This is a genomic window from Streptosporangium sp. H13245 (assembly GCF_055690525.1).
In genome coordinates this window covers 56,659-112,038 of the sequence record NZ_JBSZKT010000026.1, presented here as the reverse complement: position 1 = coordinate 112,038, position 55,380 = coordinate 56,659, and the positions used below count along the sequence as shown (strand labels likewise).

Annotated in this window: 54 protein-coding genes and 1 riboswitch (1 of these 55 only partly in view); of the genes, 22 read left to right on the top strand and 32 right to left on the bottom strand. The window is 72.2% G+C overall.

Annotated features, from left to right (window positions below; all coding sequences use genetic code 11):
• Both ACW9TB_RS28350 and ACW9TB_RS28345 read right to left on the bottom strand, forming a co-directional pair.
• Positions 1–2,733 carry the 5' portion of a DUF7507 domain-containing protein gene (locus ACW9TB_RS28350; protein WP_472751118.1) on the bottom strand. Its footprint begins 300 nt before the window's first position, so 2,733 of the gene's 3,033 nt are visible here — the first part of the coding sequence; its start codon is at positions 2,731–2,733; its stop codon lies beyond the left edge, outside the window.
• 44 nt (positions 2,734–2,777) lie between these two features.
• Complete coding sequence (locus tag ACW9TB_RS28345; RefSeq protein WP_472751117.1) at positions 2,778–3,119, bottom strand: hypothetical protein; 342 nt, start codon at positions 3,117–3,119, stop codon at positions 2,778–2,780.
• Between ACW9TB_RS28345 and ACW9TB_RS28340 the strand changes: the two genes are divergently transcribed.
• Genes ACW9TB_RS28340 through ACW9TB_RS28330 form a run of 3 tightly spaced genes read left to right on the top strand, consistent with a single transcriptional unit; the run spans position 3,099 to position 4,870 of the window.
• Positions 3,099–3,578 (top strand): TetR/AcrR family transcriptional regulator, encoded by a 480-nt coding sequence (locus tag ACW9TB_RS28340; protein ID WP_472751116.1) that lies wholly within the window; start codon positions 3,099–3,101, stop codon positions 3,576–3,578. The two genes, ACW9TB_RS28345 and ACW9TB_RS28340, sit on opposite strands and share 21 nt — an antisense overlap.
• Before the next feature lie 24 nt (positions 3,579–3,602).
• Positions 3,603–3,935, top strand: coding sequence for a PadR family transcriptional regulator (locus ACW9TB_RS28335; RefSeq protein ID WP_472751115.1), 333 nt, complete (start codon positions 3,603–3,605; stop codon positions 3,933–3,935).
• Complete coding sequence (locus ACW9TB_RS28330) at positions 3,932–4,870, top strand: hypothetical protein (protein ID WP_472751114.1); 939 nt, start codon at positions 3,932–3,934, stop codon at positions 4,868–4,870. The genes ACW9TB_RS28335 and ACW9TB_RS28330 overlap by 4 nt, the downstream gene beginning before the upstream one ends.
• Here ACW9TB_RS28330 and ACW9TB_RS28325 read toward each other — a convergent pair.
• The 3 genes from ACW9TB_RS28325 to ACW9TB_RS28315 are packed head-to-tail and all read right to left on the bottom strand — an operon-like array spanning position 4,864 to position 7,750.
• Positions 4,864–5,652, bottom strand: a complete 789-nt coding sequence (locus ACW9TB_RS28325; protein ID WP_472751113.1) for an ABC transporter ATP-binding protein — start codon at positions 5,650–5,652, stop codon at positions 4,864–4,866. The genes ACW9TB_RS28330 and ACW9TB_RS28325 overlap by 7 nt on opposite strands.
• Positions 5,649–6,710 (bottom strand): FecCD family ABC transporter permease, encoded by a 1,062-nt coding sequence (locus ACW9TB_RS28320; protein ID WP_472751112.1) that lies wholly within the window; start codon positions 6,708–6,710, stop codon positions 5,649–5,651. The genes ACW9TB_RS28325 and ACW9TB_RS28320 overlap by 4 nt, the downstream gene beginning before the upstream one ends.
• A gap of 41 nt (positions 6,711–6,751) precedes the next feature.
• A complete protein-coding gene (locus tag ACW9TB_RS28315; RefSeq protein ID WP_472751111.1) occupies positions 6,752–7,750 on the bottom strand; it encodes an ABC transporter substrate-binding protein in 999 nt (332 codons plus the stop codon).
• A gap of 132 nt (positions 7,751–7,882) precedes the next feature.
• Positions 7,883–8,081, bottom strand: a riboswitch (cobalamin riboswitch).
• A 130-nt stretch (positions 8,082–8,211) separates the two neighbouring features.
• Between ACW9TB_RS28315 and ACW9TB_RS28310 the strand changes: the two genes are divergently transcribed.
• Positions 8,212–8,862, top strand: a complete 651-nt coding sequence (locus tag ACW9TB_RS28310; protein ID WP_472751110.1) for a TetR-like C-terminal domain-containing protein — start codon at positions 8,212–8,214, stop codon at positions 8,860–8,862.
• 7 nt (positions 8,863–8,869) lie between these two features.
• Here ACW9TB_RS28310 and ACW9TB_RS28305 read toward each other — a convergent pair whose 3' ends face one another.
• The 5 genes from ACW9TB_RS28305 to ACW9TB_RS28285 all read right to left on the bottom strand — a co-directional run bounded on the left by ACW9TB_RS28305 (position 8,870) and on the right by ACW9TB_RS28285 (position 11,198).
• Positions 8,870–9,139, bottom strand: a complete 270-nt coding sequence (locus tag ACW9TB_RS28305; protein WP_472751109.1) for a hypothetical protein — start codon at positions 9,137–9,139, stop codon at positions 8,870–8,872.
• Positions 9,140–9,233: 94 nt separating this feature from the next.
• A complete protein-coding gene (locus ACW9TB_RS28300) occupies positions 9,234–9,782 on the bottom strand; it encodes an NUDIX domain-containing protein (protein ID WP_472751108.1) in 549 nt (182 codons plus the stop codon).
• 9 nt (positions 9,783–9,791) lie between these two features.
• Positions 9,792–10,121 carry a DUF952 domain-containing protein gene (locus ACW9TB_RS28295; protein WP_472751107.1) on the bottom strand — a complete coding sequence of 110 codons (330 nt, stop codon included), beginning with the start codon at positions 10,119–10,121 and terminating at the stop codon, positions 9,792–9,794.
• 127 nt (positions 10,122–10,248) lie between these two features.
• The gene (locus tag ACW9TB_RS28290) at positions 10,249–10,809 is read right to left on the bottom strand and encodes a GNAT family N-acetyltransferase (protein WP_472751106.1); all 561 of its coding nucleotides are present in this window, start codon (positions 10,807–10,809) and stop codon (positions 10,249–10,251) included.
• 62 nt (positions 10,810–10,871) lie between these two features.
• Positions 10,872–11,198: a DMT family transporter gene (locus ACW9TB_RS28285; protein WP_472751105.1), complete on the bottom strand. Its 327-nt coding sequence runs from the start codon at positions 11,196–11,198 to the stop codon at positions 10,872–10,874.
• Between the two features lie 142 nt (positions 11,199–11,340).
• On the opposite strand from ACW9TB_RS28285, the gene ACW9TB_RS28280 reads away from it, so the two are divergent.
• Positions 11,341–12,303 carry a radical SAM protein gene (locus tag ACW9TB_RS28280; RefSeq protein ID WP_472751104.1) on the top strand — a complete coding sequence of 321 codons (963 nt, stop codon included), beginning with the start codon at positions 11,341–11,343 and terminating at the stop codon, positions 12,301–12,303.
• Positions 12,304–12,315: 12 nt separating this feature from the next.
• On the opposite strand, the gene ACW9TB_RS28275 is transcribed toward ACW9TB_RS28280, so the two are convergent.
• From ACW9TB_RS28275 to recD2, 3 genes are all read right to left on the bottom strand, one after another.
• Positions 12,316–13,008 (bottom strand): HAD family hydrolase, encoded by a 693-nt coding sequence (locus ACW9TB_RS28275; RefSeq protein ID WP_472751103.1) that lies wholly within the window; start codon positions 13,006–13,008, stop codon positions 12,316–12,318.
• A gap of 134 nt (positions 13,009–13,142) precedes the next feature.
• Positions 13,143–14,342, bottom strand: coding sequence for a L,D-transpeptidase (locus tag ACW9TB_RS28270; RefSeq protein ID WP_472751102.1), 1,200 nt, complete (start codon positions 14,340–14,342; stop codon positions 13,143–13,145).
• A gap of 490 nt (positions 14,343–14,832) precedes the next feature.
• Complete coding sequence (gene recD2 / locus ACW9TB_RS28265) at positions 14,833–17,049, bottom strand: SF1B family DNA helicase RecD2 (protein WP_472751101.1); 2,217 nt, start codon at positions 17,047–17,049, stop codon at positions 14,833–14,835.
• Positions 17,050–17,215: 166 nt separating this feature from the next.
• Here recD2 and ACW9TB_RS28260 point away from each other — a divergent pair, with 166 nt between their 5' ends.
• Positions 17,216–18,028: a M55 family metallopeptidase gene (locus ACW9TB_RS28260; protein WP_472751100.1), complete on the top strand. Its 813-nt coding sequence runs from the start codon at positions 17,216–17,218 to the stop codon at positions 18,026–18,028.
• 70 nt (positions 18,029–18,098) lie between these two features.
• On the opposite strand, the gene ACW9TB_RS28255 is transcribed toward ACW9TB_RS28260, so the two are convergent.
• Complete coding sequence (locus ACW9TB_RS28255) at positions 18,099–18,698, bottom strand: TetR/AcrR family transcriptional regulator (protein ID WP_472751099.1); 600 nt, start codon at positions 18,696–18,698, stop codon at positions 18,099–18,101.
• Positions 18,699–19,110: 412 nt separating this feature from the next.
• On the opposite strand from ACW9TB_RS28255, the gene ACW9TB_RS28250 reads away from it, so the two are divergent.
• Complete coding sequence (locus tag ACW9TB_RS28250; RefSeq protein WP_472751098.1) at positions 19,111–19,989, top strand: DUF4394 domain-containing protein; 879 nt, start codon at positions 19,111–19,113, stop codon at positions 19,987–19,989.
• Between the two features lie 403 nt (positions 19,990–20,392).
• Here ACW9TB_RS28250 and ACW9TB_RS28245 read toward each other — a convergent pair whose 3' ends face one another.
• On the bottom strand, positions 20,393–21,370 hold the full coding sequence (locus tag ACW9TB_RS28245; RefSeq protein WP_472751097.1) for an SGNH/GDSL hydrolase family protein: 978 nt from the start codon (positions 21,368–21,370) through the stop codon (positions 20,393–20,395).
• A gap of 384 nt (positions 21,371–21,754) precedes the next feature.
• Here ACW9TB_RS28245 and ACW9TB_RS28240 point away from each other — a divergent pair, with 384 nt between their 5' ends.
• From ACW9TB_RS28240 to ACW9TB_RS28230, 3 genes are all read left to right on the top strand, one after another.
• On the top strand, positions 21,755–23,308 hold the full coding sequence (locus ACW9TB_RS28240) for a hypothetical protein (protein ID WP_472751096.1): 1,554 nt from the start codon (positions 21,755–21,757) through the stop codon (positions 23,306–23,308).
• Positions 23,309–23,447: 139 nt separating this feature from the next.
• Entirely contained in the window at positions 23,448–23,855 is a 408-nt protein-coding gene (locus tag ACW9TB_RS28235; RefSeq protein ID WP_472751124.1) for a YciI family protein, read from the top strand.
• Between the two features lie 20 nt (positions 23,856–23,875).
• A complete protein-coding gene (locus ACW9TB_RS28230) occupies positions 23,876–25,123 on the top strand; it encodes an RNA polymerase sigma factor (RefSeq protein WP_472751095.1) in 1,248 nt (415 codons plus the stop codon).
• Positions 25,124–25,242: 119 nt separating this feature from the next.
• Here ACW9TB_RS28230 and clpX read toward each other — a convergent pair whose 3' ends face one another.
• Both clpX and ACW9TB_RS28220 read right to left on the bottom strand, forming a co-directional pair.
• Positions 25,243–26,514 (bottom strand): ATP-dependent Clp protease ATP-binding subunit ClpX, encoded by a 1,272-nt coding sequence (clpX, locus tag ACW9TB_RS28225; RefSeq protein ID WP_472751094.1) that lies wholly within the window; start codon positions 26,512–26,514, stop codon positions 25,243–25,245.
• A gap of 41 nt (positions 26,515–26,555) precedes the next feature.
• Positions 26,556–27,764 carry a cytochrome P450 family protein gene (locus tag ACW9TB_RS28220; protein WP_472751093.1) on the bottom strand — a complete coding sequence of 403 codons (1,209 nt, stop codon included), beginning with the start codon at positions 27,762–27,764 and terminating at the stop codon, positions 26,556–26,558.
• 104 nt (positions 27,765–27,868) lie between these two features.
• On the opposite strand from ACW9TB_RS28220, the gene ACW9TB_RS28215 reads away from it, so the two are divergent.
• The 3 genes from ACW9TB_RS28215 to ACW9TB_RS28205 all read left to right on the top strand — a co-directional run bounded on the left by ACW9TB_RS28215 (position 27,869) and on the right by ACW9TB_RS28205 (position 30,379).
• On the top strand, positions 27,869–29,089 hold the full coding sequence (locus ACW9TB_RS28215; RefSeq protein WP_472751123.1) for a TetR/AcrR family transcriptional regulator: 1,221 nt from the start codon (positions 27,869–27,871) through the stop codon (positions 29,087–29,089).
• A gap of 108 nt (positions 29,090–29,197) precedes the next feature.
• Entirely contained in the window at positions 29,198–29,935 is a 738-nt protein-coding gene (locus ACW9TB_RS28210; RefSeq protein WP_472751092.1) for a sulfite exporter TauE/SafE family protein, read from the top strand.
• A gap of 129 nt (positions 29,936–30,064) precedes the next feature.
• Positions 30,065–30,379 carry a hypothetical protein gene (locus ACW9TB_RS28205; protein ID WP_472751091.1) on the top strand — a complete coding sequence of 105 codons (315 nt, stop codon included), beginning with the start codon at positions 30,065–30,067 and terminating at the stop codon, positions 30,377–30,379.
• Between the two features lie 62 nt (positions 30,380–30,441).
• Here ACW9TB_RS28205 and ACW9TB_RS28200 read toward each other — a convergent pair whose 3' ends face one another.
• The 4 genes from ACW9TB_RS28200 to ACW9TB_RS28185 are packed head-to-tail and all read right to left on the bottom strand — an operon-like array spanning position 30,442 to position 33,669.
• On the bottom strand, positions 30,442–31,206 hold the full coding sequence (locus ACW9TB_RS28200) for a glycosyltransferase family 2 protein (RefSeq protein ID WP_472751090.1): 765 nt from the start codon (positions 31,204–31,206) through the stop codon (positions 30,442–30,444).
• Positions 31,203–31,829, bottom strand: coding sequence for a class I SAM-dependent DNA methyltransferase (locus ACW9TB_RS28195; RefSeq protein ID WP_472751089.1), 627 nt, complete (start codon positions 31,827–31,829; stop codon positions 31,203–31,205). The genes ACW9TB_RS28200 and ACW9TB_RS28195 overlap by 4 nt, the downstream gene beginning before the upstream one ends.
• A gap of 50 nt (positions 31,830–31,879) precedes the next feature.
• A complete protein-coding gene (locus ACW9TB_RS28190; RefSeq protein ID WP_472751088.1) occupies positions 31,880–32,683 on the bottom strand; it encodes a PIG-L deacetylase family protein in 804 nt (267 codons plus the stop codon).
• Positions 32,680–33,669 (bottom strand): acyl-CoA dehydrogenase family protein, encoded by a 990-nt coding sequence (locus ACW9TB_RS28185; RefSeq protein ID WP_472751087.1) that lies wholly within the window; start codon positions 33,667–33,669, stop codon positions 32,680–32,682. The genes ACW9TB_RS28190 and ACW9TB_RS28185 overlap by 4 nt, the downstream gene beginning before the upstream one ends.
• 166 nt (positions 33,670–33,835) lie before the next feature.
• Here ACW9TB_RS28185 and ACW9TB_RS28180 point away from each other — a divergent pair, with 166 nt between their 5' ends.
• Entirely contained in the window at positions 33,836–34,246 is a 411-nt protein-coding gene (locus tag ACW9TB_RS28180) for a VOC family protein (RefSeq protein ID WP_472751086.1), read from the top strand.
• Between the two features lie 35 nt (positions 34,247–34,281).
• Here ACW9TB_RS28180 and ACW9TB_RS28175 read toward each other — a convergent pair whose 3' ends face one another.
• On the bottom strand, positions 34,282–35,196 hold the full coding sequence (locus ACW9TB_RS28175; RefSeq protein ID WP_472751085.1) for a helix-turn-helix domain-containing protein: 915 nt from the start codon (positions 35,194–35,196) through the stop codon (positions 34,282–34,284).
• Positions 35,197–35,446: 250 nt separating this feature from the next.
• Positions 35,447–36,325 (bottom strand): alpha/beta fold hydrolase, encoded by an 879-nt coding sequence (locus ACW9TB_RS28170; protein WP_472751084.1) that lies wholly within the window; start codon positions 36,323–36,325, stop codon positions 35,447–35,449.
• A 115-nt stretch (positions 36,326–36,440) separates the two neighbouring features.
• On the opposite strand from ACW9TB_RS28170, the gene ACW9TB_RS28165 reads away from it, so the two are divergent.
• Entirely contained in the window at positions 36,441–38,486 is a 2,046-nt protein-coding gene (locus tag ACW9TB_RS28165; protein WP_472751083.1) for an AfsR/SARP family transcriptional regulator, read from the top strand.
• Positions 38,487–38,556: 70 nt separating this feature from the next.
• On the opposite strand, the gene ACW9TB_RS28160 is transcribed toward ACW9TB_RS28165, so the two are convergent.
• The 4 genes from ACW9TB_RS28160 to ACW9TB_RS28145 form a co-directional block, all read right to left on the bottom strand.
• Positions 38,557–38,865, bottom strand: a complete 309-nt coding sequence (locus ACW9TB_RS28160; protein ID WP_472751082.1) for a MiAMP1 family antimicrobial peptide — start codon at positions 38,863–38,865, stop codon at positions 38,557–38,559.
• Between the two features lie 78 nt (positions 38,866–38,943).
• Positions 38,944–40,275: an aspartate--tRNA(Asn) ligase gene (gene aspS, locus ACW9TB_RS28155; protein WP_472751081.1), complete on the bottom strand. Its 1,332-nt coding sequence runs from the start codon at positions 40,273–40,275 to the stop codon at positions 38,944–38,946.
• A gap of 604 nt (positions 40,276–40,879) precedes the next feature.
• Positions 40,880–41,758 (bottom strand): alpha/beta fold hydrolase, encoded by an 879-nt coding sequence (locus tag ACW9TB_RS28150; RefSeq protein ID WP_472751080.1) that lies wholly within the window; start codon positions 41,756–41,758, stop codon positions 40,880–40,882.
• 3 nt (positions 41,759–41,761) lie between these two features.
• Positions 41,762–44,449, bottom strand: coding sequence for a helix-turn-helix transcriptional regulator (locus ACW9TB_RS28145; protein ID WP_472751079.1), 2,688 nt, complete (start codon positions 44,447–44,449; stop codon positions 41,762–41,764).
• Positions 44,450–44,545: 96 nt separating this feature from the next.
• Here ACW9TB_RS28145 and ACW9TB_RS28140 point away from each other — a divergent pair, with 96 nt between their 5' ends.
• From ACW9TB_RS28140 to ACW9TB_RS28130, 3 genes are all read left to right on the top strand, one after another.
• Positions 44,546–45,361 (top strand): GNAT family N-acetyltransferase, encoded by an 816-nt coding sequence (locus ACW9TB_RS28140; protein ID WP_472751078.1) that lies wholly within the window; start codon positions 44,546–44,548, stop codon positions 45,359–45,361.
• 97 nt (positions 45,362–45,458) lie between these two features.
• Positions 45,459–46,028: a PadR family transcriptional regulator gene (locus ACW9TB_RS28135; protein ID WP_472751077.1), complete on the top strand. Its 570-nt coding sequence runs from the start codon at positions 45,459–45,461 to the stop codon at positions 46,026–46,028.
• Positions 46,015–46,809 (top strand): SGNH/GDSL hydrolase family protein, encoded by a 795-nt coding sequence (locus tag ACW9TB_RS28130; protein WP_472751076.1) that lies wholly within the window; start codon positions 46,015–46,017, stop codon positions 46,807–46,809. The genes ACW9TB_RS28135 and ACW9TB_RS28130 overlap by 14 nt, the downstream gene beginning before the upstream one ends.
• A gap of 15 nt (positions 46,810–46,824) precedes the next feature.
• Here the strand turns inward: ACW9TB_RS28130 and ACW9TB_RS28125 are convergent, their stop codons facing one another.
• Positions 46,825–47,661, bottom strand: coding sequence for a class I SAM-dependent methyltransferase (locus ACW9TB_RS28125; RefSeq protein ID WP_472751075.1), 837 nt, complete (start codon positions 47,659–47,661; stop codon positions 46,825–46,827).
• Between the two features lie 47 nt (positions 47,662–47,708).
• Here ACW9TB_RS28125 and ACW9TB_RS28120 point away from each other — a divergent pair, with 47 nt between their 5' ends.
• On the top strand, positions 47,709–48,278 hold the full coding sequence (locus tag ACW9TB_RS28120) for a helix-turn-helix domain-containing protein (protein WP_472751074.1): 570 nt from the start codon (positions 47,709–47,711) through the stop codon (positions 48,276–48,278).
• 120 nt (positions 48,279–48,398) lie between these two features.
• Here the strand turns inward: ACW9TB_RS28120 and ACW9TB_RS28115 are convergent, their stop codons facing one another.
• Positions 48,399–49,199: a hypothetical protein gene (locus ACW9TB_RS28115; RefSeq protein WP_472751073.1), complete on the bottom strand. Its 801-nt coding sequence runs from the start codon at positions 49,197–49,199 to the stop codon at positions 48,399–48,401.
• Between the two features lie 339 nt (positions 49,200–49,538).
• Here ACW9TB_RS28115 and ACW9TB_RS28110 point away from each other — a divergent pair, with 339 nt between their 5' ends.
• Positions 49,539–50,813 carry a YibE/F family protein gene (locus ACW9TB_RS28110; RefSeq protein ID WP_472751072.1) on the top strand — a complete coding sequence of 425 codons (1,275 nt, stop codon included), beginning with the start codon at positions 49,539–49,541 and terminating at the stop codon, positions 50,811–50,813.
• 71 nt (positions 50,814–50,884) lie between these two features.
• Here ACW9TB_RS28110 and ACW9TB_RS28105 read toward each other — a convergent pair whose 3' ends face one another.
• Positions 50,885–51,397: a hypothetical protein gene (locus tag ACW9TB_RS28105; RefSeq protein WP_472751071.1), complete on the bottom strand. Its 513-nt coding sequence runs from the start codon at positions 51,395–51,397 to the stop codon at positions 50,885–50,887.
• A 468-nt stretch (positions 51,398–51,865) separates the two neighbouring features.
• Here ACW9TB_RS28105 and ACW9TB_RS28100 point away from each other — a divergent pair, with 468 nt between their 5' ends.
• Entirely contained in the window at positions 51,866–53,284 is a 1,419-nt protein-coding gene (locus ACW9TB_RS28100) for a xylulokinase (protein WP_472751070.1), read from the top strand.
• Positions 53,285–53,382: 98 nt separating this feature from the next.
• On the opposite strand, the gene ACW9TB_RS28095 is transcribed toward ACW9TB_RS28100, so the two are convergent.
• A complete protein-coding gene (locus ACW9TB_RS28095) occupies positions 53,383–53,646 on the bottom strand; it encodes a DUF6225 family protein (RefSeq protein ID WP_472751069.1) in 264 nt (87 codons plus the stop codon).
• Positions 53,647–53,681: 35 nt separating this feature from the next.
• Positions 53,682–54,179 carry a winged helix-turn-helix transcriptional regulator gene (locus ACW9TB_RS28090; protein ID WP_472751068.1) on the bottom strand — a complete coding sequence of 166 codons (498 nt, stop codon included), beginning with the start codon at positions 54,177–54,179 and terminating at the stop codon, positions 53,682–53,684.
• Between the two features lie 75 nt (positions 54,180–54,254).
• On the opposite strand from ACW9TB_RS28090, the gene ACW9TB_RS28085 reads away from it, so the two are divergent.
• A complete protein-coding gene (locus tag ACW9TB_RS28085; RefSeq protein ID WP_472751067.1) occupies positions 54,255–55,091 on the top strand; it encodes an MBL fold metallo-hydrolase in 837 nt (278 codons plus the stop codon).
• The last annotated feature ends 289 nt before the right edge of the window (positions 55,092–55,380 follow it).

Below are 55,380 nucleotides of genomic sequence, written 5' to 3'. Positions count from 1 at the left end.
GTCGCGGTCGTAGCGGGTGTCGGTGGCCTGGACGCGCGCCAGGAGTTCGGGGGTGCGGTTGCCGAGCAGGGCCCAGAGGGTGACGATCCGGGGATCGCGGGTGGGGGTGGCCTCGGTGACGGTGGAGGCCGACGTGGCCGAGATCGGGGGGTAGGCGCAGCCGCCCGCGCTGCCGTACGTGATCGTGGTGTTTGCCGTCAGCGCGGTGCCGGTGGGGGTGAGCAGGCTGGAACGGCCGGTGAAGGCGATCGACGCGGTCGCGCCGGGGGCGAGCGAGCCGAGCCGCCAGGTCAGGGTGGTGCCGGAGACGGACGTCGGCCGGGGGCCGGAGCCCTGGTCGAGCGCGGTGCTGTAGTAGACCGACGGCGGCAGCGTGTGGGTGAGGGTGACGCCGGTGGCCGCGGCGCCGCCGGTGTTGGTCGCGGTGAGCGTGGTGGTGACGGCCGAGGCGGCGTGCGCGGTGGGCGTGGCGGTCGCGGTGAGCGCGAGGACGGGCCGCCTCACGGTGGTGGAGACGGAGCCGGTGTTGTCGGCGGTGTTGGCCTCGGGGCCGCCGGCCCGGTTCTTCGCGGTCACCGAGGCGCGGTTGGTCACGACACTGCCGTCGGTGGCGGTGCAGGGCACGGTGTGGGTGAACGTCTCGGTGGCGGTGGCGGCGGGAGCCAGGTCGGCGAGGGTACGACCGGCCTCGGTGCCGTCGGGGAGGGTGTCGGTGAGCTGGACCGACGTGGCCAGGCCGGGTCCGGCGTTGCCGACCTTCACGGAGTAGGCGATGGTGTCGCCGGGTTCGGCCTGGGCCCGGTCGGCGGTCTTGGTCACCGTCACGTCGGGGTCGTAGAAGCGGCGGATGCCGAGCTCGCGGGCCAGGGCCGCGTCCCAGGTGAACTCGGGGCCGGAGGGGAAGATGCCGTCGGATCCGGCGTCGGGAGAGCCTTCGGCCCGGTACCTCAGGTTGTGCCAGTCGTCGAAGTCGTCCAGGAGGTCGGCCCGGCCGAAGTCCTTGACAACGGGAGTGGTGTCGCAGTCGCCGTCAGGCCCCCGCACGATGCCGCCACCGCCGAAGGCGTCGCCGGGGTGTTTGGGAGTCTGCAGCCCGTCGGTACCGGGCAGCACACAGGTGTCGTCGTCGGCGTTGACGTCCACGCGGGGAATGGTGCCGGGGTCGATGACGCGGTTGCCGTTCCAGTCGAGGGCGGCGTTGCCGGGACCCCACGACTCCACGCCGGAGCCGTCGATCCATCGGGTGAAGTCGGTGCCGTCGCCGATGCCGTCGGCCTCGCGCAGGTTGTTCTTGTCGAGCCTGGGGAGCAGGCCGTCGGAGTAGTCCAGGCGCGCCGGTGCGCGGGCCGGGCCGAGCGGGATGCCGAAGGGGTTGAACCCGTAGTTCATGACGCTGAGGTAGTTGGGCTTGCCGTTGGTGGGCTCGAAGCCGCCGTGCGCCAGGCCGAGGGCGTGGCCGAGCTCGTGCATGAGGGTGAGGGACTGGTCGCGTACGGTCCCGACCCGGGCGTCGTCACGGCCCGTGCCGACCGGGACCACCTGCTCGTCGAGTCCGGCGGCGGTGGTGTCACAGGTACGGTCGTCGCCGACCAGGATGAAGTCCCCCACCCTCTGGTCGTCGTCGGCGGGGGCGAGGGTGTCGAGCACGCCGTCGGTGCCGGGGCCCACGCAGGCCACCCGCCACGCGCCCAGCGTCACGATGAAGTCCTTGTCGCCGCGATCGGCTTCGCAGCACTGGCCGGACATGGGACTGCCCGCGGCGATCTGGTGGCCGAAGAGCACGAAATGCACGAAACGGGCTCGCTGCGGGTTGAGGGCCAGCTGGCGCATGCTGCGATACGTGGTGCTGTCGAGAGGCAGGACGGTGGTCTCGAGTTCGGCGCGGCCGGGGATGACCAGCACCTCCGCGCCCCGGGTCCAGATCGAGCCGACATAGGGGCAGGTCGGCGCCCGTTCCACCGGCGAGCCGTTGAAGGCGGCCTTGACCTCGTCGATCGCCGCCTGCTTGGGCCTGTGGTCGTGGCCGTCCGCGGCGCCGGACATCCAGCTGGCCACCACCACGATCGTCTTGCGGCAGGGGCTGGCGCCGAGTGCCCTGAGGTCGTGCATCAGGCTGCCGTCGGGGTGACGGATGCCGTGCAGCTCGACGACGTCGTAGATGCCGTCGCCGTCGGTGTCGGGCAGGTCGCTGGTCCGCTGGATGCCCAGGCCGATCTCGGCGATCTTCCCGTCGTGGGCTCCGGGGAAGCCGGAGTCGCCGTCGCCGATGAAGTCGCTCTGCTTGGGGACGATGCTCTCGCCCGTCCAGGTGTCGGTGGTGAGCTGGTAGGTCAGGTCCAGGTCGAGGCTGCGGTCGGTGGGGTCGATGTCGAGCTGGTCGTCCCCGCCGCTGAGCCCGCCGTCCTCGTCCCACAGCTCGACCCGGACCCGGACGGTGTGCTGGTCGGGCGCGACGGACGCGACATGCGTGAAGACCCAGGGCGGTTCGAAGGTGTTGGGGTGGAACTCGGCGCTCTCCACCGGGGAGCGTTCCTGCGGCGCGTCGGTGCCGAAGAAGATCTTCGGGTAGTAGTTGCCCGACGCGCCGTCGGAGTCCGGGTTCTCGTGCTGCCTGACGAGGTCGATCGTCAGGCGGAGCCGTACGCTGGTCTCGGCGTTGGCGGTGGCGGGAACCGCCGCCAGGGCGACGGCGGCCAGGGCGGAGACGATCAGGAACCGCAGCATGCGACGCATGCCGCAAGGATCGGCGGCTCCGATCCCCGGCGCACGAGTAGGGCCTACCTAAATACGCGCTTCCCCCGTTCACGGCCCGGCCGGGTCATCCGGCGCCGGTCCAGCGAGATGGGACCGCCCCGGCTCGCGGGCGAGTCCTCCCATTCGATCGCGGCGATCCGGTGGACGCCCGGCCGGAACGACGCGTGGACGAAGACACCGGTCGCGGTACGGGTGAAACCGGGTAGCACGCGACCGGCTCCGGGCACCCGCAGCTCCCCCGTCCCGGACACCACCGAGGCGGGCAGCACGACGTCGCCGAAACGGGCCACCTCGCGGCCCGTCGTGCCGGGGAAGGGGATCTCGGCCTGTTCGCGGACGAGGCTGTGGGTGCCGTCGCAGCCCACCGGGTAGCGGCCGCCGAGGAGTTCGCCGTACGCGGCCGCGAGGGAACCCGCGTCCAGTCGATCGTGAAGCGGGCGGGCGTCAACGAGCGCATGATCTACTACCACTTCGGCAGCAAGGACGCGCTGTACGCGGCCGAGCTGGCCGGGCTGGCCGGTGCGTGGCGCCCGGTCATCGACCGCGCCGCCGAGCGCGAGCCGTACGAGGGGATGCGCGAGGTCCTGACGGGCTTCGTCGACGTGGTCGCGGCCAGGCCGCGCCTGACGGCGCTGCTGGCGCACGAGGCTCTCGCCGGATGGCCCACCACCACCGCCCCGGCGGCCGACATGCTCCCGGCGGCGCTTCGCGAGCTGTACGAGCAGGGGCAAAGGCAGGGCGCCTTCCGTGCGGACTGCCCGTTCGAGGTGGCCGCGCGGGTCCGTCGATCGAACTCTGCCCGCTACGGATCACCGTCAATATAAAGATCATCGGTATATGATGATCGAATGAGATCGATGCAGGAACCCACCTTCCTGATCCTTACCGCGCTCGTCGCCGGTCCTCAACACGGGTACGGCGTCATCACCGACGTCGAACAGATCTCCGCGGGCCGGGTACGGCTGCGCGCCGGAACCCTGTACGCCGCCTTCGACCGGCTGCGGGAAGAGGGCCTCATCGCCGAGGATCGCGAGGAGATCGTGGACGGCAGGGTCCGGCGGTACTACAGGCTGACCGATGACGGGGCGGCCCGGCTGGCGGCGGAGGCCGAGCGGATGCGCCGTCACGCGCGAGCGGCTTCCACGCGGCTGCGCGCCGCGGGTCTCGGGGGAATGGCGTGAGCTCCCTCGAAGCCCGATACCGGCGGCTCCTGGCCTGCTATCCCTTTGATCACCGCACGCGGCACGAGGAGGACATGATCGGCGTACTGCTGGCCGGATCACGGCCCGGCCAGACCCGCCCGCACCTCGCCGACACGGCCGACCTGCTGGCAGGCGCGGCTCGCGTGCACTACCGGCGGGCCTTCGGCACGGGGTCGGCGCCCGCCTGGCGGGACGCCATGGCCGTGGGCATGGCGCTGTGGCCCGTTCTCGTCCTGACCGACACGCTGGCCCGCCAGATCCTGTCGCTGGCCCAGAGCGGCCCTGGCCTGCTGCACCACTGGACGCAAGAGCCGTGGTCGCTCCTGCGCTGGGCTGGGCCGATCGTCGTCTTCGCCCTGCCCGTGCTCGCGGTCGCGCTCCGCCACCGGGGGATCGCCACACTGGGCGCGCTCGCTTTCGTGCTGTATCTGTCGGGCAGCTCGCACCTCACCCCGCCCCTGCTGGCGCTGCCGAACGTCGGCCTGCCCCTCCTGGCGCAGGTGGTGGCGGTCGCCGTCGCCCTCACCCGTCCGGCCCGCACCGGGATGTCGCTCATCTCCCGGCGCGCACTCATGCTCTGGATGCCGTTCGGCCTGGTCGGGCTGGTCGCCAGCAAGGTCGGCAGGAGTGTGCTCGACGCGGCCGTCAACCATGAGATCGCACTCTGGAAACCTGTGCCCTGGCTCGTCGTCATGGCGGCGGCAGCGGGATACGCGGCACGGTCCACGGTGGGCCGGCGCGCGGCACTGCTGCTGTCGCTGCCGGTAGCGGCGCTGGGCGACCTGGGGAGACTCCCTTCCCTGCCCACCTCTGTCGCCCTTGCGCAGATCGGCTGCGTGCTCGGCGCTTTCGCCGTCGGGACGATGCTCGCGCGCCGGCCGGCCGGACGTGACCCTGCCGCCTGTGGTCATTGACCTTTCGTGGCGCGGCCCCCTCCGGTTCGCAGGCTCACCTGCGGCACCCCGGTTTCCGGGTGGGGCCTCACCTCGGCGTCGACCCGGTAGACCTCGGCGAGCAGGGCGGGGGTCAGCACGTCGGCGGGGGTGCCGAGCGCGACGACGCGACCGGCGTCCATGACGCAGACGCGGTCGCAGAACGCGGCGGCCATGTTGAGGTCGTGCAGGGCGACCACCGAGGTGACGCCGAGGCCGCGTACCAGGTTCAGCGCGTCCAGCTGGTGGCGCAGGTCCAGGTGGTTGGTCGGCTCGTCCAGCACCATCGTGCCCGGTTGCTGGGCCAGCGCCCGCGCGATGAGCACCCGCTGCTTCTCCCCGCCCGACAGCCGGTCGAAGGGCGCGTACGCCAGGGCGGTCACGTCGAGCCGCTCCAGCGCGTCGGCGATGATCGCCCTGTCGGCCGCGTTGTCGCCGTCGAAGGCCCGTTTGTGCGGGGTGCGGCCCATGGCGACGACGTCGTACACCGACAGCTCGAAATCGCCGCCGCTCTCCTGGAGTACGGCGGCCAGGCGGCGGGCCAGGCGGCCCGGCGGCATGCGCCACACGTCCTCGCCGTCGAGCAGCACCCGGCCGCCGGTCGGCCTGCGCGCCCGGTAGAAGGTACGCAGCAGGGTTGACTTGCCCGCGCCGTTGGGACCGGCCAGGGCGAGCATCTCCCCCTCGGCGACCTCCAGCGAGACCTCGCTGACCAGGTCGCGGCCGCCGACGCGGACCGACACGTTCTCCGCGGTCAGTGTCACTTGGAACGCCTCCGCATCAGCCACAGGAAGAACGGGCCGCCGACCAGCGCGGTGATAATGCCCACCGGGATCTCCTCCGGCGCGATCAGGGTGCGGGCGGCCAGGTCGGCCGCGATGAGGAAGGCCGCGCCCAGCAGCGCCGTCGCCGGGAGCGCCCGGCGGTGGTCGGCGCCGATCAGCAACCGGACGACGTGCGGCATGATCAGTCCGACGAAGCCGATGGTGCCGCTGACCGCGACGATCGTGCCGATCATCATGGCGACCAGCACGAACAGCGCCGCCCGGAAGCGGTGCACGTCCAGCCCGAGCGAGGCCGCGGCCTCCTCCCCGGCCAGCAGCAGGTTCAGCGGCCGAGACACCCCGACCAGCACGACGGTCCCCACCAGGACGGCCACCGCCGGAATCCCCACCACCGTCCAGGTGGTCCCGGCCAGGCCGCCCAGCATCCAGCGCACCGCCGCCTGCGTCTTGTGCGGGTCGTTGGAGGTCACCACCAGGAAGCTGGCCACGGCTGAGAGCACCTCGGCCGTGGCCACCCCGGCCAGCACCAGCCGCACCGTCGTCATGCGCCCGCCCGAGCGGGCCAGGAAGTAGACCGCCACCAGCGCGGCCAGCGCCCCGAGGAAGGCCGCGATCGGCAGGCTGAACGCGCCGAACACGCTCAGGCCGAACACCACCACGGTGACCGCCCCGACGCTGGCGCCGGAGGAGACCCCCAGCAGCATCGGGTCGGCCAGCGGGTTGCGTACCAGGGCCTGCAGGGCCATGCCGCAGACCGACAGGCCCGCGCCGATCGCCCCCGCCAGGACGACCCTCGGCAGCCGTACGTCCACCACGATGGTCTCGCGTACGGGTGTCCAGGCCGGTTCGGCCAGGGCGGGGTGCAGGTGGTGCAGCAGGATGCCCCACACCTGCCCGGCCGGCAGGGCCACCGACCCGGCCGCGACGGCCGCGGTGCCCGCCGCGCCGAGCAGGAGCACGAGCAGGCCGATCACGACCGGGTATGGCGGTCCCGGGCGCCGTGCCGGAAGCACGGCGCTCGCGGCCGGTTCGCTCACGTGAAGCGGTTTCACCTGAAGCGGTTCCACCTGAAGCGGTTTCACTTGAAGCGGTCGGCGTGCAGCTGGCGGGCCAGCGCCTCGACGGCCGCCGGGGCCCGTACGCCGAGGACGACCGACGACAGCGGCAGCACCGCGAACCGCTTGTTCCTGATGGCCGGTACGTCCTTCAGCGCCGGGTTGGCCAGCAGGAACCTCTCCTTGTCGGCCACCGGCTGGTCGCCGTAGTCGTAGATGACGATCCAGTCGGGCGCGCGCTCGGCGACCTGCTCGAACGACACGTCGCCCCACACCTTGTCGACGTCGGCGAACACGTTCTCCGCCCCGGCCAGCTTGATGATCTCGTTGCCGACGCCCTTGCCTCCGGCGGTGAAGGCGGTCTTGTCGCCGCTGTCGTAGACGAACAGCTTGACCGGGGCGGCGTCGCCGAGCGTGGTCCTCACGGTGTCGAGGGGCGCCCGCAACGTGGTGATCAGCGATTCGGCCCGGCCGGGGACGCCGAAGATCTTCGCGACGTTGCGGATCTCGGTGTCCATCAGGCTGATGGGCACCGCGCCCTCGGCGCACTCCTCGACGTTCAGGTACGTCTTGATACCGGCCTTGTGCAGGGCGTCGCGGCTACGGCCCTCCTTCTCGTCGAAGGTGCTGTCGAAGCCGCCGTAGACGAAGTCGGGCTCCTCGGCCAGGAGGGCCTCATAGGCCGGGTACTCCTTCGAGACGACCTTGATGGCGTCGTAGGCCGCCTGGTACTCCGGCAGCACCTTGTCGTCGAGGTAGGCGGTGCCGATCATCGACTTCTCCAGGCCGAGCGCCAGCATCACCTCGGTGGCGTGCTGGTTCATCGATATCGCCCGTTGCGGCGGCCGCTCGTAGGTGCTTTTCACGCCGCAGTTGTCGAGGGTGAGCGGGAAGCCCGCGGGCGCGGAGGCGGCCGGGGCGGCGGGGGCGGGGGCGTTCTCAGCCGGGGCGCCGCCGCAGGCGGCCAGCACTCCGGATACCAGGAGGGCGAGCAGGAGGGGGGTGGGGCGTCTGCCCGTCATGACGTGTTCCTCTCACGGAATCTGCACAACGGGGCGGATCGGAAAGAGGGAACGCGGCAGGGCCTCTCGGCGCGGCCACCGGCTCGACGGGCATGAGAACCCAGCTCCTCTCCGGGGAGATCCGCCCCAGTTCATCGAGGAGGCGACCGCGTGAGTCTCCTGGCTCTCGGGTCGAGGCTCGCCCCGGCCTTCCCACCCGTGGTCCGGGCAGTGGCTTCGTCGGGGTTCGCTCGCCGATCACAGTGGCGGGACCGCGCCGGATTCACACCGGCTTCCTCGTTCCGCACTCGCCTACGCCGACCATGCTCGCACACCACCCATCAACGACAAAGCGCCCACCCGTGCGGGTCTTCGCGGCCGTGGCGGGTACGGTGCCCGCGGGTGGTTTCCCCGCAAAACTATGTACGCTGTGTACATATGTTGTGTGGCCGCGCCGCGTGCGCGTTCCCGGGAGGTTGAGCGTGACGCACCCCAGCCCGCCCGCCGCCCCGCCCGCCCGGCGCGGGCGAGGGCGCCGTCCGGCCGACCAGGTACGCCGGGAGGTGCTGCGGGCGGCCGGTGAGCTCCTGCTGGCCGAGGGCATGGCCGGTTTCACCGTCGAGAAGGTCGCCGCCCTGGCGGGGGCGAGCCGGGTCACGCTGCACAAGTGGTGGCCCTCCAAGGGGGCGCTCGCCCTGGAGGGCTACTTCGGCGTGGTCGGCCCCATCCTGGCCTTTCCCGACACCGGTGACATCGCCGCCGATCTCACCGCGCAGCTGAAAGCGTTCGTCCATCTGATGCGCGACACCCGGGCCGGGACCGTCGTGCCGCAGCTCATCGGCCAGGCCCAGACCGATCCCGAACTGGCGGCCGTCTACCGGGAACGCTATTCGGGGCCGCGCCGGGCGCTGGCCGTACGGGCCCTGGAGCGGGCCAGGCAGCGCGGTCAGCTGCGCGAGGACCTGGATCCTGAGGTGGCCGTCGACCAGCTGTGGGGGGCCTGCTACCACCGGCTGCTCATCCCCGACCGGCCGCTGACCGAGGAGTTCGCCGAAGCCCTGGTCGCCAACCTGCTGGGCGGCATCGGCCGCCCAGCTCCCCCGCCGCCCCCCGCAGGCGAGGGCACCGGCTGAGGAGAGGTCAGGGCGGGGGCGCGGGCTTGAGCTTCCTGACGAACCGGGCGGCGGTGCGGTGGCTCATGCCGGTCTCGCCGCGGACCAGGAAGACGGCCTGGTCGAACTGGCCGGAGGCCTTGAGTTCCAGGAGCCGTTCGACGAGCTCGGGGCCGATTCCCCCGCCGACCAGGGCGTTTCTGGGACGTTGTGCCGCTCGTACCGCGAAGACGATCAGGGCGATGATCGCCGCCACGATGACCGCCGTCAGGAGGAGGATGACGATCAGGTTCGACATGGGCTGAGCGTACCGCCGCGAGGCCGTCGTGTGGGAGGTGAGATCACCGGTTTTGCGGTGATGTGGTCGGCGCAGAGGGGGCGGGGCCGGTCTCTCAGGCCGCGCCGCGCAGCAGGAGCATGGCGTAGGCGGCGATCGAGTTGCTGTCGGTGATGGCGCCGCGCAGGATCATCTTTTCCAGCTCGGCCCGGGAGACCCAGTCCTGGCGCATGTCCTGCTCGGTGTGCTCGCGCTCGTGGGCACCGGCGGTCAGGCCGGTGGCCAGGAAGATGTCGTAGTTCTGGCCCGTCGTGCCGTGCGCGTTGTCCAGGCGTCCCAGGTGGGTCATCGAGGTGGCGCGCAGGCCGGTCTCCTGGGTCAGCTCGGTGTGGGCGGTGAACAGGGGCGACGGGCTGTCCTTGACGCCGCCCTGGGGGAAGTTCCAGGTGCGCCGCCGCACCGGGTAGCGGTATTCCTCCACGAGGTGGAAGCCGTCGTTCTCCATGGGGATGACGATGGCGAAGTCGGGCACGTCCACGACGCCGTAGATGCCGTGTGAGCCGTCGGGGCGCTCGATGCGGTCCTCGCGCACGCTGATCCACGGGTTGGTGTAGACGACCATGGAGTCGAGGGTGCGGATCGTCGGTCCGGATACGTCGGTCATGCGCGGAGCCTACTGAAGGGGGCCGGGCGGGGTGAACGGCACGACGGAGGTCACCGCGCTGACCGGGAGGGGGCCGTAGATGTGCGGGAACGCCTCGGGGGCGTCGTCGGGGACCTCCATGCGGACGTCGAGCCCGGCGGGGTCGACGCTGAGCAGCACCAGGGGGTCGGCGACGCCGCGGTAGAAGCGCTCCGCGACGCCGCGCAGCTGGTCGTGGTCGGCGCAGGCGTGGATGAAGCCGACCTCGTCGAGGGTTTGGCCGAGGGTGGAGACGCGGTACTCCCCCGCCTGGCGGGCGGCGTCCCAGTCGGAGGCCAGGGCGAGATGCAGAATGGTCATCGCAGACATGGTGCCCTGTGTGTGCCCGTCGTTCAACCGGAGCCCGCCGACGGGACCGGGGCCGAAGGTCTCGGCGTCCGCCCGGACGCCTCGGCCGCGCGGTGCGGAGGCTCAGCGGTACGGGGGATCAGCGGCGGGCGCGCCACTCGCGGTGCAGGATGGCGTAGACGATCTCGCTGGTCCACTCGCCCTTGATGATCTCGTTGTCGACGAGGTGGGCCTCGCGGCGCATGCCGAGCTTCTCCAGCACCCGGGCCGAGCCCTCGTTGCGGGCGTCGAGGCGTCCGACGATGCGGTGCAGGCCCAGGCCGTCGAAGCCGAGTTCCAGCAGGACCCGGGCCGCCTCGGTGGCGTATCCCCTGCCGTGGTGGTCGGGGTGGAAGACGTAGCCGATCTCGCCGCCCCGGTGTGCGCGGCTGTGCCAGACCAGGAGGACGTCGCCGAGCAGCTCGCCGGTGGCGGCGAGCTCCACCGCCAAAGTGAGGGCCTGCCCCTCGTCCAGCAGGGCCGTCTCGTTCATCTTTCTCTCCAGCGCCTCGCGGGTCTGCTCGCGGTCGCGCGGCCCCCACTGCAGGTAGCGGGTGACCTGGGGCAGGCGGTGCATCGCGTACAGGGCGTCGAGGTCGGCGGGGGTGTAGGGGCGCAGGACCAGCCGGTCGGTCCGGATGGGGTAGGAAGGCTTCAGCACCCGGCCAGGGTAGGGCAGCCGCCCGGTGGCGGGCGAGCCGTTATCCGGGGGGCGCGCGGGGGTCAGTGGGCGCTTCCGGCCAGGTTGAGCACCACGACGCCGCCGATGATCAGGACGATGCCCGCGACCTTGGCGAGGTTGATCGTCTCGCCGAGGAAGAGCACGCCGATGGCGGCGATGGCGGCGGTACCGACCCCGGCCCAGACGGCGTAGGCGGTGCCGACCTCCATCTGCAGTTTGAGCGTCTGGGCCAGCAGGACGAAGGCGGCGACGTATCCGGCGACGACGACGACCGACCAGCCCTTGTGGGCGAATCCGTCGCTCAGTTTGAGGGCGGTGGTCGCCACGATCTCGGCGATGATCGCCCCTGCCAGCATCAACCACGCCATGATCACACCACTCCCCCGAAAATCGGGATAAACATACCATTTACCGCCGTTCGCCAGCGGCCGGCCTCCGGCGGCGGCGCCGTCCGGCGCCACGACCTGCCCGGCTTGCGAGTGGTGTCGAAAGCGTGTTCCACTGAGCCGTATGCGATGGGACGCGCCTCCCCTGCTCGCCGCGCCGCCCGACGCCAGGCCGCGGATCGAGCGCTCCGCGCTGACCAGGGTCCACGGGGCGCTGACCTGCTACGAGGTGCAGGCACGCACCGCGCTGGACCGTACGCCCGAGGGCTGGGCGGTCAGCCCCTACCGGGGGTGTGCCCAGGCCTGCCGCTACTGCTCGGTGCGCCGCGGGCACCGCTATCTCGGGCTGAACGCCGAAGGCGACTTCGAGTCGCGGATCGTGGTGCGCACCAACATCGTCCGGCGGCTGCGCGCGGAGCTGGGCTCACGCTGGGACGGCGAGCACGTCACCGTGGGGGTGGGGGGCGACTGCTACCAGGGCGTGGAGGAGGTCTACCGGCTGATGCCGGGCCTGGTGGCGGCGTTGCGCGAGGCCGGGGCGCCGTTCACCGTGCACACCAAGAGCCGGTTGATCCTGCGCGACGCCGACCTGCTGGCCGCCACCCCGGGGGCCGGGGCGGTGGTCTCGATCGCGTTCGTCGACGACCGGATCCGCCGCAGCGTCGAGCCCGGCGCGCCCAGCGCGCAAAAACGCCTGGAGCTGGTCGCCGAGCTGAACGAGCGGGGGGTGGCGTGCGGGGTGGCGATGGCGCCGATCCTGCCGCTGCTCACCGACTCCCCCGACCAGCTCGCGGCCACCGTACGGCGCATCGCCGACGCCGGGGCCGTCAGCTGCGTCCCGCAGGTGCTGCGCCTGCCCCCCGGGGCGCGCGAGTGGTATCTGGCCTGGCTGGGTGAGCACCACCGGGCGCTCGTGCCCCGCTACGCCGAGCTGTACGGCAGGAGCGCCGACGCCGAGCCCGCCTACGTGCGCGGCCTGACCGGCCAGGTCCTGCAGCTGGCGGCCCGCTACGGGATGGGGCCGACGCGGCCCGAGCAGCCCCTGCCGCTGGCGTTGCCCCGGCAGGCCCAGCTCACCCTCCTGTGAGAGGCTGCTTCCTCAGAAGTGGTCCAGCAGCTCGGGGAACCTGCCCAGCCGCAGCACCCGCTCGTCGCCGGGGTCGAGGTCGCTCTGCTCCAGCGCCCAGGTGTTCTCGTTGGGGATGAAGACGGCGTTCATCCCCGCCTGCCGGGCGGGAAGGATGTCCGACTTCGGGGAGTTGCCGATCATCCAGGTCGTCGCGGGCGCCAGCGCGTGCTCACGGGCGAGCCACCGGTAGGTGGCGACGTCCTTCTCCATCACGATGTGCACCTCGCGGAAGTGGTGGGCCAGCTGTGAGGCCTCCAGCTTGCGCCGCTGCTCCTCCAGGTCGCCCTTGGTGAGCAGGAGCAGCTCGTAGCGCTCACCGAGGGCCGTGAGCGTCTCGGTGACGCCCGGGACCAGCTCCACCCGGTGCTCGGTGAGGGCCAGGATCAGCTCGTCGATGCGGCGGCGCTCGGCCTCGGTCGCGGGACGCTCGCGCAGCCGCTCGAAGCACTCGCCGAGGCTGCGCAGGAACATCTTGCTGCCGTAGCCGTGGGTGACGGCGTTGGCCGCCTGGATGTCGTTGAGGACGGCGCGGGTCTGGGTCCGGTCCAGGGTCGGATGCGCCAGCCAGTCGAGGAAGTCCTCGATGACCCGCTCGAACAACACGTTGTTCTCCCACAGCGTGTCGTCGGCGTCGAAGATCAGCACCTGCGCCTGGAGTCTCACCCGGTTCCCCTCTGAGAACGTCCCGATCGTCGGCGTCGGCCGGTCCCGCCGCTCGCCCGCCGCACACGCTACCGCGCCCGCCCGGCCGGGCGCGGCCCGTTTTTCGCCGCGCCCGCCGCCCCGGCCCGGGGTGCTCAGGCCAGGGCGCTGCCCTTGCGCCATTCCTTGAACGACAGCTGCCAGAAGCCCCAGCCGTTGTTCCACTCCATCTCGCGGTTGGTGCCCCTGATGGTGATCACGTCGCCGCGCTGGACCTGGTTGTAGAACCACTTGGCCTGGTCGGGGCGGGAGTTGATGCAGCCGTGGCTGACGTTCTGGCGTCCCTGGGCCCACACGTTGTTCAGCGCGTGCACGTACTCGCCGCTGTTGGAGAAGCGCACCGCGTGGTTGATCATGAGGTCGTAGTAGCCGGGCTCGCCCTTCTTGCGGCCCGGGGAGATCATGCGCTCGGGGTTGGCCTTGCCCATCGCCAGGTGGACGCCGCTGGTGGTGGTGTACTCGCGGGTGCTGGCGTTGCCCGCGCTGATCAGCATGGTCTGCACGACCTTGCCGTCCCGCTTGACGATCATCTTGTGCTTGCGGGTGTCGATCGTGGAGACCTGGGCCGCGCCGATCTGGATGACCTTGGTCATGTCCTTGACGCCGTACATGTCCTTGCCGCCCTGTACGCCCTTGAGGCGGGCGGTGAAGGTCACCTTCTGGTGGGGCTGCCAGAACTTCGCGGTCCGGTAGATCACGGTCGTGTCGTTGATCCAGCGCCACGCGCCCGGGGTCGGCTTTTGCGCCTTGACCTCCAGGGCCTCCTCCACCCCGGCCTTGTTGGCGACCTGCTGGTTGAAGGTGACGATGATCGGCGCCCCCACGCCGACCTTCTCCCCCTTGATCGCCGGGGTCACGTCGGCCACCTCAAGCTCGTGCTCGGGCTTGAGCGTCCTGAAGGAGCCGCTGGCGGTCGTGCCGTCCACCGCCCGGGCCGACACGGTGTAGTCGCTGGCCGGCATCATGGGCGTAGTAGAGACCCATTTGGTGCGCTTGGCGTCGAAGTCGCCCTCCAGCGCCTGGCCGCCGCTTTCCACGGTGACCTCCTCCAGCGCGCCGCTGGAGGCCGCGACGACGACCTTCTTGTTCGGGCGCACGGTCTTGCTGCCCGTGGCAGGACTGATCTTTATCTCCGACGCGGGCGGCGTGCTGGCCTCACCCGCGCCAGGTCCCGAGGCGGCGCCGGGGCCGGCGGTGGCCTTCGGGTCCGCCCCTCCGGAGCAGGCGGTGGCCAGCACCGTCGCGGTCGCCAGGGCCAGAGCGGCCAGCGGCGTCCTGAGGCGTCGGCGTTCCACGGTCAGCACAATTTCTCTCCCCCACTACAGCAAACTGCTCTTAAAACACTAATAGGAGATGCATGGTGACTGAACATGGTTGCGACCGGTTTGGTAACGTTTCGGACTCTTCGTAAAGTCAGAAAAATGCCAGCCGAGAGTCAGGGGAAAGCAAAGTGGCCAGGTCAAGGGCTCGGGCGTAAAAGCGCCGCTCCGGTGGGTGAACGTTCACCCCGGCGACTTCTGGCCGTGAATCGCCGTGCCCCGGCCGTATCCAACGGCTCCTACGAGGGCGTGAAAGCGGCGGAGGGCTCCTTCGGCCTCTCGCGCCGGATCACCTCACCGGCCGCCGTCCGCTGAGCGTCGTCGGCCGACGACGGAGCCGTGACGTCGGGGCCCCGGTGCCGCCGGGGCCGTGCCGGGTCGTGCTGGGCGCGACCGCGCTGGTCGTCACCCCGCGCCGGGCCTCAGCGGCCCCGGGGTCACTGCCGGAGGAGCCCGGTGGCGGCCCTCAGTGTCCGCGCAGGCGGTGGGTGAGGCTGGTGTGGCGGCGCCCGGCTCCCCGGGTGCGTACCGCCTGGGCCAGCGCGCGGCGCGAGCCGACGATGACGACGAGCTTCTTGGCCCGGGTGATCGCGGTGTAGAGCAGGTTGCGCTGCAGCATCATCCACGCGCTGGTGGCCAGCGGGATGACCACCGCCGGGTACTCGCTGCCCTGGGAGCGGTGGATCGACACCGCGTAGGCGTGGGCCAGCTCGTCGAGCTCATCGAAGGCGTACTCGACGTTCTCGTCCTCGTCGGTCAGCACGGTCAGCTTGTGGTCGTCGGGCCTGATGTCGACGACCAGGCCCACGGTGCCGTTGAACACCCCCGCCGCGCCCTTCTCGTAGTTGTTGCGCAGCTGGGTGACCTTGTCGCCGACCCGGAAGACCCGCCCGCCGTAGCGGCGCTCGGGCATGCCCTCCCGGGAGGGGGTCAGCGCCTCCTGCAGCGCGTTGTTGAGGTTGCCCGCCCCCGCCGGGCCCCGGTGCATCGGGGACAGGACCTGTACGTCGCGGCGCGGGTTGAGGCCGAACTTGCGCGGGATGCGGTTGGCGACCACGTCCACGGTGAGCGCCGCGATGTCCTCGGCCTCCTCGCAGGGAAACAGGAAGAAGTCGGTCATGCCCTCCAGCGCCGGGGGCAGGCCGGTGTTGACCCGGTGGGCGTTGACGACCACTCCCGACTCCTGCGCCTGGCGGAAGATGTGGGTCAGCCGTACCCGGGGGATCTCCTCCTCGGCGGCGAGCAGGTCCCGCAGCACCTCGCCCGCGCCGACCGAGGGCAGCTGGTCGACGTCCCCCACGAACAACAGGTGCGTGCCCGGGGCGACGGCCTTGACCAGCTTGTTGGCCAGCAGCAGGTCCAGCATCGAGGCCTCGTCGACCACGACCAGATCGGCGTCCAGGGGGTTGTCGCGGTCGTAGGTGGCCTCCCCGCCGGGACGCAGCTGCAGCAGCCGGTGCACGGTGGTGGCCTCGTGGCCGGTCAGCTCCGCCAGGCGCTTGGCCGCCCTGCCGGTGGGCGCGGCCAGGATCACCTTCGCCTTCTTGGCGCGGGCCAGGGTGACGATGGAGCGTACGGTGAAGCTCTTGCCGCAGCCGGGGCCGCCGGTCAGCACCGCGACCTTCCGCGTCAGCGCCAGCCGCACCGAGTCGGCCTGCTCGGCGGCCAGATCGGCGCCGGTCCTGGTACGCAGCCACTTCAGCGCCGCGTCCCAGTCGACGGAGGCGAAGGCGCCCAGCCGGTCGTGCTCGCAGGCCAGCAGGGAGCGCAGCGCCCCTGCCAGGGACAGCTCGGCGCGGTGGAAGGGCACCAGGTAGACCGCCGGGACGCTGCCGTCGCCGACCGGGACGTCCTCGCGGACCACGCCCTCCTCGGCGACCAGCTCCTCCAGGCACCGCGCGGTCAGCTCGGCGGGAACCTCCAGGATCTTCACCGCGTCGCCGACGAGGTTGGGCGCCGGGAGGTAGCAGTGGCCGTCGTCGGCGGCCTGCGACAGGGTGTAGCGCAGGCCCGCCTTGACGCGCTCGGGGCTGTCGTGCGGGATGCCCACCGCCTGGGCGATGGTGTCGGCGGTCTTGAAACCGATGCCCCACACGTCGTCGGCGAGCCGGTAGGGCTGGCCTTTGACGACCGTGATGGACTTGTCGCCGTACTGCTTGAAGATGCGGACCGCGATCGAGGTGGACACGCCGACCCCCTGCAAGAAGATCATCACCTCTTTGATGATCTTCTGTTCCTCCCAGGCGACGCCGATCATCTTGGTCCGCTTGGGGCCGAGCCCGGGGACCTCCACCAGCCGCTCGGGGGTGGTCTCGATGACCTCCAGGGTGTCGACGCCGAAGTGGTCGACGATCCGCTCGGCCATCTTCGGCCCGATGCCCTTGATCAGCCCGGAGCCCAGATAGCGGCGGATGCCCTGGATGGTGGCGGGCAGCACGGTGGCGTAGGACCACACCTCGAACTGCTTGCCGTACTTGGGGTGGGAGGCCCAGCGCCCGGTCAGCCGCAGCGACTCACCGGGCTGGGCACCCAGCAGCGGCCCGACCACGGTCAGCAGGTCGGCGCCGGAACGGTCGGTGGCCACCCGGGCGATGGTGTAGCCGGTCTCCTCGTTCGCGTAGGTGATGCGTTCGAGAACGCAGGAGATCGCGACACCCGTAACCCCGCGTTCCTCCGGCTGCACGCCACCTCCATCACGCTGAACCCGCTCGCGCAAGTGTAGGACAGCCGCGGAAACGTTCTTCCTCTCTTCTCGCGGCTCAGGGGGTCGCGGAGGGCCCCGCGTCGGCGTTCTCTGGTGGCCGTGGCGTCGCCCCGCACGCGTGCTAGAAAAGGCCATGGGAATCAAGGTGTTGATTTCGGTGGACATGGAGGGGGTCGCCGGGATCGTTCATCCCGCGGAGACCACCCCGGAACGCTACGACTACGAGCGCGGCCGACGGCTGATGACGGCGGAGGCCAACGCCGTGGTGGAGGGGGTGTTCGACGCCGAACCGGCGGCCGAGGTGCTGGTGGCCGACTCCCACGGCTCCTACCGCAACATCCTGCCCGAGGAACTCGACCGGCGCGCCCGGCTGATCCGCGGCAAACCTCGTGAAATGGGCATGCTGGCGGGCTTGGAGGCCGGAGCCAGGGTGACGATGTTCGTCGGGTACCACGCCCGCGCGGGTACCGGCGGCGCCGTGCTCGCCCACACCATCACCGACGCCATCCTCGACGTCCGCGTCAACGGCCGCTCCTACGGTGAGATCGGGATCAACACCCTGCTGGCGGGCTCGTACGGCGTGCCCGTCGTGCTGATCAGCGGGGACGAGGCGGCGTGCGAGGAGTTCGGCGCGCTGGTGCCCCGGGCGGTCACCGTGCCGGTCAAACGAGGACTCGGCCAGCACGCGGCCGACACCCTGCACCCGCAGGAGGCGCGAGACCATCTGCGGCAGGGCGCCGGTCAGGCCATGCGACGTCACGTCGGCAATCCGCCGACCCTGGTTTCCCGGCCGCTACGGGTCGAGGTCGATCTCCATCAGCCACGTTCGGCGGACCTGGCCGCCCTCGTTCCCGGCGCCACGAGGAGCGGGCGCACCGTCGCCTTCACCGCCGAGACCATGACGGCCGCCTACGGCGTGCTCCGGCTCGTCGCCCTGCTCACACAGATCGGGCCGTGAGTGCTTCCACCGGCGCCGCGCCCGGCCGGTCCGCGCGGAGCGCCGGGACGCGGACGCGGATACGGGCTGTTCAGGGGCCGAAGGCCCTGAGGGTCACGTCGACGAGCGAGTCGGCGTACGCGGCGGTCAGCGGGCCGCTGCGGTGCAGCCACCGCTGGAAGAGGGGGGCGTAGAGCACTTCGAGGACCAGGTCGAGGTCGGCGTCGGCGGCGAGCTGACCGGCTTCCCGGGCGCGGCGCAGGCGTGCTTTCTTCGCCTCCGCCAGCGGCTGGGCCAGCTTCTCGCGGTACTCGGCCGCCAGCGCGGCGTCGTTGGCGACCTCGGTGTTGAGGGCCCGGATCAGCCGGTCGAAGGACGGGTCGGCGAACTCCTCGGCCGTGGCGCGCATGACGAGTTTGAGGTCCGCCTCAAGGTCTCCGGTGTCCGGCAGCGCGACCGACTGCCCGTCCGCGTCCTCGCTCAGGGCCAGCAGGGCGGCGAAGACGACCGCGCTCTTCGACGGCCACCGCCGATAGATCGTCTGCTTGCCGACACCGGCACGGGCGGCGATGGCCTCGACGGTGACCTTCTCGTACGCCTCCTCCGTGACCAGGGCGCGGGTGGCCGTGAAGATCGCCTGCCGGGACCGCTCCTTGCGCCGGGAGTGGTCCGGTCCGCTCTCGTTGGACATGCGCCCAGCCTACTCCGAACCGAAACGAGACGATCCGTATTGATGGATTGGGGCGATACCCGGGTTTGAAACGAACCGAGACGAACCGTTTTATTTACCGAGAGTCCGACTCGTCACCCGTGCGTCCCGCGGCCCGGGCAGGCCGCCCCACCGGTCCGAGAGGGGGTCGGACGCGCGATGGGGTTTCACGGGTTTCGTCAGGCTTCGTACGGGCTTCGTGCGGGGGCGGGCCGGGCGGATCCCCGGCCGATCCCAGACACGCCGGTAACCTGGCGCCCCTTTCCCGGACCGCACCGTCACTGTGTGTGATGAAGTCCATGTGATCCGCGACGGCCTTGTCATCGAGGCCGCCGAGATCGCCGACATCGTCGAAACACGGGTGCCGCGGTGCCCGGCCGAGAAGGAGAGACATATGCGAAGGACGATCATCGCCGTCGTGGCGGTACTGGGCACGGTGGCGGGCGGTGCGGCGAGCAGCGCGGCCGACACCGGCACGTCGGCGGTGTCGGCCGCGGCCAGGCCCGGCATCGACGTCGTCGGGCTCACCGCGGACCAGCGCCTGGTGGGTTTCGAGATCCGCTCCCCCGGCCGCGCCCGTGACATCGGCAGGATCCAGGGGCTCACCGGTGACACCGCGCTCGTCGGCATCGACTACCGCGTACAGAACGGCAAGCTGTACGGCGTCGGGAACCAGGGGGGCGTCTACACCCTCAGTGGGCAGTCCCAGGCGGTCAAGGTCTCGCAGCTGACCGTGCCGCTCAGCGGTACCGGCTTCGGCGTCGACTTCAACCCCGCCGCCAACCGGCTGCGGGTGATCAGCGACACCGGGCAGAACCTGCGCCACAACCTCGACGACCCGGTGGGCACCCCGGCCCCGGGACAGACCGTGGCCGACGGCGCGCTGGCCGGTCCGCCCCCGTCGCCGATCGTGACCGGTGTCCTGGGCGCCGGGTACACCAACAACGACCTCAGCGCGGCCACCGGCACGACGCTCTTCGACCTGGACACCACGTCGGCCCGGGTGCTGCTGCAGTCGCCCGCCAACGCGGGCGTGCTGGTGGCGACCGGCAACCTGCGGGTGGCCGCGAGCGGCGCGGGGGGCTTCGACATCCACAGCGCGCTGCGCAACGGCGTCACCGTCTCCAACAGCGCCTTCGCCACCCTGAAGGTCGGCGGGCGCTACAGGTTCTACGGTGTCAACCTGCTCACCGGCGCGGTCAACTACAACTACGGCGCCTTCCCCACCGCACGGCAGGTGGTCGACATCGCCCTCCGGCTCGACCGTGGCTGAGAGCAGCTGAGAACCGCGACTGAGCACCGTGGTTGAGAACGGCTGAGACCCGTGGCCGAGAGCGGCCCGCGTACGGGCCCGCGCCACCGGTCGCGACACCGTACGCGGCATCGATCGTGACGTCTGCGGCGACACGGAGCATGACGAGCATCGGAACGAAAAGTCCCGTCAGCAGCGCCCCAAGCCAACTATTTGATCTTCTGCTCGCTTGGTCGCCGGGGCTGCCCTGCTTTCGGCGGCTGTGCCAGCCGAGTTCCTGAGTGATGATCACAGCTGTGGACTTGCTCCTCGATGGAAGCAGGCTCGGCTAACCGGTTAGCCGAGCCTGAGGTTCCCACGAAGTCCCGACTCGGTCCGCGGGCTGGTCGGGACTTCGCCTTCGCTCAGCGCGCGTTGGTGCGGGTCAGTTCGGGGCGAGGGCGTTCAGGATCGCCGATGTGACGTGGTCGGCGGCGTTGCGGTGACCCTTGGCGTTGGGGTGCACGAAGGCCGGTCGGTTGTCGCTGTCGAAAATGCCCTCGACCCACTTGTCGGAATCACAGACGCTGTGCTTTTCGGAGGAGTCGTAGAGGTTGACGAAGGTGGCGAAGCTGTGGGCGCCGGCCGACTTCGCGATGGCCTTGTTGAGGGGTTCCAGGACGTCCTGGCGCAGCCAGTCCAGGTCACCGGGGGTGATCGAGAGGAACTGGCGTATGTCGTTGGACTGGCACTTGGAGGTGTCCTTGGGAATGACCGTGGGGTAGCCGACGGCTAGGATCTTGGCGTTCGGGGCCTTCTCGTGGAGCGTGGCGAGCATCTGGTCGTAGTCCTTGCTCACCGTGGTCAGCTTGTCGGGGATGCCGGTGGCGAGGTCGTCCTTGCACGGCGTGCCCGTGCCCCCGCTGCCCTGGCCCAGTTCCAGGCACTTGCGCAGGATGTCGCCGAACCCGAGGGTGTTGCCGCCCACGCCGACGGTGATCACGTCGGTGTCGGACTTCACCGCCTCGGACTGGGGAGGCACCGGGGGGAAGGGGTAGTCCGGGTCCTCGGGGAGGCCCGGTACGTTACGGCCGATCGGCTCCTGGGCCCGGAAGGTGACGTTCTCGATGGTGGCGGCACCGCAGCTGACGTTGGTCAGCTCGACGATCGAGCTGAGGTCCCGGTCGATGACCTGCGGGTAGGACTGGTCGGTGCGCTCGCAGCCGTCGCGGGGGATTTCGAAGGTGTCGCCGGCGACCGCTATGACCCCGGCGGTGTAGGAGTCGCCCAGGGCCACCCAGTCGTAGGTAGCCGCGGCGGCGGCCGGGATGGCCCCGGCGAGCTGTACGGGCGCGAGGGCGCCTGCGGTGAGAGCCGCGGCCGAGCCCAGCAGGGCCAGACGACGAATACGGGTACGTGCCACGAAATCCTCCAGGGACATGGTGTTGGCAAAGCCTGACCTCAGAAGAATAGTCACTCTCCGTGTTGAATCCAATGCTCATAGTTACATTCTGTGAGATCCGGAAGCGCACACCGCTCATGAGCCCTCCGCGGGCGAGAAGAAAGGCCGCCCCCTTCTCCGGCGACCGTTCTTCGCGTGCCACGCGACCACGACGAAGCCGCTGTGACACCGGTCGCGGCGCCGTACGCGGCCGGACGGGCCGTGGCCCGCCCCACACGCCGTTCACAAAGATGCCGTCCGCGAAGATCCAGGGTCTTCCCAGCGCCGGACCGGGGCGATATGACAGGGATGCGCCGCGTGTCGGGGGGCGGCACGGCCATCGGACGTCGCGACGGGGAGACCACCATGACCGTACAAGTGATCATCGAGGCGGCAGGCCGGGCGGAGCTGACGGCCGAGCGGGTACGGCAGGTGGCCGGAGCCCATCTCGGCGTGCTCGCGCACCTGGAGGCCGCCGACACCGAGCGGCTGATCGTGGGTCCCGCGGTGGCGCTCGGCCACGACCCGGACGCGAACGCCCCGTTCCGGGCGGGGGTGTTCGACCCGGTCTCCAACCGGGGGGTCGAGCTGCGCGGGACCCTGGACCGGCCGGAGGAGGCGCAGGTGCTGCCCAGCGCCCACCGGCCCAACCCGCGCCACGAGGAGCTGAGGGCCGCCGCGGCGATCCTGCGCGCCGACGAGCGCTTCCCGGCCGGGGACGGCGTGCTGGTCTACCAGCCCATGCCGCCGCTGGCCGACCTGGACAACCCCGACGGCACCACCACCCGCCGCCCCACCCTGGGCGTCTACGACCCCTCGGGCGCCACCCGGCACCGCGTCGTCGCGGTGGATGTCGCCGCCGGGGTCGTCGACTGGTCTCCGGCCGGGGTCACCGCCGCGATGCACCACCCGGGCGACTGCGAGTCGCACCTGCCCGTACCCGTGGAGAGCCTGCGCGACCGGGGCGGCCCCGACCAGGTGCGGCTGCGCGTGCTCGACGGCACCACCGAGCTGTGGAACATGATCGTGGTGCGGCCCCGCGCCTCGACGCCCGTCAACCCCGGCGACGGCTCGGGGGTCGAGCTGAGGGAGGTCCGCTACCGGGGCAGGCTCGTGCTGCGCCAGGCGCACGTGCCGATCCTCAACGTCCAGTACGAGGAGGACGGCGTCACCTACCGCGACTGGCAGTACGAGGAGACCCGTTTCTCGGCGACCGGCACCGAACCGGTGGGCTGGGGGTGGCGGATCTGCGACGGGCCGCCCCGGACCCTCCTGGAGCGGCCCGACAACGACGCCGGCAACTTCCAGGGGGTCGCCTTCCACCACGACGGCGGTGAGCTGCGGATCGTCAGCGAGCTGGCGGCCGGCTGGTACCGCTACGCCTCGGAGTGGCGCCTGACCGACGAGGGCGTGATCAAGCCGCGCTTCGGGTTCGCCGGGGTGCGCAACCCGCGCACCTGCATGCGTCACCGCCACCACGTCTACTGGCGCTTCGACTTCGACGTGGAGGGGTCGGCCAACGACGTGATCGAGCAGTTCGACGACACCGGCTCGACCGTTCCCCAGGCGGTGCCGATCGTGCGGGAGGTCGCCCGCAGGCGGCGCCCTCCGGCGCTGTTCTGGCAGGTCACCGACAAGACCAGCGGCCGGGGATGGCGGATACACCCCGGTGAGCACGACAACACCACCGACCCCTACGGCGTCGCCGACCTGTGGTTCCTGCGCCACCACCCGGCCGAGCTGTACGACGGCAACCCCGGCCCCGACAACCGGGCGATGCTGAACCGCTTCGTCAACGGCGAGAGCGTCAGCGCCACCAACGTCGTCGTCTGGTACGCCGGGCACTTCCGCCACGACCAGAACGACCCCGAGCCCCACCAGGGACACGTCGTGGGCCCGGACCTGGTCCCCGTCACCTGACCGGCGGCCGGTTGAATAACCTGGGACCCCGGCACGATTTCGGTCGCGGGCCGATGTCCGGTACGGGGCACCGGCTCCGACGTCTCCGGTGCCGGACGCCACGGCGGCGCCGGAGGAGAAGGAGAGAACCGTGAAGTACATGATCCTGATGTACGGCTCGCAGCGGGACTACGACGCCATGTCGGGCAACGCCCCCGAGCACCCGGACCTGACGCCGGAGGACTTCGCGCCGATGCACGATTTCATGCGGGCGTTCGCCGAGGACCTGGAGAGGTCCGGCGAGTTCGTCGAGACGCGGGGCCTGGCCGCCCCGGTCCACACCCGCAGGGTGGGGTCGAAGGACGGCGTCCCGGTCGTGACGGACGGGCCCTACGCCGAGACCCAGGAGGTCCTGGCCGGTTACTGGATCGTGGAGTGCGAGAGCTTCGACCGGGCGACCGAGATCGCCGCCCGGCTGGGAGAGTGCCCCGCCCCCGCGCAGATCGCCGCGAACGCCTACGCCGACGTACGGCCGGTCGAGGAGTTCCAGGGCGAGCTGGCGATCTGATCGTCCCCGAGCCCGGCACCGTGACCGTGACCGGCACAGAGTTCGAGGACCTGCTGCGCCGGCTGGCGCCGCAGGTCCTCGGCGCGGTGGTACGGCGCTACGGGCACTTCGACACCGCCGACGACGCGACCCAGGAGGCGCTCCTCGCCGCCGCCACGCGGTGGCCGGAGGACGGCCTGCCGGACAGTCCGCTGGGCTGGCTGATCACGGTCGCCTCGCGCAGGCTGACCGACCTGCTGCGCGCCGAGCAGGCGCGACGGCGCCGCGAGGACATCGTCGCCCGCCGGACACCGCCCGGCCAGTGGCTGGCGCCCGCCGCCGAGTCCGACGACACGCTCATCCTGCTGTTCATGTGCTGTCACCCCTCGCTGTCACCGGCCTCGCAGATCGCCCTCACCCTGCGGGCGGTCGGCGGCCTGACCACCGCGGAGATCGCCCGCGCGTTCCTCGTGCCGGAGGCGACCATGACCCGGCGCATCACCCGGGCCAAGCGCAGCGTCAAGGACAGCGGCATCCCCTTCGCCGTCCCCTCCGGGCCGGAGCGCGCCGGGCGGCTCGGCGCGGTGCTGCACGTGCTCTACCTGATCTTCAACGAGGGGTACGCCAGCACCTCGGGGCCGCACCTGCAGCGCGTCGAGCTGTCGGCCGAGGCGATCCGGCTGGCCCGGATGCTCCACCGGCTGCTGCCCGACGACGGCGAGGTGACGGGACTGCTCGCGCTCATGGTGCTCACCGACGCGCGCCGCCCGGCGCGTACCGGCCCGGACGGCTCCCTGATCCCGATGGCCGAGCAGGACCGGAGCCGGTGGGACGCCGCCTCCGTCGCCGAGGGCGTGGCGCTCATCACCGGCGCGCTCCCCCGGGGCACGACAGGCCCGTACCAGCTCCAGGCGGCGATCGCCGCGATCCACGACGAGGCGCCCAGCGCCGAGGAGACCGACTGGCCGCAGATCACCGCGCTGTACGAGGTGCTGATGCGCGTCTCCGACAACCCGATGGTGGCGCTGAACCACGTCGTGGCGGTGGCCATGGCCCGTGGCCCGCACGCCGGGCTCGGCCTGCTCGAACCGCTCGCGGCCGACGAGCGGATCGCCGAGGACCACCGGCTGCACGCGGTCCGCGCGCACCTGCTGGAGATGGCCGGTGACCGGGCGGCGGCGCGTGACTGCTACCGGGAGGCGGCCCGGCGCACGACCAGCCTCCCGCAGCGACGCTATCTCCACGCCCGGGCGGCACGCCTGGCGGCGGAGGGCGGGCACCAGGGGTGAACCTCGGACCCTGAGCCCTGGGCCCGCGCGGCGGCGGTCTCGCGGACGAGACACCCTTGAAGGCGACGGCGCCGGGGAGGCACGGACCGCCCGCCCGTGAGAGAGACCGGGGAGTCCTCTCAGGCGGATCTGTCGCGGCGCTCCGGTCCGTGGCCGGGGTGGCGGCGCGGCACCAGCGTCGGGTTGACGTTGCCCAGCACGGTGTCGCGGTCGATCACCACGCGGGCCACGTCGTCGCGGCCCGGCACCTCGTACATCACGTTGAGCAGGACCTCCTCCAGGATCGCGCGGGTCGCCCGCGCGCCGGTGCGCCGCAGCAGCGCCTGGTCGGCGATCGCGCCGACGGCCTCCTCGGTGAACTCCAGCTCGACGCCGTCCATCTCGAAAAGTTTGCGGTACTGCTTGATCAGGGCGTTGCGCGGTTCGGTGAGGATCCGCACCAGCGCGGCGCGGTCCAGCGGCTGGAAGGTCGACACCACCGGGAGACGGCCGACCAGCTCGGGGATGAGCCCGAATCTCAGCAGATCCTCGGGCATGACCTCGGCCAGGACGTCCCGCTCCCGGCCGAGGTGGATCGTGGCGCCGAACCCGGCGCCCCCGCGGCCGGTCCGGGACTCGACGATCCGCTCCAGGCCGGAGAACGCGCCGCCGCAGATGAACAGCACGTCGGTGGTGTCGATCTGGAGGAACTCCTGGTGCGGGTGCTTGCGGCCCCCCTGCGGGGGGACGCTCGCGGTCGTGCCCTCCAGCATCTTCAGCAGGGCCTGCTGCACGCCCTCGCCGGAGACGTCACGGGTGATCGACGGGTTCTCGCCCCTGCGGGCGATCTTGTCGATCTCGTCGATGTAGACGATGCCGCTCTCGGCCCTCCTGACGTCGTAGTCGGCGGCCTGGATCAGCTTGAGCAGGATGTTCTCGACGTCCTCGCCCACGTAGCCCGCCTCCGTCAGGGCGGTGGCGTCGGCGATCGCGAACGGGACGTCGAGCATCCGGGCGAGCGTCTGGACGAGGTGGGTCTTGCCGCTGCCGGTCGGGCCGACCAGCAGGATGTTGGACTTGCCCAGCTCGACGTCGTCCTCACGCCCGCGCCCCGTGGAGCGCACCCGCTTGTAGTGGTTGTAGACCGCCACCGCGAGCGTCTTCTTGGCGCTCTCCTGCCCGATGACGTACTGCCCGAGGAACTCGTGGATCTCCCGTGGCCTGCGCAGCTCGCCTCCCGGAGGGCCGGGGGGCTCGCCGAACTCCTCGGCGATGAGCTCGTTGCACAGCTCGACGCACTCGTCGCAGATGTAGACCCCGCCGGGGCCCGCGATGAGCCTTCTGACCTGCTTTTGGCTCTTGTCGCAGAACGTGCATCTCAGCGGGTCGCCACGGTCACCGGTGCGTGCCATCGGCAAACGTCTCCTCAGCGGTCGTACGGGGTGGAAGGGGGTTAGAGGGTCACCAGCAGGGAGGCCAGGCGCCAGGTGCCCGGGTCGGGGGCGCGTCCGGCGTTCTCCGGGGCCATGGCCAGGGTGGGGAAGCGGCGCAGCAGCGCCGTGAGCGCGACCTCGGTCTGTACGCGGGCCAGTGAGGCCCCCAGGCAGAAGTGCGGCCCGTGGGCGAATCCGAGGTGTCCGGCCGCCTGCGTGTCGCGGCCCAGGTCGAGCAGGTCGGGGTCGGCGAACGCGCGCGGGTCGCGGTTGGCGGCGGCGATCGCGGCGGTGACGGGCTCGCCCTTGCGTACCAGCGTGCCGTGCAGTTCGACGTCCTCGCGCGCGTAGCGGGGGATCGACAGCAGCGTCGGGCCGCACCAGCGCGTCAGCTCCTCGACGGCGCGCGGCATGAGGGCGGGGTCCTCGCGCAGCGCGGCGGCCCGGCCGGGGTGGGTGAGCAGGACCTCCACGGCGTTGGCGATGAGGTTCGTGGGCGTCTGCCCCGCCATGACCAGGTGCCAGACCATGGTGACCAGCTCGGTGTCGTCGAGCCGGTCGCCGTCGTCGGCCTGGGCGCGGATGAGGTCCGACAGCAGGTCGTCGCCGGGTTCGGCGCGCCGGCGCGCGACCGCCGCCTTGGCGCCCTCCATGATGCCCGGGATGGCGTCGGCGAACCCCTGGCCCATGCTTCCCACGACGGTGGCGCCGTACTCGCGCCAGCGCGGGCGGTCGGCGGCGGGGATGCCGACCAGCTCGCAGATGACGTCCATCGGCAGCGGCCGGGCGAAGTGTCCCAGCAGGTCCACCACGCCGTGCTCGGCGCGCTCGGGCAGGGTGTCGAGCAGGGCCTCGACGATCGGCTCGATCCTCGGCCGGAACTCGGCGGCACGGCGCGCGCTGAACGCGGGCGACACCAGACGGCGCAGCCGCAGGTGCTCGGGCCCGTCCATCTCGCTCATGGTCCGCATGTAGGGCAGGCAGTCCTCGGGCACGTCGGGCCGCATGAAGCTGGAGGCGTTGATCTCGAAGCGCGGGTCGCTCAGCATCGCCCTGACGTCCTCGTGCCGGGTGAGGGCCAGCATCGGGCCGAAGCCCGGGGCCACCAGCCGCGCCAGCGGCGAGACCTCCCTGGCGCGCCCGTAGGCGGCGAAGGGGTCGCGCAGCACCTCGGCGTCGGTGAGATGGATCTCAGGAACCTCGGGAACGCCTTGCTCGACAGCCGTCATGGATCCTCCGCACATTTCAGATGGCTTAAACAGATGATCTCATCATCTGAGTGGTCACGGTATCTTGGATCCCGATGGACGGCAACGCCGCTTCGAGGAGGACGATGGGCCGGCTCAGCAGGGCGCAGCTGCAGGAGCACAACCGCGCCAAGGTGCTGGCCGCGGCCGTACGGGAGTTCGCCGAGCGCGGTTTCCGCGACGCCAAGATCGACGCCATCGCCGAGCGCGCCGAGCTCACCCGCGGCGCGGTCTACTCCAACTTCCCCGGCAAGCGGGCCCTGTACTTCACCGTCCTGGCCGACCTCGCCGAGCGCGCCGGGCCGCAGGCCCCGGAGCCGGGCCTCACCCCCCGCGAGGCGCTCAGCGCGCTCGCCCGCGCCTGGCTGGCCCGCCTGCCCATGACCACCGACGAGCGGTACGGCCTGGCCAGGATCGGAGTGGATCTGATGCCCGAGATCCTCGCCGACGAGCGGGTCCGGCTGCCGTTCGCGCAGCTGATGAAGCTCGACGCGATCCTGCTCGGGCTCGCCCTGGAGCGCCTGCGCCCGCCCGCGACCCCCGACGGCCGCCTGGTGCGCGTGGCCGAGGTCGCGCTCACCACCCTGCACGGCGCCAACCAGATGGCCGCCGCCGCCCCCGGTTTCACCGACCCCTTCACCGTCGTCGGCGCCTGCGAGCGGCTCGCCGACCTCGGCCTCGACGACAGGTGGCCGTTCACGCCGTGGACCCCGCGGGCGCGGCCCGCCGACGAGCCGTGGACCCCGCCGCCCGCGGCGGACACGATCGACGCGGTACGCGGCGAGCCCGCGCGGCTCACCGGCGACGGCGTGGTGGCGATCCTCGGGCTGCACCGGCTGGAGGCCGTCGAGGAGGCGGTACGAGCCGCCCCGGCGGATGCCACGATCACCGCCGTCCTGGTCACCGGCGACCCCGGCGAGCTGGCACCGCTGGCGCGGCTGGTCGTCGCCGACCTCTGCGGCTGCCTGCGCCAGGCCTTCCCGCCCTCGGCGTGGCCGCGCCTTCAGGTGGTGTTCGACCCCTCGGGCGCCCTGGCCGCGGCGGCCGGGGTTCTGGCCGTCAGCGACGCGACCGAGGCCGCCGTCCGCGTCGAGGCGGGCCGGATCGTCGTCCGCGCCGACGGCCGCGGCGCGTGCCACACGGCCGCCTCGGCGACCGGCACGGCGGACGCGGGAAGCACAGGAAGCACAGGAAACGTAGGAAGCACAGGAAGCGTAGGAAGCGTAGGAAGCACGGCAGACGCGGGAGGCGCCGGGAGCGGGGCCGCGCCGAGCGGTACCGGGCAGTCGGCGGCCCCGGGGCGCTGAGAGCCCCGGCCGCACCCCGGAAGGGCGCGGCCAGGGGATTCGTCGGCTGACGCATCATGTACGGTCATCTGTGACCTCATCTCCCCCTTTCTCCCACCGGCGAGGCTGATGCCCTCCCTCGACGTCGTCCAGTGGGTGATCCTGCTGGCCGCCCTGTTCCTGGTGGGCTTCTCCAAGACCGGCGTCTCCGGTACGGGGACGGTGGCGATCGCCCTGTTCGCGCTCGTGCTGCCGACCAGGGAGTCCACGGGCACGCTGCTGCCGCTGCTGCTCGTCGGCGACGTGGTCGCCGTGGCCTCCTACCGGCGCCACGCCGACTGGCCGAGGCTGGTCAGGCTGTTCCCGTGGGTGGCCGCGGGCGTGGTCGCCGGGGCCGTGGTGGTGCGCTGGGTCGACGACGCGCAGATGAGACAGCTCATCGGGGCGATCCTGCTGGTGATCGTCGCCGTGCACCTGTGGAACCGGCGCCACACGCCGGAGGACTCGCTCGCCCACCGCCGCCCGGTGGCCGCCCTCGCGGGCGTCTTCGCGGGCTTCGCCACCATGACGGCCAACGCGGCCGGTCCCATCATGGCCGTCTACCTCCTGGCGGCGGGCCTGCCGATGCTGGGCCTCCTGGGTACCAGCGCCTGGTTCTTCCTGACGATCAACGCCTTCAAGGTGCCGTTCAGCGTCGCGCTGGGCCTGATCACCCCCTCCAGCCTCGTCTTCGCCGCACTGGGCGCCCCGGCGGTCCTCGTCGGGGCCGCGGCCGGGCGCGCCGTCGTCGGCCGCATCGACCGCACTCTCTTCGAACGGATCACGCTGGGGTTCACACTGCTGGCCGCGATACGCCTGCTGCTGTGACACCGGTCAGGGACCGTCCTGAGCGGGGTCACCGCGGGGAGGAGGGCGCGGACCTTCTCTGCTCCCCCAGCGTCTTCCCGCTCGGGCCGGCGAGTCCTCGGCCTGCCCGGCCAAGCCGGCTTTTCGCACGTGACGTTCCTGGCCACGGGCACGCGATGCGCGGCCCCTCGGTTCGCCGCCGTGGATTCGACCTACGACGGGCCGCCCATCGCGGGACCGGACGAGCTGCGTGCGGTCGCGAACGAATCGCGTTCGTTCAAGGCCACCACGGTGACCTCCATACGGACGGTCCGGATCTCCCCGGAGCACATCAAGCCGGGCGAGACGCTCGTGATGGAGTTTCGCGAGAACGCGAACACACAGGCGCCCTGGCGGCTCGGCGGCTGGCCGGCCCAGGCGGACACCCCGGTGCGACCGTGCACGCCCGTCGAGGACGTCAACTGAGGACCTCCCGCCTCGGGGCTCACCTCGCTGACGTCTCGGCTCGAACCGGGGATCTCGACGGGTCAGCGCGGCCGTCCGGACGCCCCGGGAGCGGGGAGGGCGCTGTCGTGTCCGAGCCGGGCCTCAAGCCGGGTGAGGAAGTGGCCGAAGCCGCCCGGCGCCCGGGGGTCGCGGCGCGCCGAGGTCACCACGCTCACCCCGGTGGTACGCAGGACCCGCCTGCCCGCCGACTCCAGGGCCCGGACCAGGGCGTCGTCCTCGCCGGTCGGCAGCGCGCCGAAGCCGCCGACCGCCAGGTAGGCGGCGGCGGTGACGCCGAGGTTGGCGCCGTGCACGTGCGGATGCCACCGCGCGCCGCCCGTCGTCTCCGTTGTCCCCGCTCCGGTGGCGTACCCCTCGGTGTACGCGGACCGCAGGCGCGGCGGGTAGCCCGACCAGTCGGTGACCGTCACGGTGCCGACGACGGCCTCCCACCCCTGGGAGGCGTACCGGAGCTGGCGGCCGAGCCAGCAGGGCGGGACCAGGGTGTCGGCGTCGGTGGTGGCGACCCAGACGGTGGCGGGATCCAGGCCCCGGGTCCGCCGCAGCAGCACCCGCGTACCCGCCAGCCGGGCCCGCCCGACGTTGGTCATGGTGCCCTCGACGACGGTCGCCCCGGCCCGCGCGGCCAGGGACGCCGTACGGTCGGCGCACGTGTCGGCGACGACGACCAGGTGGACCGCCACGCCGGGGAGCATGCGCCCGGCCAGGTTCACCGAGGCCAGGCAGGCGGGCAGCAGTTCCTCCTCGTCGCGGGCGGGCACCACGACTCCGACGGCCTGGATCACACGAGTCCTTCGGTCTCGGCCACCGAGGGGGCCGTGGGGCCGTTCAGGTAGACCTCGGCGAGGAAGTCCGGTTCGCGGTGGTCGACGAGGCGGGTCAGCTCCTCCCGCCCGGCGAGGGCGCGGTGCACCTCCTCGCCGCCGCGCGGGTACTCCGCGACGGGATGCCTCCAGTGCACCGCGAGCAGGGTGCCGCCGGGGCTCAGCGAGGTGGTCGCCAGGTCGAGCGTCCGGTCCAGGTCGGCGCCGCCGAAGTAGTAGAGCACCTCCGACAGCACGACGAGGTCGAACGCCCCCTCGTGCTCGGGCCACTCACCGGGCAGGACGAGCCGCCGCACCCGCGTCCCCGGGTGGGCGGCGGTGCGCTCCGAGGCCGCCGCGACCGCGACGGAGGACAGGTCGCAGGCGAGCAGCCGGTCGCAGCGCGGGGCGAGCAGGGCGGTGAACACCCCGATGGAGCAGCCGGCCTCGAAGGCGTTGCGGTAGCGGCGCGCGGGCAGCAGCGCGGCGCTGATGGCGTACTTGCGTTCCTCGTACCAGCGCGAGGTGAACCCCCACGGGTCGGACGAGGCCGCGTACATGTCCTCGAAGTAGCCCGGCCCGAGAGTCGCCGGATGAGTCGTCATCGGATACCTCCAGCGTGGATCGCCCGCGGGCGGTGGCCCCGGGGAGGACGTCAACGGAAGAGCACCTCGTGGTCGCGGGTGAAGTGGGCGACGATTCCGGGGGGCAGTACCGCCTCCAGACCGGCGTCGCGGGGTTCCAGCTGGCTGGCGAAACAGCCGATGGCCGCCCGTTTGCGGGCCAGGACCGCCGGTGGCAGGGGGATCCGCAGCGCCCGGTCCCAGGGCAGCCGCGCGTCGCCGGGCCTGGCCCAGTGCCAGGCCCAGATCGGGTAGAAGTAGGGCCGCAGCCCGGCCGAGGCCGCGGCCCGGCCCGCGGCCTCGTGGTCGGAGTGCACGTCCGCCTCCCACGGGGCCAGGCACACCTCGAACCCGGCGGACGCCTCCTTCAGCGCCCGGGTGAGCTCGTCCTCGCGGGCGGCCAGCCCCGTGTCGGGCATGCCCAGCCGTACGGTCTCGACGTTCTCCGCCCCCAGGGCCTTCAGCGCGGCCCGGGTCTCCCCCACCCGCCGCGCCACCAGCGCCGCCACGTCGGCGACGCCCGGGTGGGAGGCCTCGCCGTCGGTGACGGCGACCAGGCGCAGCCGTACGCCGGAGGCCGCCAGCAGCGACAGCAGCCCGCCGAGCCCCAGCACCTCGTCGTCGGGATGGGCGGCGACCACCACCGCACTGCGCCAGCCACCGTACGCGAGCGCCGGGAGGGCGCCGAGCCCCGGCCAGGCGCGCCACTCGGCCTCGGAGGTGCCCGGGGCGTCGATGGCGTTGGGAGCGGTACCGGCCAGGTTCGTTCCACCGGCCAGGTTCATTCCACCGGTCGGGTCGGCCAGGTCGGCCGGGCCGGTCCGGTCGGTGCTCACCAGCCCGCTCCCTGCTCGGCGACCAGGGCGCCCAGCGCGGCGAGGTCGCGTTCGGCGTGATGCTGGCGCAGGTAGACCGTCAGGTCGGCGACCCGGCGCCCGTGCGTGGCGTCGTGGGCGAGCGGCCCGGCGCCCAGCGCCCTTCCCACCCGGTTCATGACGTCGGTGGCCACGGCCTCCACCAGTGCCTTGAGACGCAGGGAGCGCGCCCTTCCCGCGTTCTTGAGGTCGTGGGGGTCGGCGTCGATCTCGTCGGCCGCCTCCTCCAGCGCGGTCCTGGCGGTCCGCAGCGCCACGTCGACCGCGCCCAGGTGGGCCAGGGCGTGCGGGCCGACGTCCCGCTCGGCCGCGGCGGCGAGCAACGTCTCGGCCACGCCCCTGGCTCCTCCGTACCAGCACGCGGCGACGCCCGCGCCGCCCTGGTGGAAACCGGGCCTTCTCACGTATCCGTCCACCGGTCCCACCGGTTCCGCGGGAATGCCGTGAACGTCGTCGAAGCGGACGTCCAGGGTGTCGCTGGCGGCCATTCCCGTCGCAGGCCAGCTGCCGTCCACCGGCCGCAGGCCCTCGGACGCCACGGCGAACAGCCGGGGGCCGTCCGGTGCCTCCGCGGTCACCAGGGCGTGGGTGCACACCCGCGCCCCCGAGCAGTACCGCTTGGTCCCGGACAACCGCCACCCCCCGGCCCCGGGACGCGCCGACAGGGACGGGCCGGGGGGCTGCGCCGCCCACACGCCCCACCGGCTCCCGGCCGCCGGTGCGGGACCGGCGAGCTCGGCGAGGATCGCGACGGCGTCGGTGTGCCCCTCGCACAGCCGTGCCAGCGACAGATCCCGCCGGGCCAGCGCGCTCAGCGCCTCCCAGCGCCGCCTGGTCCGCCCGGCGCCGGGCAGCGGGAGGTCCAGCCGCCCCGACTCCACCTCGGCGACGAACTCCCTTTCGACCTCACCGCGCCAGGCGGTGCCTTCCTGTCGTTCCCCGTCCATGGACGGGGCCTACCCTGCCGGGGGTATTCATATCATTCCTGGTAAAAGGGTTGATTATGCTCCAACAAGATCTTCGATGGGCGTCCGGAAAACGAAACAAACAGGCTCCCCGATGTTTTCGTTTACCTTTGTCGGCAAGTACTCGCGGCGACGAAAGGGAGAGCACATGTTGCGAGGACTTACCACCGTCAGATTCCACGCCGCCGATCTGGACGCGGCCAAGGAGTGGTACACCGAACTGCTGGGCGTCGAGCCGTACTTCGACAAGCCCGGGTACGCCGAGTTCCGCTTCGGCGACTACCAGCACGAGCTGGGCCTGCTCGACAGCCGCTACGCGCGGGAGCTGGCCGACGACGTGGAGACCGGCCCGGCCGGCGTCGTCACGTACTGGCATGTCGACGACGTGCCCGAGGCGCTCGACCGGCTGCTGTCCATGGGGGCCAAGGAACACGAGCCGCCCCGGGAGTTCGGGCAGGGATTCGTCGGCGCCTCGGTGATCGACCCCTTCGGAAACATCCTGGGCATCATGTACAACCGGCATTACCTGGACGTTCTCCACTCGAACGAAAAGGCCTGACCCGCTTTTCCCGTGGAGGACATCCGGCGGGACGCTCAGCCGTGGGCGCGCAGGGCGGCGATCACCCAGTCGAAGGCGGGAATGACCGAGGGGAACGGCTCTCGCCCGTTGAGGACGCCCAGCAGCTGCCAGTAGCGCTCCACCTGGGCGTCGGCGAGCATCCGGAGCCGTTCGCGCAGCCCGGCGCGCTCGGCGGGTGACAGGCGGGCCGCCTCGGCGATGCCCTCCAGGACGCGCCGGCCCTCGGCCGACTCCGGCGCGACCCCGTCGGCCAGCGCCCGGCCTGCCCTCTCCAGCACCAGCCGCCGCAGGTCGAGACCGGCGCCGATCCGGGGATCGGCGGAGCCGCCGAGCACGATCCGCCGCAGCCGTGCCCGGAAGTCCTCGTCGGCGACCAGTTCGGCCAGCTCCACCCAGGCGTCGACCTGGCCCGGCGTCGGATCGTCGGGCAGCTCACCGGGCAGCTCGCGCATCCACCCGGCGACGATCGCGGCGTCGTCGCCGAGGTCGATTCCCGCGAAGAGGTCGCCGACGAAGTCGTCGATGACCTGCTGCCGCTCCGCGGCGGACAGCTGGGCGAGTTTGTGCGTCATCAGTGTCTCCTCTGTCGTACTGCCACGCCTGGCGACCGTGCGGAGCACGGCGCGGCGAAGTCTCAGGGTCCGGATCTCCGCGTCCAGCGCCAGGGCGTGGACCCGCGCCACCTCGGCCACCGTGACCTGGCGGGCCAGGATCTCCTGGATGGCCTCCAGGCCGATGCCGAGCTCGCGCAGCGTCCGGACCAGGTCGAACCGGGCGACGGCCGCCGCGTCGTACAGGCGGTACCCGCCCTCGGAACGGCCCGTGGGGGGCACCAGGCCGCTGTCGGACCAGAAGCGGATCGTGTGCACCGGCAGGCCGGTACGGCGAGCGAGCTGGCCGATCGTGTAAAGCTCCGCGCTGTCACTCACGGGACGAATCTGCACCCTCAAGCCACATGAGAGTCAAGTCGCGGGGCCTCCGGGCTCACGGGGTGGCTGTCTTCGCGGGCGCACCGGGGTCCGGCGCGAGGCGACCGGCGCCGGTCGCCTCGCCCGCCGGTTCCCACCGGTTCCCGCCGCTCCGGACGGCGGACCATCGGCCCGATCGTTCGGCACGAGAGTCGTTCAGCGCGAGAGCCGTCCGGCGGAAGAGACCCCGTTCAGCGCGAGAGGCCCGGTCTCAGCGCGAGAGCAGGTCCCGAAGGGCCTTGGCGACGTCGGCGGGGGCCTCCTCCGCCATGAAGTGGCCGAAGGTGACGGAGAGGTGCCGCAGGTCGGGCGCCCAGGCACTCCACAGCGCCACCGCGTCGAAGCCGAGGGCGGCGCCCCAGTCCTGCTGGAGCACGGTGACCGGCATCCGCAGCCGGTTGCCGGCGTCCCGGTCGGCCCGGTCGTGGACGACGTCGATACCGGCGGAGGCGCGGTAGTCGGCCACGATCGAGGGGATGGCCGCGCGGGAGGCGTCCAGGTAGGCGGCACGGACGTCGGCGGGGATCGCCCCCGGGTCCTTGGTCCAGATGTCCAGGAAGTACCCGAAGAAGGCGTCGGAACTGGCGGCGATCATCTTCTCGGGCAGGCCCGGGGGCTGGGCCATCAGATAGAGGTGGAAGCCGACGGCGGCGCTGACACCGTGCATCACCTCCCACATGTCCAGCGTGGGCAGCACGTCCAGGCTGGCGAGGTGGGTGATCGTCTCGGGATGGTCGAGACCGGCGCGGACGGCGACCAGGGCGCCGCGGTCGTGCCCGGCCAGCGCGAAGCGCTCATGGCCCAGCGCGCGGGCCAGGGCGACGATGTCGGCGGCCATGGCGCGCTTGGCGTAGGTGGTGCCATCGGTCTCGGCCGGTTTGTCGCTGGCGCCGTAGCCGCGCAGGTCAGGGCAGATCACGGTGTGGTCGGCCGCCAGGTCGGCGGCGACGTGCCGCCACATCAGGTGGGTCTGAGGGAAGCCGTGCAGCAGCACGATCGGAGTACCCGTCCCCGCGACGGCCACGTTTAGGGACACGCCGTCGGCGACGGGGACGCGCCGGTAGTCGAATCCGGCGATGACAGGCGCCATGGTCGTGCTCTTTTCTCTAAGCGGTTGAATGCCTTCAGCCTGCCGGGCGTGAATGAGCATCCGGTCAGCGCGCTACCGTGGCCAGGGGCGATGCCCCGGGAAAGGACGGTCAGGGGTGCGGGTCGTGTTCGGGGTGCTGGGACCGGTGACGGCTTGGGACGCCGCCGGGAACGCGATCGCCCTCAGGGGGCCGAGGCACCGCGAGGTGCTGGCCCGGCTGATCGCCGCCCGCCGCCGCGTCGTCCCGGTCACCGGCCTGGTCGAGGACCTGTGGGACGACCCACCCCCCGGCGCGGTGAGCGCGGTGCGCACCTTCGTGGCCGCCCTGCGCCGCGCGCTGGAACCCGGGCGCCCGCCCCGGACGCCGCCCCGGCTGCTGGTCACCGAGGGGCCGGGGTACGCGCTGCGCGCGGAGCCGGGCGCGGTGGACGCCTGGCGCTTCGAACGGGCGGTGTCGGCCGCCGCGACGCTGCCTCCCCAGGACGGGCTCGCGCGGCTGGACGAGGCGCTGGACTGGTGGCGCGGGCCCGCCTACGCCGAGTTCACCGGCCGGACCTGGGCCCGTACGGAGCGCTCCCGCCTGGCCGAGCTGCGGCTGCACGCCGTCGAGCGCCGGGCCGAGATCCGGCTGGCCCTCGGCCTGGCCGCCGAGGCGGTGCCGGACCTGGACGCGCACGTGACCGAGCACCCCTGGCGCGAGGACGCCTGGCGGCTGCTGGCGCTCGCGCTGTATCGCACCGGCCGCCAGGGCGACGCGCTCGCCGTCCTGCGCCGGGCCCGGACGACGCTGGTCCAGCAGCTGGGGGTGGATCCGGGCCCGCCCCTTCGCCGCCTGGAGGCCGACATCCTCCACCAGGCAGACCATCTCGACCTCACCTCGGGGCCGGACGGGACGGCGGCCCGGATATGGGCGCGGACGGCCGCCGTCTACGACCGCACCGTGACCTCCGGGGCCCGAGCCCGGCTGGAGTCGACGGTGGGCCTGTTGCGCAGCCTCGCGATGACCGGGGGCAGTGGCCTGGAGGCCGCCCGCGGGCACCGTCTGGAGACCATCGCCGCCGCCGAGGAGCTGGGCGACGCGGAACTGACCGCCCGGGTGATCGGCGCCTACGACGTCCCGGCGATCTGGACCCGCTCGGACGATCCCCGGCAGGCGGCGCGCGTCGTGGCGGCGGCCGAACGCGCCCTGGCCGACCTGCCGCCCGGCGCGCACGAGGCGGTACGGGCCGGTCTGCTGGCCACGATCGCCCTGGAGTCGCGCGGCACCCGCTCGGCGCGCGGGCCCGAGGCCGCCCGCCAGGCCGAGGAGATCGCCCGCCGCCTGGACGATCCCGCGCTGCTGGCGTTCGCCCTCAACGGGGTGTTCATGCACACCTTCCACCGCGCGGGCCTGGCCCCGCGCCGGGACGAGATCGGCGCCGAGCTGGTCGCCCTGTCCACCCGCCACGGCCTGGTGACCTTCCAGATACTCGGGCACCTCATCCGCGTCCAGGCCCGTGGCGCGCTCGCCGACTTCCCCGAGGCCGACCGGCACGCGTCCGCCGCGGACCGGCTGGCCGAACGCCACGAGCGGCCGCTGGTGGAGGTGTTCACCCGGTGGTACCGGGCGCTGCGGCTCACCGAGGCCGGGCGGGCACCCGTGGCCGAGGCGGAGGCGGCCTACCGGGACGCCGCCGCGCTGCTGGACGGCGCTGGCATGCCCGGAATGGAGCACGGCCTGGCACCGCTCGCGCTGCTGTGCCTGCGCCTGCGGCACGCGCTGCCCGCCCCCACCGGCGAGCACATCGACTGGGGCCCCTACGGACCATGGGCGCGTCCCCTGGTGCTGCTGGCCCGAGATCGCCCCGCCGAGGCCGCCGAGGCGCTGCGCGAGGTCCCCGACCCGCCCCGCGACCTGCTGTTCGAGGCCCTGTGGTGCCTGGCCGCGCGGGCCGCGATCGCCGTCGGCGACCGGGAGACGATGGAACGCGCGTACGGCGAGCTCGCTCCCGCGGCGGCGGAGCTGGCCGGGGCGGGCAGCGGCCTGCTCACCCTGGGGCCGGTCTCCCGGTACCTCGGCGACCTCGCCGAAGCCCTCGCACACCACGGCAGCCCCGACAACCGCGACAGCCCCGGCAACGCGACCCGCTCCCGCCGGGCGCGGCTCCCCGGGACAGGGTGAGCCCCGAAGAGGTTGTCACCTCTTCGGGGCTCACCTTCTTCACGGGGTTCCCCGTCCCCGCGAGCCGGGATCAGCACTCAATGAAGATGCTCTGCCAGCCGACGGGCGTTCTCTGCTCCGCGCCGCTGTTGGCGGGAAGCCTGAAGTGCATCGGGCCCCGCCCGTCGGGCTGGTTGTACATGCGCGCGGCCTGACCGTCGCCGTACCACCGGTAGGACCCGTGGTAGGGGATGTTGGACAGCCCGCACGCCTGGACGAGAGCGGATCTGCCGGTGAAGCCCGGCCCCTCGTAGGCGATGTACTGCGAGGCGTGGGCGGCACCGGCGGTGATCACGATGATCCCCGCCGTCAGGACGGGGAGGAGAAAGGTTCTCTTCATGGTTACGCAGAGTAATCTAATGACTACTTACCGTAACGATACGTTATGGTTGCCCCGGCCCGCCGACGCCGGGAGACGCTACGGGGTCAGACGGTGCAGGTCACGGGGGAACAGGGTGGCTCGGCGGACGTTGTCGGCCCCGGTCAGCCGGGTGGTCCACCGCTCCAGGCCGAGGGCGAAGCCGCCGTGCGGGGGCATCCCGTGCCGGAAGGCGGCGAGGTAGCCCGCGTACGGCTCGGGCGACTCGCCCCGGGCCGCCAGGGCCGAGAGATAGTCCTCGTAGCGATGCAGGCGCTGGCCGCCGGTGACGAGCTCCAGCCCGCGAAAGAGCAGGTCGAAGCTGTTGGAGTACTCCGGCCTGCCGGGCTCGGGGTGGGTGTAGAAGGGACGTTTGGCCATCGGGTAGCCGGTGACGAACAGGAACTCGCTGCCGTGCTCGCGCAGCGCCCACTGCGACAGCCAGCGTTCGTGGGCCGGTGCGAGGTCGGGCTCGCCCCGGGGGTCCTCGCCGGTGTGGGCGGCCAGGAGCTCCTGGGCGTGGGCGAAGTGGATCTCCGGGATCCGTTCCGGGACGTCGGGCAGCCGGACGTCCAGCAGCGCGCACGCCTCGGCGGCGTGTCGTTCGACGGCGGCCGTCATGCCCGCGAGGACCTCGCGCAGCACGGCCATCACCTCGCGGTGGTCGGTGACGAAGCCGAGCTCGGCGTCCAGCGAGGTGTACTGGGCCAGGTGCCGCGCGGTGTCGTGGGGCTCGGCGCGGAAGACCGGCCCTGTCTCGTAGACGCGCTCGAAGACGCCGACCATGGCCTGCTTGAAGAACTGCGGCGACTGGGCCAGGTAGGCGCGGGTGCCGAACCAGTCGATCTCGAAGACGTTGGCGCCGGACTCGGTCGCCGAGGCCACCACCTTGGGTGTGTGGATCTCGGTGAAGCCGAGCGCGTCCAGCGCCGTACGGAAACCCGCGACCGAGACCGCCGAGATGGTGTGGGGGGCTCGCAGCAGCGGATGGCGCAGGGCGACCGGGGCGTTGTCGAGGACGGTCGGCAGGGTGGCCGTCACCGCGGGGCGGTAGAGGTCGAACGGCGGGGCCGCGGCCGGTCCCGACAGGGCGGTCACCACCGGGGAGGTGACCTCGGCCCCGCCGGGGGCCTGGGGGCTGGCGGTCACGGTCCCGGTGATCTGCAGGACGGTCTCTTCGGGGTGGCCACCGGCCATGGCCATCGCCTCGGGCTCGGTGACCACGGCCTGGACCAGGCCGGAGCGGTCCCGCAGGACGAGGAAGACCACGGATTTCAGGGTCCGCCTGCGGTGCAGCCAGCCCTGGACGGTCACCTGCTGGCCGATCCGCCGCGGAAGCTCCGCGGCCAGGACCCGGCAGGCGGACGGAACGATTGCGGATGAGGAGATCATCACAAACCTCTGGTCAGTGAGTGGTGATCCCTTGGGAGTGCGGGCGAGAAGGGAACTCGCGGTGCCACCGCACTTTCACCGCCGTGACGACGGCGGCCTCGATGGGCCCGGTGACGGGGGCCGGCCGGCGGGGCATTGGGCGCGGACGCCGTTTCTCCCCGCACTCGGGAGGGTCTTCGTCACCGGGGACAGGTCCGCCTTCGCAGCTGCCGGCGGCTCTCTCCTGCCTGCCCTGATCCCGTGACTACTCGTCTCCGTCAATGCGTTGCCGGAAGAGTACGCGTGCGCCGTCATGCGTCGCAACCAGGATCAGGGCGTGTCGAGGCCGCGGTACACCGGAACGCCCCCGGCGGTCTCCTGCGCGCCCACCCACCGAACCGGCGGCCGCACATGCCGCTCACCGAAGCTGCCGCTCACCGAGGCCGCCGCCCGCCGGAGCCGTACGGGGAGCCGGGCCGGTTTCTCGCGGGTCAGGGGATGTCGGGGAGCCGACAGCCGGACCGGCTCAACAACGCCGCCGACGCTGCCGCCAGCGCCGACACCGACATCACCGACACCGACACCGACACCGACACCAGCGCCGACGCCGCAGCCCAGGCGAGCGTCACCCGGCCGTGTGCGCGTGGATGGCCGCGGCCAGCTCCTCGTGCACCTCCGGCGGCAGTGTGTGGCCCATGCCCGCCACGATCATCAGCCGCGCCCCCGGGATCCGCTCGGCGATGATCGCGCTGTGGCCCGGCTTGGCCGGCTCGTGGCTGCCCTCGATGACCAGCGTGGGCGCCTTCACCTGGTGCAGCACGCCCACCGGCTCGAAGTCCGGCTTGGCCATGGCGGCCAGCCGGTGGTTGGCCACCGCCGACAGGTCGCGGGCCCGGTCGTAGATCCGTTCCTGCAGACGGCGCGCGGCGTCCTCGTCGAACGGCAGCCCGGTTCCGTGCAGCAGGCGCTGCTCGGCGATCATGCCGTCGATCCGGGTACGCCGGTCCTCCGGCGGCGGAGCGGCCATCAGCGCGCGGTAGAAGGCCACGAACTCCGGCGCCGGATCGGGCAGGCTCCCCTCGGGCTGAGGCTGCCCCATCAGGGCCCGCATGATCACCTGACCCTCGTGGCCGCCGAGCGGCGAGGAGCCGATGACGGTCAGCGAGCGCACCCGCTCCGGCCGCTCCACCGCGACGAACTGGCCGAGCAGCCCGCCCGCCGAGTGGCAGACCAGGTGCGCGCTCTCCAGGCCGTGGGCGTCCAGCACGCGGTAGACGTCGTTCTTGATGTCGTCCCACGTGTACGGCTCCGCCGCGAAGTCGACGGTGTCCGACCTGCCGGTGTCACGGTGGTCGTACCGGATCACCCGGCGGCCTCCGGCGGCGAGGCGGCCGACGAACTCGTCCGGCCACAGGATGCCCTGCGACATCGAGCCCATGATCAACAGGATCGGCGTGTCCGTCGCGGCGCCGAACTCTTCACTCCAGATGTTCACCTTGTGCATGTCTCAGAGCATGTCCTCTCCCGTTACGGGTGCCTTCTGTAGAACTACTAGCCGCGCCAGTTCCGTACGGGAGCCGATGCCCAGCTTCGGATAGATCTTGTACAGGTGGTACTCGACCGTGCGCGGGCTCAGGAACAGCCGGGCGGCGATCTGCCTGCTCGACAACCCGTCGGCGACCAGGCCCGCGATACGCAGTTCCTGCGGGGTCAGCGCGTCCAGCACGGCCGGGGGCGGGGCCTGCCCGCTCTCGCCCGCCGCCCGCAGCTCCCCCTGCGCGCGCCTCGCCCACGGTCTCGCGCCCGCCCGCTCGAAGGTCTCCCACGCCGTCCGCAGGTGCGCCCGCGCCTCGCCCGGCCGCTGCGCGCGGCGCAGGCGCTCCCCCAGCAGCAGGGCCGTCCTGGCCGCCTCGAACGGGTTGGTGTGCAGCCGCAACGCCTCGTCGAAGGCGTCCTCGGACGACTCGGCCAGGCCCCGGCAGCGGGCCAGCAGGGCCTGCGACTCGGGCGTCGCGGCGTGCGCCGACCACCGCCGGTAGGACTCCAGCGCCGCCCGCGCGCCCGCGTCGTCGCCCGCGCCCACGGCGGCCTCCACGCGATCGGGCGTCGTCCGCCACACCACGGTGGGATGCCCGGCGCCCGGCCCCGCCGCGACGAGGGCCGTGAAGCGGTCGTGCGCCGCGACGTGGCGTCCCAGGCACAGGTCGAGCAGCGCCAGCGCGTACGCGGCGACCCCCGCCCGCAGACCCACCCGATGCGGTACGGCGATGGCCAGCGCCTCGCGGGCCTGCCGTTCGCAGGTGTCCTCCTCGCCGCGCAGCGCCGCCAGCACCGCCAGGTTGGCCAGGTGCGCGGCCACCGTGTTCTCGTACCCGGCCTCACGGGCCAGCTCCAGGCCCTCCTCGGAGACGGCCTGGCTGCTCGCCAGCCGCCCCGCCATGCGCTCGGCCGTCGCCACGAACTCCAGCACGACCGGCAACTGCCCGGTCATCCCCGACATCCTGGCCACCCGTCCGGCCCGTTCGGACATCTCGGCCGACAGGTCCGCCTCGCCCAGCTGGCTGGCCGCTGCCGCCGCCCACAGGTACTCCGCCGCCTCCCCCAGCTCACCGGCCCGCGCCAGCGCCCGCCGCAGCAGGCCGGGCCCGGCGGCGTCGCCGTCCAGCGTCAGGCCGATCCCGGCCACCGTGTCCCGCAGGAATCCCTCCGGGTGCGCCGCCGCCCGCCGCCCGAGCTCGACGACGGCCACCATGTCACCGACGTACGAGGCGGCCTCGGCGGCATCGGCCAGCATGTCCAGGCTGTCGCCCGCCGCCAGGATCCGCACGGCCTCGGCGGCGTCGCCGGAGTTCAGTTCGAACCGGCCCCGGAGCTGGGCGATCTCCATGGCGAGGCCGGCGTCCGTACCGGCCCGGTCGCGGGCCTCGGCCAGCAGCGACTCCGCCTGCCCAGGGCGGCCACCGAGCCAGGCCGCGACGGCGGCGTCCTTCAGGCGGGCGGCTCGGGCGCGCGGCCCGGGGGTCAGCTCGGCGGCCCTGGCCAGGGCGGTGGCGGCGGTGGCGTACCCGCCGCGGTCGCGCGCCCGCTCCGCGGCGGCCACCAGCTCGGCGGCGACCCGCTCGTCCTGACCTGTTGCGGCTCCGGCCAGGTGCCAGGCGCGGCTGTCGCCCTCGGTCATCTCCGCCAGCGCGGCATGCGCCCGGCGGACGTCGGCGGGGGTGGCCGCCTCGTGCACCGCCGACCGGACGAGCGGATGGCGGAAGCGCACGCGGGTGCCCGAGAGGGCGGCCAGCCCGGACTCCTCCAGCTCGGCCAGCGCCGCCCGCCCGGTCCCGGCCCGTGCCGTTCGCCCGGTGGACAACCGGTCGGTGGCGCGCAGGACCAGGTCGAGATCGGCCTCCACGGCGGCGACCAGGGCGAGCAGCCGGGCGGGGGGAGACAGCGCGGCCACCTGATCGCCGAACAGCCGGGCACCGCCGGGCAGCGGGTCGGGCAGCGGTTCGCGTCCGGCGAGCTGCGCGGGCGTCAGGCGGGCGGCGATCTCGCCCAGGGCGAGCGGGTTCGCGCGGGTCAGCGTGATGAGTTCCCGCGCCACCCCGGGCGCCACCCCGTGGCGGGACTCCAGCATCTCGGCCGCCGCGGCTCCGGGCAGGCCGGGCACGTCCACCGTGAGCGGCACCCCCTTGACCGGGGCGTCCCCGCGTACGGCGAACAGCATCGCGATCCTCTCCGTCCCCAGCCGCCTGGCGGCGAACAGCAGCGCGTCGGCCGAGGCCCGGTCGACCCACTGGAGGTCGTCGACCACGCAGATCAGCCCGTCCGGCGCGGCGGCCTCGGCCAGCAGCGAGAGCACACCGGCGGCCAGCAGGTACCGGTCGCCGGTGCTGCCCGGGGCGAGTCCCAGGGCCGCGCGTACCGCGTCGCGCTGCGGTCCGGGGAGCGCGCCGAGCGCGCCGGTCACCGGCCACAGCACCTGGTGCAGCGCCGCGAACGCGAGGTCGGACTCGGGTTCGACGCCGGTGGTGCGCAGCACGCGCATCGTGCCGCCTCGCCCGGCCGCCGCGTCGAGCAGGGCGGTTTTGCCCGCGCCCGCCTCGCCCCGCAACACCACCGCGCCGCCTGAGCCGTCGCGGGCCCGTACGATCACCTCGTCGAGCGCGCCGATCTCCGCTGATCTGCCGTAAAGCACGAGCACCCACTGTAGGAGACCCCGAGCCGGGCCGCGCGGCCGAGGCGCGGTCGCCGCGTAATGGAGTGGCACCGGCCGTGGGCCGCTGTTTTGATGCTGGTCATGACTTTCACCGCGTGGCTGGACCTGCTTGAGCACTACTACGACGCGGTTCCGCGGCGTGAGGCCAGGGCCGAGGAGCACGGGCCGCTCACCCTTTTCGTACGGGAGGGTGAGGGGTGGCCCTTCTACGCGCGACCGGCCCTGGGCGGGTCGGGGCCGGTGCGGGCCGAGGACGTGACCCGGGTCCGCGAGCGGCAGCGCGAGCTGGGCATTCCCGAGAGCGTCGAGTGGGTCGCCGAGACCACGCCCGCGCTGCGCGCCGCGGTCGAGGGCGCGGGGCTGACGGTCCACGAGCACCCCCTGATGGTCCTCGGCACGGACGCCGCCGTGCTCGCGCCCGAGGTGGCCGTGCCGGTACGGATCCTGGAGGCGGACGACCCGGCACTGCCCTCCGCGCTGGCGGTCCCCCACCTCGCCTTCGCCGAGCCGGGCACCGGTGTCGGCGCGGCCGGTGAGCCGCAGCTGGCGGAGCTGGTGCTGGCCCAGGCGGGCGACGGCTCGCTGGAACGCGAGGCCGCGCGCGTCCGGGCGGGCACGACGGTGTGCGCCGCGGCCGTCGAGGGCGGTACGGCGCTGTGCTCGGGCCGCCACAACCAGGTCGGAGAGGTCAGCGAGATCGTGGGGGTCGGCACGCTGCCCGCCGCGCGCCGTCGCGGCCTCGCGCTCGCGGTCACCGCGGCGCTGGTCGCCGACGCCCGCTCCCGGGGGGTGAAGGCCGTCTTCCTGTCGGCCGGGGACGAGGACGTCGCCCGCATCTACGGCCGTCTCGGCTTCCATCGCGTCGGCACGGCGCTGATCGCCGAGCCCGCCGGGTGAGGAGCACCGGGGTCACCGATCCGGAACCCAATACTCAAAAAAGTGATTAGTCATGTAATTGAGTATGATGACGGGAAACCGGGAGGGGGGCGTCTCGATGGCGTTGCGACACGCCGTGCTGGCGGCGCTGCTGGACGAGGAGCTCAGCGGATACCAGCTGGCCAAGGCGTTCGACACGGGGGTGGCGAACTTCTGGCACGCCCTGCCTCAGCAGCTGTACGCCGAGCTGGCCAAGCTGGAGAAGGACGGGCTGGTCACCGGCCGGGAGGTGGTCCAGGACACCCGGCCCAACAAGCGCCTGTTCAAGGTCACCGAGACCGGCCTGGCCGAGCTGGAACGGTTCGCGGCGACCGCGAGCAAGCCCTCCTTCATCCGTGACGACCTCCTCGTCAAGGTCCAGGCCGCCGACCGCCTCGACACCGACGAGGTGATCGCGCAGCTCACGGAGCGAGCCGCCCTCGCCGACGCCAAGATCGGGCTGTTCGGCGGGCTGCTGCGGCGGATGCGCGGCGACAGGAGCGAGGAGGAGTTCCTGCGCCACGGTGAACGCGTCGGCCCCTACCTGACCTGCCTGCGCGGCCTCGCCTTCGAGCAGGGCAACCGGGACTGGTGCCACCGCAGCGTGGCGATCCTGCGGGAAAGGCAGGTCTCCCATGCCCGGCGGTAAGTATCTGCGCTACGTCGCCCTGGGCGACAGCCAGACGGAGGGGCTCGGCGACGGCGACGACGGCACCGGCCTGCGCGGGTGGGCCGACCGGCTCGCCGAACAGCTCGCGGTGGACAGTCCCGGCCTGCGATACGCCAACCTGGCCGTACGCGGACACCTCGCCGCCCGGATCCATGCCGAGCAGCTCGGCCCCGCCCTCGCCCTGCGCCCCGACCTGGCCACCGTCGTCGCCGGGGTCAACGACCTGCTCCGGCCCCGGTTCGACGCCGACGAGGTGGCCGGCCACCTGGAGGCGATGTTCGCCGCGCTCACCGCCCAGGGCGCCCGCGTGGCGACCGCCACCTTCCCCGACCCCGCGAGGATCACCCCGCTCGCCCGCCCGATCAGATCGCGCGCCGTCTCCCTCAACGACCGCATCCGCGCCGCGGCCATGCGCCACGGGGTCGTCGTCGCCGAGACCTCCCACCACCCGGTCGTCACCGACCCGAGGCTGTGGAGCCGGGACCGGCTGCACGCCAGCCCCCTGGGGCACGAGCGGATCGCGGCGGCCGTCGCCCACGCGCTCGGGCTGCCCGGCAGCGGCGACTCCTGGACCCATCCCCTCCCCCCGCCGGAGGCCGCCTCCTCCGGCTGGCGTACCGCGGCCGTCGAGTTGCGCTGGGCCGCCGCCTTCCTCGGTCCCTGGGTCGGCAGACGCCTGCGGGGCCGCTCCTCGGGCGACGGCCGTACGGCCAAACGCCCGCACCTCCTGCCCATGGGCGGCGATCCACGGCTCCCCTGAGGGCTCGCGGGCGTCCTACGGCCGCCCGGCCACCCAGAGGGTCCGGGTGGTGCGGACGGCGAGGTCGTCGCGCCGCAGGACATTGTCGCCCCCGTCTCCGTCGACGAGGAGGTCGAGCGCGGCCAGGTCTCCGGCGTCCAGCGAGCCGTCGAGGCGGGCGCGTACATGCCGCAGGGACGCCTGGGCGTAGCGGCGGGCGGCGGCCGGGAGCGGATGCCGCAGTTCGACGGCGAAGGACCGCTTCGCCTCAAGGGTGAAGCCGGCCGGGGACAGGTGCGCGCTCGCGGTGTCGTGCGGTTTCCCGCCCCGGGCGGCGTGGAGGCGGTCTTCGAGCCCGGGGCGGCCGAGGCCGATGTCGTCGGGCAGGAACCGAGGGAAGAAGTCCATCTCGCTGATGACCAGCAGCCCGCCGGGGCGCAGCGCCGTGAAGACCTCGGCCAGGGCGTGGCGGGGGTCGGCCAGGTGGTGCATGGACGAGGCCGCCCACACCAGGTCGACGGTGCCGAGATCCGGCCACGCGCCGTCCAGGTCCGCCTGGACGGCGCGGACCCGGTCGGCCACGCCGAGATCGCGGGCCCTGTTCTCCAGGCGGTGCAGCATGTGGGGAGAGACGTCCAGGGCGGTCACCTCGGCGCGCTCGAAGCGCCCGAGCAGGGCGAAGGTGCCGCTGCCGGTCCCGCTGCCCAGGTCGAGGATCCGGCGCGGGGGCCGATCGCCGGTCAGCTCTCCGAGCCAGGCGGTCACGTCGGACAGGTACGCGTGCAGTACCTCGGCGTCGAGGTCCAGGAGCTCGGCCATGGCGGCATCGTCGGCACCGTGCGGCGAATGGTGATGTTCGTGATGGTTCTTCATGCTTCGACGGTAATAGCGCTTTGCGCCAGGGACATACACTCTTGCGTATGAAGCAAGAAGGTGATGTGGACGGCATCGTCCGCCAGCGCCTCAAGGGGCTGCGCCTGGCCCGGGGCTGGTCGCTCGACGACCTGGCCGAACGCTGTTACATGAGCCCCTCCACCCTGAGCCGCATCGAGACGGGCCACCGGCGGATCAGCCTCGACCAGCTGACCTCGCTCGCGCGGGCCCTGGGGACCTCGCTCGACCGGCTGGTGGAGTCCGCCGACGACGAGGACGTGGTCATCAGGCCGCAGCGCGACGAGGTGCGGGGGGTGACCACCTGGCTGCTGACCCGGGAGCCGGGGCCACACGGCGTGACCGTGGCCAAGATGCGCATCACCGAACCGGCACGCGGGGACGGCACCGACGAGCTGGGAGTCCATCCCGGCAGGGACTGGCTCACCGTCCTGTCGGGAACCGCCGTGCTGCTGCTGGGAGAGCGGACCATCCTGGTGGAGACAGGCCAGGCGGCGGAGTTCTCCACCATGGTCCCCCACGCCGTCCGGGCCCACGACGGACCGGTGGAGATCCTGTGCATCCTCGACCACGACGGGCAGCGCACCCACCTCCGCTGACCTGGTGAGGGAACATCGGACGGGGGAACGAGGTCACGACCCGGCTCGGCCGCGCCCGAGGGGAACGACGAGCGAGGGGGACGACACGCGCGCCACTCGGCCGGGTGCGCGCCTCGCCGTTCACGAGAGTGTCAGGACCGGCCGGGTGGAGCAGGTGTCGGCGATGTCCTCGCCCTCCGGGCCGTGGACGAGCTCCGCCATGTTCGGGTTGCGGTTCGCGGTGGCGAGGGGCAGCCAGCCAAGCAGGTAGCCGTAGCCGCCGCAGACCGATTCACCGCCGTCTCCGCCATGAACGGCGGAGACGGCGGTGCTCAGCTCGGCGCGGTAGGTGTCGTAGGCGATGCGCAGGCCGAAGGCGTTGGGCTGCCGGTGCGGTCCGTCATGGGGGCCGTAGGGGATCCGGTCGAGGGGGCACTCGTCGCCCCAGCGAAACAGGGTGCCCGTACCCGCGCCGCAGGCATGCTCCCACTCGTCCGGGCTCGGCATCCGCAGACCGCGCCAGGCGAGGACGGCGGGCATGTCGGCGAGGAGCTCCTCCAGAGGCTCGTCCTCGACGGCCATGAGGACGGTGGGCACGACCGCTGTCCGGCGAGGGCTCAGCAGGTGGGCGAGATGAGCGCGGAGATCCTCTCCATGGCCGAACCCGTCAGCCAGGCTCTCCGCGTAGTCCGCTTCCTGCTCGGGCGTCGGCTGCCAGGCGTCCAGGTCGAATCCGAGACTGACCGTGCCGCCCGGGACCAGCGCGAACTCCTGCCCGTCCCTCTCGACAAGGACACGGTGGAACTCACCCCCGAGGTGCTCGACCGCTTCAACGCGGGACACCCGCCCCGCCGCCAGGGAGGCCGCTTCCCGCGCGATCCTTCGTGCCGCGGCCTCGTCGACGGTCCGCCAGCGGTCGAGGCTGAGGTCAGCAAGAGACATGGCGCAGAGTGTCGCACGGTGGACCGACATAATCCGCGGTGGCCGCACGCGGTCCCTGCCGCCCGGCGTACGGCGTGCGCTTCCTTATGACAGGCGTGCGCTTTCTTATGACAAACGCCAGAAGCCGGGCACCTGTCACCGCGGTGCGGTCGCGCCGATCGGGGACCCCGTACCGGAGAGAACAGGACCGGCAGAGGGAGCGCGTCCGTCGGCCGTCCGGCCGCGACGGTCAGGGCGCGGGCGAGACGTACGGCCTCGCGGGAGGCGGGACGGTGACACGATCACCCGCCGGGTGCGGTACTTTCGCCTTCCCCGTCACTGAGGAGAGCTTTTCCGACCATGGGTGCCAACCACTCACACGGCCCGGCCGCCCCCAGCTCCCGTGGCACGGTGTGGGCGACACTGGCCGTCATCGTTCCCCTGGCACTGGCCACGCTGACCGCCCTGGTCTGGCTGTGGCCCACCGAGCTCACCTCCACCGGCCAGCCGTCGGTGAGCCTGCAGCGGGTGACCGGGACGATCACCGCCATCACCCTCACCCCGTGCCCGCAGGAACCGCCCCCGGACGGCCAGCCCCCGGGACAGCAGCCGCAGGCCGACCCCGCCACCTGCGGCGACGCCAAGGTCGAGCTGACCAGTGGCCCGCAGACCGGTCATTTCATCACCGGCGGCCTTCCCAGCGGACCCGGCTCGCAGAAGTTCGCCGCGGGCGACGACGTGATCCTGATCCACACCCCCGACAGCGAGCTGGAGGTGCCTCCGTACCAGATCTCCGACCACGACCGGTCCTCACCCCTGTGGCTGGCCGGTGCCGCGTTCGCGGCGGCGGTGATCGCCTTCGGCCGTTGGCGCGGGGTGATGGCGCTGATCGGGCTGGTCGTCACGTTCGTGCTGCTCCTGCTGTTCGTCATCCCGGCGATCCTGACCGGGCAGCAGCCACTGCTGGTCGCCATCGTCGGCGCCTCGGCGATCATGCTCACGGTGCTGTACCTCACCCACGGCTTCACCATCCCCACCTCGATGGCCGTGGTCGGCACCCTGGTCAGCCTCAGCCTGACCGGCGTGCTGTCGTACGCGGCCATCGGCCTCGCCCAGCTCAACGGGATCACCGACGAGAGCTCGTTCTACCTGGACGTCAGTTACCGGATCAACACCGAGGGCCTGCTGCTGGCCAGCATCATCATCGGCTCGCTCGGCGTGCTGGACGACGTCACCGTCACCCAGTCCGCCACCGTCACCGAACTCGCGCACGCCAACCCCGGCTACGGCTTCGCCCAGCTGTACCGGGCCGCCGCCCGGGTCGGCCGCGCCCACATCGCCTCGGTGATCAACACGATCATCCTCGCCTACGCGGGCGCGTCCCTGCCGCTGCTCCTGCTGGTCAGCGTCGGCGACCAGCCCATCGGCGAGGTGGTGACCAACCCGGTCATCGCCACCGAGATCATCCGCAGCGTCGTGGGCACCCTGGGGCTCATCGCGGCCGTCCCGATCACCACCGCGCTGGCCGCGCTGGCCAGCGCCCGGCGGGCCGTCTCCGACCACCAGCCACCTCCTACGGCACGCCACCGGCGGCGGATGGACGACCCCCTGACCGGCTCGATCCCTCATTCGTAGCGGCGCCGCTCAGCCGGGCGGCCGCCTCCGGCATTTGCCGGGGTCGTCTCCCACACTGACGAACAGCGCGGTCAGCAGGGACGCCGTGGTCGAGCGCCTGGCGGGGCAGGGGGCGTCAGCGGCCGGGGAGATCGGCCCGTGGGCGATGGCCCAGTCGAGGTCACCGTCCAGGTGACCGTCTCGATGCGGCCCTGCTGGGTCAGCTCGTTCAACACGCTCACCGGGTGCCGCTTCCCCGAGCCCGCCCCGCCCGACAACCCTGACGAGTCCGCCACCGGCGCGGCCGGGCTGATCTGGATGTCCGCTTCCTTCAGCCACGCCTTCAGGGTGAAGGTCTCCACGTTCAGGCTCTCGGCGGCCTGGCGGATCGTCAGCCCGCCGAGAGCAACGTCTGGGCGATCTCGTACGACGCGGGCGCGTTCGCGGCGCCGGTCCTCTTCGGTGGGCAGGTCCATCCGGGCCGCGTGCTCGGCCGCCCCGGCCTCCAGCATCTCCCCCGCGCGCACCAGGCAGGCGACGCTGCAATACATATGGCGGCCCTCGCCGCCCGGCGCGCGCTCCAGCAGATACCAGCCGGCTGGCACCCACACCCCACGCTCGGCCCGCTGGCAGATCCGGCAGAAGAACGACCGCTCACTCTCCTGATGGCCACCGTGCGTGGCGGCGCGGGGCCGGAACCAGATGCTGCTCGTCGGTACTCACGGCACTCCACCCTGCCAGAACGGCCCCACCACCGAGCGCCGCTGCCCGTTCCGCTCAAGGACTGCGAGCGCTCGGCGCGCCGACTACCAGGGCAGGTGTCGACGTCGCTGATGATCAGCTTCGGTACACCGCCGCGGGCTGCGTCATGATCTTGACAACACGCCTGGCGCAACCGAAATAATTCAGCCATTCGACAAATAAACCAAGCGTCCAGAGCTTCGCCTCCAGACACGGTCGGTGCCGAGGGCTTCGGATTCATCCGCTCAACCAGTTCGCCGTCGACCACCTGGTTCACGCCCCGCTGACCAACCGCGCCACCTGACCCGCCCCCGACTACCCCTGGAGGACCGGTGCCCCTCGTCGCCGGGGTCGACTCGTCGACCCAGTCGTGCAAAGTCGTCATCCGCGACGCCGAGACCGGGAAGCTGGTGCGCGAAGGTCGCGCACCACACCCCGTCGGCACCGCCGTGCCGCCGGCCGCGTGGGAGGCCGCACTGTCCGACGCGGTCGCACAGGCCGGCGGACTGGACGATGTAGCGGCTGCCTCGATCGCCGGGCAGCAACAGGGCATGGTGTGCCTGGACGCCGACGGCGCGGTGATCCGGGACGCCGTGCTGTGGAACGACACCCGCTCGGCCGGCGCCGCCGCCGACCTGATCTCGGATCTCGGTGGCGGCGAGGCGGGACAGCGAGCATGGGCGGAGGCGGTCGGCCTGGTACCGGTGGCCAGCTTCACCGTCACCAAGCTGCGCTGGCTGGCCTCGGCGGAGCCGGACAACGCCGCCCGTACAGCCGCGGTGTGTCTGCCCCACGACTGGCTGACCTGGCGACTGTCCGGCGCACCGGGGCTCGATGCGCTGCGCACCGACCGCAGCGAGGCCAGCGGGACCGGATACTGGTCGGCCGCGACCGGTGAGTACCGCCTGGACCTGATCCGGCTGGCGTTCGGCCGCGACGATGTGCTGCTGCCGCGGGTGCTTGGGCCGACCCATCAGGCAGGGCACCTGCGCACCGGTGCGCCGCTGGGCCCCGGCGCCGGCGACTGCGCCGCGGCGGCGCTGGGTGTCGGCGCCGAGCCGGGCGACGTGATCGTGTCGATCGGCACCTCCGGCATAGTGTCCACCGTTTCCGACGACGTGCCGGCCGCGGACCCGAGCGGGATCGTGGCCGGGTACGCCGATATGACCGGCCGGTTCCTGCCGCTGGTGTGCACGCTCAATGCCGCCCGGGTGCTGGACGCGGCCGCGGCCATGCTGCGAGTGGACCACGCGGAGCTGTCGGCGCTGGCGCTGTCCGCACCGCCGGGCGCCGACGGGCTGGCCCTGGTGCCCTACCTGGAGGGCGAGCGCACACCGAACCGCCCGCACGCCACCGGAGCCGTGCACGGCCTGACCCTGCGGACCTCGACCCCCGCCCACCTGGCCCGCGCGGCGGTGGAGGGCATGCTGTGCGCACTCGCCGACGGGCTGGACGCGATGATCGCGCAGGGCACGACGGTCAACCGGGTCATCCTGGTCGGCGGCGGCGCCCGCTCAGAAGCGGTGCGCCGGATCGCTCCCACCATCTTCGGCCGTCCCGTGCTCGTCCCACCACTGGGCGAGTACGTCGCCGACGGCGCCGCCCGTCAGGCGGCCTGGGTGTTGTCGGGCGGGCAGCGGCCGCCGTCGTGGACGGTTGGGCAGGTCGAGACGCACGAGGCAGACGCCGTACCGGCGATCCGAGAACGGTACGCCGTGGCCCGCGCGAATGTCCTCGACCGCGCTGGCTGACGGCGGCAGAGCTGGTCAGCGGATCGGTGCCACGAACCGCGCCACGCCGAGGCATTGGGGTGTCTCGTGTCGGGTCGGGCCGGGACGCCCCGCCGTGATTACTCTCGGTGGGTTTCCCCGGCCCGACCCCCTAGGGCTTGTACGGACTTCGGATCTTTAGAGTCGTCGTCAGCGACAGTGTGGACCCGCACGGTCAGCGGTACGTCGTCAGCCAGGTCGGCCATTGCCGCGCGCAGTCGACCGGCCGTCCAGGCCAGGCGGCCTGTTCCGTCGGTGAGGTGGTTCCAGGGGGCGCGGGTACAGATCCTCGTGAGCCTCCATGCGGCGATGCTACGAGCAGGAGTCGGAGCGATCCGGGCCACCACGCCGAGGAGGCCGAGTGGGCTCGTCCGAGCAGCTACGAGGAGTTGGTGGCAGCGAGGTAGGCCGCGTTCAGGCGCTCGCGAACACTCGGTGATCGCGCTGGGAGTTTGGAGCCGAGGTGCTCGCGGCGAAGCTCGTCCATGAACTCCTGCCAGAGCGCGGGGCCGCCTTGTTCAAGCAGCACGGCGCGAGCGTTCAGCGCGCTGCTCGTGGGGCGGTGACGAAGTCCCCAGCTGCCCAGCTGCGCGAACACGGGTACGAGTTGGATCGCGGGTTCGGCCAGGCTGTAGCGTGCCCGCTGGCCGGCTCGCGTGTCCTCGCGGGTGAGCAGTCCCGACTTGACGAGTCGCTTGAGTCGGTCGGCGAGAATATTTGAGGCGATCCCCTCGATTGAGTTGGCCTGCAGCTCTCGGAAATAGCGGCGGTCTCCGAAGACGATGTCGCGGAGGACGATCAGGCTCCAGCGATCCCCGAACACCTCGATGGCGGCGTTGATCGGGCACTCCGACCGCGGCTCATTCGCTTCGCCCATAGTGCTTGCAATTTACCACCGCCAGGTATTACCGTCTCGGCGAGCGGTTGCAAATCACAAGCGGAAGGGGCCGGCATGCTGAGGCAGGTCGCGGAGGGTGTGCTGGTCCACGAGAGCGAGTTCGTGCAGAGCAACGCCGTTGTCGTGCAAGGCCGCGTCGGCGTGTTGCTCATCGACCCCGGGGTGGAGGACCACGAAATGGCCTGCCTCGCGAGCGATCTGTCCCATTTGGGCCAGACCGTTGTGGCGGGCTTCTCGACGCATCCGGATTGGGATCACCTGCTCTGGCATGCCAGGCTCGGCACTGCCCCTCGTTACGGCACGGCGCGCTGCGCGGCCACTGTCCGGGATCAGCTCTCCGACCCGGGGGCGAAGGCCGAGATAACCGCCCACCTGGAACCGACGGGCATCGCCGAGCAGGTCCCGCTGGACCTGTACGGCCTCATCACAGCCCTGCCCGCCGAGACGGCGCGGATTCCATGGGATGGCCCTCAAGTCCGGATCATCGAGCATCAAGCGCATGCACCGGGCCATGCGGCGCTGTTCATCGAAGAACGCGGGGTTCTCGTCGCCGGCGACATGCTCTCCGATGTCTTGATTCCGATGCTCGACGTGAACGGCACCGCCGACCCGATCGAGGACTACCTCGCCGCGCTGCGGCTGCTGGAGGGTGTGGCAGACGATGTCGATGTCGTCATCCCTGGCCACGGGTCAGTCGGCGGAGCTGATCAGGTACACGCACGGATCGAGCGGGATCGGGCGTACGTGCTCGCCTTGCGTGAGGGCCGTGTTCCCGATGACCCGCGGGTCGGCTCATCGGCGAAGCCCGGCTGGGAGTGGGTGAGCGATGTGCACAACGGGCAAGCCCAGCGGCTCGCCCGACGAAGCGAGCGCGACGGAACGCCCGGCTAGCTCACGGTAGTGCCAGCCCAGCGATTCCGCGGCTTCGTCGAGGGACAGCGACCGGTCCGGCCGCGCGGCCCGCTTCTCGATCACCGGCCGCACCTGCCCCGGAGTCAAGGCGTTGATGTCCGCCAGTGTGGACAGGTCGTAGGAGCGGCCCTTCTTCTCGAATACGCGCAGGCGCGCGAGGAGCGTAGTTCCTCGGTCCCCACGGCCCGGTAGGCCGGGAAGGGCCTGACGCGATCCTCGGGGCGGCGTAGCGTCGGGGTATGGCCGAGGAGCGAGAGGACCCGCCGAT

What these genes read in the sequence shown, in the direction of transcription:
- ACW9TB_RS28335 (WP_472751115.1), top strand. Translation starts at nt 3,603, where the DNA reads ATGAGATCGATGCAGGAACCCACCTTCCTGATCCTTACCGCGCTCGTC.
- ACW9TB_RS28315 (WP_472751111.1), bottom strand. Translation starts at nt 7,750, where the DNA reads ATGACGGGCAGACGCCCCACCCCCCTCCTGCTCGCCCTCCTGGTATCC.
- ACW9TB_RS28305 (WP_472751109.1), bottom strand. Translation starts at nt 9,139, where the DNA reads ATGTCGAACCTGATCGTCATCCTCCTCCTGACGGCGGTCATCGTGGCG.
- ACW9TB_RS28300 (WP_472751108.1), bottom strand. Translation starts at nt 9,782, where the DNA reads ATGACCGACGTATCCGGACCGACGATCCGCACCCTCGACTCCATGGTC.
- ACW9TB_RS28295 (WP_472751107.1), bottom strand. Translation starts at nt 10,121, where the DNA reads ATGACCATTCTGCATCTCGCCCTGGCCTCCGACTGGGACGCCGCCCGC.
- ACW9TB_RS28285 (WP_472751105.1), bottom strand. Translation starts at nt 11,198, where the DNA reads ATGGCGTGGTTGATGCTGGCAGGGGCGATCATCGCCGAGATCGTGGCG.
- ACW9TB_RS28280 (WP_472751104.1), top strand. Translation starts at nt 11,341, where the DNA reads ATGCGATGGGACGCGCCTCCCCTGCTCGCCGCGCCGCCCGACGCCAGG.
- ACW9TB_RS28255 (WP_472751099.1), bottom strand. Translation starts at nt 18,698, where the DNA reads ATGTCCAACGAGAGCGGACCGGACCACTCCCGGCGCAAGGAGCGGTCC.
- ACW9TB_RS28250 (WP_472751098.1), top strand. Translation starts at nt 19,111, where the DNA reads ATGCGAAGGACGATCATCGCCGTCGTGGCGGTACTGGGCACGGTGGCG.
- ACW9TB_RS28240 (WP_472751096.1), top strand. Translation starts at nt 21,755, where the DNA reads ATGACCGTACAAGTGATCATCGAGGCGGCAGGCCGGGCGGAGCTGACG.
- ACW9TB_RS28235 (WP_472751124.1), top strand. Translation starts at nt 23,448, where the DNA reads ATGATCCTGATGTACGGCTCGCAGCGGGACTACGACGCCATGTCGGGC.
- clpX (WP_472751094.1), bottom strand. Translation starts at nt 26,514, where the DNA reads ATGGCACGCACCGGTGACCGTGGCGACCCGCTGAGATGCACGTTCTGC.
- ACW9TB_RS28220 (WP_472751093.1), bottom strand. Translation starts at nt 27,764, where the DNA reads ATGACGGCTGTCGAGCAAGGCGTTCCCGAGGTTCCTGAGATCCATCTC.
- ACW9TB_RS28215 (WP_472751123.1), top strand. Translation starts at nt 27,869, where the DNA reads ATGGGCCGGCTCAGCAGGGCGCAGCTGCAGGAGCACAACCGCGCCAAG.
- ACW9TB_RS28210 (WP_472751092.1), top strand. Translation starts at nt 29,198, where the DNA reads ATGCCCTCCCTCGACGTCGTCCAGTGGGTGATCCTGCTGGCCGCCCTG.
- ACW9TB_RS28195 (WP_472751089.1), bottom strand. Translation starts at nt 31,829, where the DNA reads ATGACGACTCATCCGGCGACTCTCGGGCCGGGCTACTTCGAGGACATG.
- ACW9TB_RS28185 (WP_472751087.1), bottom strand. Translation starts at nt 33,669, where the DNA reads ATGGACGGGGAACGACAGGAAGGCACCGCCTGGCGCGGTGAGGTCGAA.
- ACW9TB_RS28180 (WP_472751086.1), top strand. Translation starts at nt 33,836, where the DNA reads ATGTTGCGAGGACTTACCACCGTCAGATTCCACGCCGCCGATCTGGAC.
- ACW9TB_RS28170 (WP_472751084.1), bottom strand. Translation starts at nt 36,325, where the DNA reads ATGGCGCCTGTCATCGCCGGATTCGACTACCGGCGCGTCCCCGTCGCC.
- ACW9TB_RS28160 (WP_472751082.1), bottom strand. Translation starts at nt 38,865, where the DNA reads ATGAAGAGAACCTTTCTCCTCCCCGTCCTGACGGCGGGGATCATCGTG.
- aspS (WP_472751081.1), bottom strand. Translation starts at nt 40,275, where the DNA reads ATGATCTCCTCATCCGCAATCGTTCCGTCCGCCTGCCGGGTCCTGGCC.
- ACW9TB_RS28150 (WP_472751080.1), bottom strand. Translation starts at nt 41,758, where the DNA reads ATGCACAAGGTGAACATCTGGAGTGAAGAGTTCGGCGCCGCGACGGAC.
- ACW9TB_RS28140 (WP_472751078.1), top strand. Translation starts at nt 44,546, where the DNA reads ATGACTTTCACCGCGTGGCTGGACCTGCTTGAGCACTACTACGACGCG.
- ACW9TB_RS28135 (WP_472751077.1), top strand. Translation starts at nt 45,459, where the DNA reads ATGGCGTTGCGACACGCCGTGCTGGCGGCGCTGCTGGACGAGGAGCTC.
- ACW9TB_RS28130 (WP_472751076.1), top strand. Translation starts at nt 46,015, where the DNA reads ATGCCCGGCGGTAAGTATCTGCGCTACGTCGCCCTGGGCGACAGCCAG.
- ACW9TB_RS28125 (WP_472751075.1), bottom strand. Translation starts at nt 47,661, where the DNA reads ATGAAGAACCATCACGAACATCACCATTCGCCGCACGGTGCCGACGAT.
- ACW9TB_RS28120 (WP_472751074.1), top strand. Translation starts at nt 47,709, where the DNA reads ATGAAGCAAGAAGGTGATGTGGACGGCATCGTCCGCCAGCGCCTCAAG.
- ACW9TB_RS28115 (WP_472751073.1), bottom strand. Translation starts at nt 49,199, where the DNA reads ATGTCTCTTGCTGACCTCAGCCTCGACCGCTGGCGGACCGTCGACGAG.
- ACW9TB_RS28110 (WP_472751072.1), top strand. Translation starts at nt 49,539, where the DNA reads ATGGGTGCCAACCACTCACACGGCCCGGCCGCCCCCAGCTCCCGTGGC.
- ACW9TB_RS28090 (WP_472751068.1), bottom strand. Translation starts at nt 54,179, where the DNA reads ATGGGCGAAGCGAATGAGCCGCGGTCGGAGTGCCCGATCAACGCCGCC.
- ACW9TB_RS28085 (WP_472751067.1), top strand. Translation starts at nt 54,255, where the DNA reads ATGCTGAGGCAGGTCGCGGAGGGTGTGCTGGTCCACGAGAGCGAGTTC.